A 48,376-nucleotide genomic window follows, 5' to 3' on the forward strand; every position below is an offset into this window, starting at 1 on the left:
CAGCGAAGCAATCCATCGGCACCACAATGGATTGCTTCGCTGCGCTCGCAATGACGATTCGATGTCAAGTTATCCCGCTCTCGCCCGCTTAGAAAATCCCCAGAAACTTCTTCTTCTGGCTCTGCTGCTCGCTCTTGCTGCCCTTGCCCTTTTCGTCCTTCGCGGTCGTGCCCTGGCCGACATCGTCGCGGGGATTGCCGCGCTTGGTGCGCTGCGCCACCGCATTGGCGCCGGACAGGATCGGGCCACAGGCCGCGCCCTTGGCATCGCCCACATCGGCAAAGGCCAGCACCGCCGCCAGCGGCGTGCCGACCACGGCCAATCCCAACGCCGCCCCGCCGCGCGCCATCAGTTCGGGGCTGACGACTGCCATGCCGGGCTTGGCGAAATAGCCGTTGATGCCGATCGGCGACTGGCCGGAAAACAGGCTAATCTTCTTACTGTCCGCGCGGAAGGCGATGTCCAGCCGCTCGTTGCGGAACGAAAAGCCACCCCGCCCGATCATCACATTCTTTTTGGTGTCGATGAGGATCGGGTCCGCCGCCGCCACGCCATTGCGCACGGTGAAGGCGATCAGGCCGCAATTAATCTGGACCGGCTCCTTGAGCTTTCCCGCGAACATCTTGGTCGCAAAAGTGCCGATGTCGAGTTCCGACAATTGCACATTGCGCGCCCACATCGTGCCAGCTGGCAATATCACCGCGATCCGTCCGTTCGATGTCGCGAGCGAATCATGCAGCGTATCGCCAAGGCCGGTCATCTGTATCCGGCCCTTGATCGTGCCGGTGGTGCCCGATTGCTCCACGCCCCAGCGCGCCAGCAGCGTGCCCATCGGCGTCGGGGCCAACCGAATATCGTAAGTCGTCCGCACTGGCGCGCCGCGCGCATTGATCTCGATATCCGACGCGACCTGTCCACCCGACATGGCGAAGGTCAGCGGCGACAGCGTCAACACGCTGCGATCCAGCTTCAGCGACAGGTCGATATCGGAAATGGGGACATAGTCCGCCCGCACCCGCTTGACCTTATATGCGACCTTCGCATCGAAATTGCGGATCGCTTCGACCCGCAACGGCGTATCGGGCAGGACGCGGGGCGTGCCCTGCACCGTCTCGATCGCGCCCGCCGCGCCCTGCTGCTCGATCTTGGCCGGGTCATAGCCGAAGAAGGGCGCGACATCGATGATGTCGAGCGTCTGGGTCGCCAGGTCCGCCGTCAGCAGCAGCCGATCATTGGGCAGCGATGCAGTGAAGCGCCCGGTCAGGTCGCTATCGCCGAACCGCCCCTTCAACCGGGTGAAGCGCCATTCGTCGCCGACCTTGGTCAGCGCCGAGGTAAAGCGATAACGGCGCGTATCGGGGATCGCGGCACCCAGGAAATCGAAAAGTAAGCTGAGGTTCGGCCCGCGCGTCACCAGTTGCAGGTCGCTGCCTTCCAATTCGGTCGCGCCGCGCAGCGTGCCGGTGACATCCACCACCGTCGCGCCGGCCTTGGCGCGCAGCATCAGGCTGTTCTTGCCGCCCGACACCGTGGCATTGGGGGACAAAAGGCTGCCCTTGAGGTCGAACGGCTTGCCGCGCATGCTGCCCGTGCCCGACAGCCGCACGTCGCTGGCAAAGCGGGTATCCTGCGCCCTGACCGTCTCAAACCCGATATCGGCATTCAACTGCAGGCGTGGATCGCGATAGCGCAACGTCGTACCGGCCAGCCGCGCCTGTCGGATCAGCGGCCATGTCATCGGCTCGCCATCCGAGTTCGGGTCGCCCAGCGTCCATGTATTCTGCTTGTGGTCGCGCGACCATTCCAGGTCGACCGCGCCGTTGCGCAGTTCCAGCCACGACAGACGCGCCCGGTCGCCGAAGATCAGGCTGAACGGCGTGATCCGCGCATCGATCAGGTCGGCGCGGAACAGGTCGGGCTGGCTCGCCCAGGGCAGGTTGGCGATGCGCGCCTTTTCGGCGAGCAGCTTGATGGAGAAGGGCGCGAAATAGAGCTGGAAATCGCCCCCCACGCGCACGTCGCGCTCCAATTGGCTGCTGACGATTTGCTCGAACGGCCGTTTGAGGAATCGCCCCTTGGTGATGAACAGGATCAGCCAGATCGCAAAGAGGAAGCCCAGGATGCCAAGTAGGATCTTCACCGGCAGCGGCAATCTGCGCCACCGCTCGCGCGCGCGCGTCGCATGATGACGCACGGCCGCCGGCCGCTTAGCTATTTCGGACTCACCATCGACCATCGCGCGCTCAACGCCCCAGCCCGTCAAATGGCTCCCGCGCCCCCCAAAACGCGAATCGCTTGCCTTTTCCCCGGCTGCCCCTTATGGCGCGCCCTTCGCGATATTCAGTGGGACCGCCCGGCTAACTAGGGCTGCCGGGGCTGTCTGTAATCGTCGCGCTACGCAAAGGAGACGAAAATGCCCAAGCTCAAGACCAAGAGCGGTGTGAAGAAGCGCTTCAAGTTCACCGCTTCCGGCAAGGTCAAGCACGGCGTCGCTGGCAAGCGTCACCGTCTGATCAGCCACAACGCCAAATATATTCGCCAGAACCGTGGTACTTCCGTGCTGTCCGATGCCGACGTGGCTCACGTCCGCCTCTGGGCGCCCTACGGCCTCAAGTAAGGATTAGGGACATATGGCACGCGTAAAACGGGGTGTAACCACCCGCGCCAAGCATAAGCGGCTTCTGGTACAGGCGAAGGGCTATTATGGCCGTCGCAAGAATACCATCCGTATCGCCCGTCAGGCCGTCGAAAAGGCTGGCCAGTACGCTTACCGCGATCGCAAGGTCAAGAAGCGCAGCTTCCGTGGCCTGTGGATTCAGCGCATCAACGCGGGTGTCCGCGCTGAAGGCCTGACCTATTCGCAGTTCATGCATGGCTTGAAGCTCGCCGGTGTGCAGCTGGACCGCAAGGTTCTGGCCGACATCGCGATGCACGAAGGCGAGGCGTTCAGCGCCATCATCGCCCAGGCCAAGGCTGCCCTGCCCGCAGCCTAAGGTCGATCGGTCGCAAGATCGTCAAAAGGGCGCCGGGGCAGATGCTTCCGGCGCCCTTTTTGTTTGTTGCAACTTCCACCTCCCCGTTCGCCCTGAGCGAAGTCGAAGGGCATCACCGAACGGAGTGAGGTGCCTTCGCTTCGCTCAGGCGGGGGCTTCGACTTCGCTCAGCCCGAACGGATTGGGAAGCTGGCCGGACATCCCAAGGACCACCCCATGTCGCTGCATCTCTGGTGGCTCTATGTCACCGCCGTCTTCCTCATCTCCGCCACGCCGGGGCCGAACATGCTGCATGTGATGACGCAGAGCATTCAGCACGGCCCGCGCAAGGCGATGGCGACGATGGCGGGGCTGATGAGCGCGGTACTGCTGTGCCTCGCGGCCTCGGCGCTGGGCCTTGGCGCGCTGCTCAAGACCTCGCCCCGCCTGTTCGATGTGTTGCGCTATGCCGGCGTCGCCTATCTCGTCTGGCTGGGGATCAAGGCCTGGCGCGCGCCGGTCGGCGCAGCCGCCGTCGCCGCACCCGCCCGTTCGCATCACGCCCTCTTCGCCACCGGCCTTTTGACCGGCCTCTCCAATCCCAAGCTCATCATCTTCGCCGCCGCGCTCTTCCCCCAGTTCATCGACACCGACCGCCCCTTCGGCGTCCAGCTCGCCATCCTGGTGCTGACCTTCGTGGTGATCGAAAGCTTCTGGTACAGCGTCTATGCGCTCGGCGGCCTGCGCCTAGCCCGCTGGCTCGCGCCCGCCAACCGCCAGCGCCTCTTCAACCGCGCGACCGGCGTCATGTTCATCGGCTTCGGCGGTGCGTTGTTGGGGGCACGGGCGTAGCCGCAACCGTTGAAAAACCACCCCGTCATGCTGAACTTGTTTCAGCATCCATTGACGCAAGGCCTGTTTTCCATTCCTAGGCGGAGCTAATGGATCCTGACTTTCGTCAGGATGACGCCGAGATTGAAGAGCCGCGCGCAGGAAAGACAGTAGATGACAGACATTAGCGCATTGAAAGCCGGGCTGATCGCCGACATCGACGCCGCCGACACGCCGGACGCGGTGGAGGCGTTGCGGGTGGGGGCGTTGGGCAAGAATGGGGTCATCACCGGCCTGCTCAAGACGCTGGGGCCGATGTCGCCACAGGAGCGGCTGGAACAAGGCCCGCCGATTCAGGATCTGCGCGAATCCGTCACCGCCGCCATCGCCGCGCGCAAGGCAGCGCTCGAAAGCGCCGCGCTCGACGCGCGCCTGGCGTCGGAAAAGATCGACATGACCCTGCCCGCCGATCCGGCCCCGCAGGGCAGCGTCCACCCGGTCAGCCAAGTCATGGACGAACTGGCCGAAATCTTCGCGGACTTAGGCTTCTCGGTCGCCACCGGGCCGGAGATTGAGGACGACTGGCATAATTTCACTGCGCTCAACATTCCCGAAACCCATCCCGCGCGGGCGATGCACGACACTTTCTATTTCCCCGATGAGGAGGGGCAGAAGCGGATGCTGCTGCGCACCCACACCTCGCCGGTCCAGATCCGCACGATGATGACGACGCCCCCGCCGATCCGCATCATCGCGCCCGGCCGCGTCTATCGCAGCGATAGCGACGCCACCCACACGCCGATGTTTCACCAGATCGAAGGGCTAGTGATCGACAAGGGCATCACGCTCCGCCATCTCAAATGGACGCTGGAAACCTTCCTCAAGGCCTTCTTCGAACGCGAAGACATAGTCCTGCGCCTGCGCCCCAGCTATTTCCCCTTCACCGAACCCTCGGTCGAGGTCGATGTCGGCTATACGCTCACCAACGGGCAGCGCGTCATCGGCGGCGACGGCGATGCGCCCGATGGCGGCTGGCTCGAAGTGCTGGGTAGCGGCATGGTCAATCGCCGCGTGATCGAAAGCTGCGGCCTCGACCCCGACGAGTGGCAGGGCTTTGCCTTTGGCACCGGGGTCGACCGGCTGGCGATGCTCAAATATGGGATGAACGACTTGCGTGCCTTCTTCGACGGCGATCTGCGCTGGCTCAAACATTATGGCTTCTCCGCGCTGGACGTGCCCACGCTCAGCGGAGGAGTCGGCGCATGAAGTTCACGCTCAGCTGGCTCAAGACGCATCTCGCCACCGATGCCGACCTGGCGACGATCCTCAAGAAGCTCAACGCCATTGGCCTGGAGGTGGACGGCGTCGACAACCCCGCCGAAAAGCTCGCCGCGTTCAAGATCGCGCGCGTGCTGACCGCCGATCCCCATCCGCAGGCCGACAAGCTGCAGGTGCTGACGGTCGATCAGGGCGACGGCACCCCGCTGCAGGTCGTGTGCGGCGCGCCCAATGCGCGCGCGGGGCTGGTCGGCGTGTTCGGGGCGGAGGGCGCGGTCGTGCCATCCAATGGCATGGTGCTGAAAAAGACCGCGATTCGCGGCGTCGATTCCAACGGCATGATGTGTTCCTCGCGCGAGCTGGAACTGGGCGACGATCATGACGGCATCATCGAACTGCCCGGCGACGCACCGGTGGGTCAGGCCTATGCCGACTGGGCGGGCCTCAACGACCCTGTCATCGACGTGTCGATCACTCCCAATCGCCAGGATTGCATGGGCGTGCGCGGCATCGCCCGCGACCTTGCCGCCGCTGGCCTCGGCACGCTCAACGCGCTGATCGTGCCGCCGATCGCCGGCGTCGGCCCCGGCCCGGAAGTAAAAATTGAAGATACCGATGGCTGTCCAGCTCTCTTCGCGCGCACCGTGCGCGGGGTGACCAACGGTCAGTCGCCTGACTGGATAGCCAAGCGGCTGAAGGCCATCGGGCAGAAGCCGATCAGCACTTTGGTCGACATCACCAACTATATCATGATCGACCTTGGCCGACCGCTCCACGTCTATGACGTGGCGCGCCTGAACGGCGGGTTGGTGGTACGCAAGGGCAAGCCCGGCGAACATGTATTGGCGCTCAACGGCAAGACCTATACCATTGACGATACGATGACCGTCATCGCCGATACCGGAGAGACCCGCAACATCGGTGGCATGGACGGCGACGAGCCGATTTTCTTTGACGGTCAAGTCCACGACATTGGCGGTATCATGGGCGGCGAACATTCGGGCGCGCAGGACAGCACCACCGATGTGCTGATCGAATGCGCCTATTTCACGCCCGAACGGATCGCGATGACGGGGCAGAAACTGACCCTCACCTCCGACGCGCGCGGGCGGTTTGAGCGCGGGGTTGATCCCGCCTTCCTCGACGATGGCCTGTCGATCGCCACCAGCCTGGTCATCCATCTGTGCGGCGGCACCGCCAGCGAACCAACTCGCAGGGGCAGCCCGCCGCTCACCCCCAAGATCATCGACTATGATCCCGACCAGTGCCTGGCGCTGGCCGGTGTCGATGTCCCCGCCGACGAACAGAAGCGCATCCTGACCAATCTGGGCTTCACCGTCACCGGCGAAGCGGCGAGCTTCGACTATCAGGACGGTATGCCCGTCAGCCTGCCCGGCCATTGGGCCGTCACCGTGCCGAGTTGGCGGCGCGACGTCGATGGCTGGCCCGATCTGGTCGAGGAAGTGGTGCGCATCGTGGGGCTGGACCATGTCCCCTCCACCCCGCTGCCGCGTGCGCCGGGCGTCGCCCGCCCCACCGCCACACCCGAACAACTGGTCGAACGCCGCGTGCGCCGCACGGCGGCTGCGCGCGGCCTGTCCGAAGCGATCAACTGGTCCTTCCTCTCCGAAAAGGAAGCCGCATCGGTCGGCGGCGGCGACTGGGTGCTGGCCAACCCGATCTCCGAAGATCTGAAAGTCATGCGCCCCTCGCTGCTGCCCGGCCTGCTCTCGGCAACCCGCCGGAACATGGATCGCGGTGCGTCTTCGGTGCGCTTGTTCGAGCTTGGCCGACGCTATTTCAAGCAGGGCGAGCGCGCGACCGTGGGCTTCGTGTTGGCCGGCGATCAGTCCCCGCGCGGCTGGCAGGCCGGCAAGGCGCAGGCTTTCTCCGCCTACGACGCGAAGGGCGAAGTCGTCGCCCTGCTCGCGGCGGCGGGCGCGCCGGTCGCCAATCTGCAGAATTTCGGGGAGGCTTCGGGCGCCTATCATCCCGGCCAGTCAGGCACGCTGCGCCTTGGCCCCAAGGTGGTTCTCGCCGAATATGGCGTGCTGCACCCAGCCCTCGCCAAGCAATTTGGTCTCAGCGGCACGGTAGTTGCGGGCGAAATCTTCCTCGATGCCATTCCGGGCAAGCGCAAATCGGGGTTCATGCGCGCGCCCTACGCGCCGCCCGCGCTCCAGGCGGTGAAGCGCGACTTCGCCTTCGTCGTGCCGGAGCAGCAGGAAGCCGACGCGCTGGTCCGCGCGGTCAAGGGCGCGGACAAAAAGGCGATCGTCGACGCGCGCCTGTTCGACGTCTTTACCGGACCGGGCGTCGAGGAGGGCCATAAGAGCCTGGCCATCGAAGTCACGCTCCAGCCCGGCGACAAGAGCTTCACCCAGGACGATCTCGACGCGATCAGCGCTGCGATCGTGAAAGCCGCCCAGAAGCTGGGCGGCGTCCTGCGGGGGTAAGTCACACCACCCCGTTCGTTTCGAGCGCAGTCGAGAAACGAGGCAGAGCGGAGTTAGCGCCGACTGACCTAAAGTCGCATCGTCATTGCGAGCGTAGCGAAGCAATCCATCGGCACTATGATGGATTGCTTCGCTACGCTCGCAATGACGAAACCATGCTTATTTCTTATCGTCGTCTTTCTTCGGCTTTGCCACCACTGGCGGCGCGATCGGGGCGATCTTGCAGCCCTTGGCCGCCGCCAGCCCGCGCAGATAGCCGCGCCGTGCGATTCCCGCCGTCACCGCCGCCTGCAAGCGCCGCTCGGCCGGCGCCGCGCCGCTGATCTCACGCACCAGCCCGCGGAACGGGATCAGCGAATTGACCACGGTCTTGCCAACGGCCGATGCGATCTTGCCCGTCCGATTCTCATTCGCCTCCTTGCCGACGACGAAATCATCGCCCAGCACCGCGTTGAGTTCGCCAAGACTGCGATTGAGTCCGGTGCAGGTGCGCGACGGCGGAGCCGCATAGGGATTGTCCACCGCCTTGAGCAGGACTGTCGGAATATCCTCTTTTTCCAGACCGATGTCGCGCACCGGCTGGCGCGCGATCTCGCCCGCCCGGTCCAGCGTATCGTCCCTTGGCTTGTCCTTGTCCTGCGCCAGCGCGGTCCCCGACAGCAGCAGGGACAGGGTGGCAGCAGCGATAAATGATTTCATGATATTTCTCCCGATCGCCAAACCAGCGACCAGGGGTTTCAGTTCCCAGACGAAACGATTGCCGGGGCAGACAGGCCCATGCCGCGACGCTATGGGGGGCGGGACAGTCCAGGAGCCGCCCTTGTCCGACGCCTTCATCTCCATCGCCTCGCCTATCCTGTCCGCCACCATCAACCCGCTCGGGGCCGAACTCTGGTCGCTTCGGGACGCGCAAGGCCGCGACCTGATGACTGATGCCGACCCGCGCTGGTGGACCGGCCATGCGCCGCTGCTCTTCCCCTTCGTCGGCCGTTCGCGCGGCGATGTCTATCGGCTCGATGGGCAGGCCAATCCCATGCCGCAACATGGCTTTGCCCGCCGCAGCGCCTTCGCGGTCGTGGACCAGAGCGACGACAGCGCACTGTTCCGGCTGGAGGCGGACGACGCCAGCCGCGCCATCTATCCCTTCGACTTCCGCCTCGACATGGCGTTCGCGCTGACCGACGCGACGCTGCACATGACCGCCACCGTCGCCAATCGGGGCGACACGGTCATGCCCTTCGCCTTTGGCTATCACCCCGCCTTTGCCTGGCCGCTCCCTTATGGCGGCAGCGTCGAGGAGCATCGCATCGTCTTTGAACATCCCGAACCCGCGTCGATCCGCAAGGTCGGCGACGAACCCGGCCTCATCGCCCACGAACACGCGCCCTCCCCGGTCGAGGGCGACAGCCTCGCCCCCGCCCATGATATGTTCGCGGGTGACGCGCTGATCTGGGATGATCTCGCCAGCCGATCGCTCCTGTGGGGCGTGCCCGGCCAACCCCGGCTGCGGATCGACTTTCCCGACACGCCCTGGCTTGGCCTGTGGCAAAAGCCCGGTGCCCATTATCTGTGCGTCGAACCCTGGGCCGGGATGGCGGACCTGGTCGGGTTCGAAGGCGACGTCTGGGACAAGCAAGGCATCATGGCGCTCCCCCCCGGCGACGCCCGCAGCTTCCGCATGGACGTCAGCCTTGTGGACGTGTAACGGGCGGCCTTCAAAGAATTCCGTTCGGGCTGAGCCTGTCGAAGCCCTGTCTTTTCTTCGCAAGGAGAAGTGCAGCCCTTCGACAAGCTCAGGGCGAACGGATGTTTTCAAGAGCCGCAAGACATGACCATCCCATCCCGCCGCACCTTCGCGATCATTTCCCACCCTGACGCCGGCAAGACCACGCTGACGGAAAAGCTGCTGCTGGAGGGCGGCGCGATCCATCTGGCGGGCGAGGTCAAGGCGCGCGGGGCGAACCGCCGCGCCCGGTCGGACTGGATGAAGATCGAGCAGCAGCGCGGCATTTCCGTCACCTCCTCGGTCATGACGTTCGAGCGGACGCGCGATGGCGAAACCATCACCTTCAACCTGCTCGACACGCCGGGGCATGAGGATTTCTCCGAAGATACCTATCGCACCCTGACCGCCGTCGACAGCGCCGTCATGGTGATCGACGCGGCCAAGGGCATCGAGCCGCAGACCCGCAAATTGTTCGAGGTGTGCCGCCTGCGCAACCTGCCCATCATCACCTTCGTCAACAAAGTGGACCGGGAAGGGCGCGAAACCTTCGGCCTGCTCGACGAGGTTGCCGACCAATTGCAGCTCGACGTCTGCCCGATGAGTTGGCCCGTCGGCATGGGCGGCGAGTTCGAAGGAATATACGACTTCGCCACCAACCGCCTGATGCAGCCGACCGGCCCGTCCAAGGAATTTGACGGCACCCGCCATCAATTCACCGGCCTGGACGACCCCAAACTCGCCGAATTCCTCTCCCCCCGCGCGCTCGAACGGCTGCGCGAGGAAGCGGAGCTGTCGCAGGGCGGCTATGCCAGCTTCGATCTCGACCGCTATCGGCAGGGCGACCTGACCCCGGTCTATTTCGGATCGGCGCTCAAATTGTTCGGCGTTACCGAATTGATCGACGCGCTCGCCGCCCATGCGCCGCCGCCGCGCGCGCAACCGGCCGAACCTGCCGCGGTCGACCCCGACGCCAGCGAAGTCACCGGCTTCATCTTCAAGGTGCAGGCCAATATGGACCCGCAGCATCGCGACCGCATCGCCTTCATGCGGCTCGTGTCGGGCAAGTTCCGGCGCGGCATGAAGCTGACGCCGTCAGGCTCCGGCAAGCCGCTCGCCGTCCATTCGCCCATCCTCTTCTTCGCGCAGGATCGCGAACTGGCGGATGAGGCTTTCCCCGGCGACATCATCGGCATCCCCAATCATGGCGCGCTGCGCGTCGGCGATACGCTGTCAGAGAAGCCGGGCCTGCGCTTCACCGGCCTGCCCAATTTCGCGCCCGAAATATTGCGCCGCGTACAATTGAAAGACCCGACCAAGACCAAGCAATTGCGCAAGGCGCTGGACGACCTGTCCGAAGAGGGGGTGATCCAGGTCTTCTATCCAGAAATCGGCAGCCAGTGGATCGTCGGCGTCGTCGGCCAGCTCCAGCTCGAAGTGCTGATTTCCCGCCTCGATGCCGAATATAAGGTCGCCGCCGTGCTGGAGCCCTCGCCCTTCGACACCGCTCGCTGGATCGGCGGCGACGACGCGGCGATCAAGGAGATGGTCTCCTACAACAGTGCCAACATGGCCAAGGACCGCGACGACAATCTCGTCTTCATGGCCAAAAGCGCCTGGGACATTGGCTATCAGCAGGAACGCCACCCCAAAGTCACCTTCAGCGCCACACGCGAGCGGTAGGGCAACGCGCGACTATTCCAAGGGAATAGTCGTCAGCCGACTCAGACAACATCATGTCGAAAGAATATTGGCGGAGACGCCGGGATTCGAACCCGGGGAGCCCCATTCAGGGCTCGACGGTTTAGCAAACCGCTGGTTTCAGCCACTCACCCACGTCTCCGCACGAATTGTCTGCCGGGTAGGCGGACAATGGCTGGGGAGGGGCTATAGCGATGGCCTTCCTGCATGGCAACGGGTCTATCACAGCTATTTTGCAGGCTGAGCCGCCATGTTCATTCGTTCCGGCGCAGAATCGACTCGGATTGACTTTCGTTCATTGGCCTTTCAGCTTGAAAGCCGATAACCGGAAAAAAGGTTGAGCGCAGTTTTTCGGGGAGCAATGGGCATGAATAGCAAAATGGGGCATATGACCGCCCATGTTGCGCGGACGGCGAGTTGGGCCATTGCGCTGACGGGACTGGCGCTGGCACCAGTGACGGCACAGGCGCAGGTTCGCACGATCGACCCCAATACCGCCATTGATGCCGACCTCGCGCCGCCGCCTCCAGCCAATAGTGCGCCAACGGCCCCCGGCGTCGATTCCAGCATTTATGATGGCCCGCCCGCGATTGAAGCGCCTGCGACCGCAACCGGCGCGCCGGTAACCGCCAATTCGCCTCCTGCAGCCCCTGATTCGTCCATATCCTATCAGGAAGATGACCTCATCGGGGCGGCCGAGGGCGTATTTGGCAAGGGGGCCGAAGGGCTGGCGGGCCTGATCGAAAAAGTGCTGAAGGATCAGGGGCGTCCCAACGCCTATATCGCCGGGCGGGAGGCATCGGGCGCCTTCGTTGTTGGCCTGCGCTACGGTTCCGGCACGTTGAACCATAAGGTCGAAGGCAAGCGCGAGGTCTATTGGACCGGCCCGTCCATCGGTTTCGACGTGGGCGGCAATGCCGCCAATACGTTCGTCCTGGTCTATAATCTCTACGACACGCAGGATCTCTATCATCGCTTTCCTGCGGCGGAGGGCACCGCCTACCTGGTAGGGGGCTTCACCGCCAGCTACCTGCGCTGGGGCAATGTCGTGCTGATCCCGATCCGGCTGGGCGTCGGCTATCGCTTGGGCGTCAATGCGGGCTATATGAAGTTCAGCGAAAAGCGGAACTGGTTGCCCTTCTAACCCGGTCTTATAGCGACAGGGCGAGTTGTTCGCCCTGTTCGGCCGCTTCCTCCGCTTCCAGATTATGCACGCCAAGCCCCAATAATCGGGCGCCCATGCGCAGGGGCAATTGCGCCAGCAGCAATTCCCGCGCAGTCTGCGCCAGCAGGTCTGGTGATCGCACCGGCGCGGTGAAGCTGCGTGAACGGGTGATGATGCGGAAATCGGCGAACTTCACCTTGAGCACCACCGTCCGGCCCCAGGCCTGCGCCTTTTCGATCCGGGTCCACAGACTTGCGGCGATCCGGTCTATCTCCGTCACCAGCGCGGCCTGATCGGTCAGGTCGTCGAAAAATGTGTCCTCCACGCTGACGGACTTGCGCCCTTCGCGGTCGCGCACCGGCCGGTCATCCTCGCCCCGCGCCGCGCGATAATAATAGTCTGCCGCACTGCCGAAATGCGCCTGGAGAAAGCGCAGGTCGCGCGCGCGCAGGTCCGCCCCCGTCTCGATCCCCAACTCATGCATCCGCCGCGCTGTCACTGGCCCTATGCCGTGGAGGCGCCGTACCGGCATCGCCGCGATGAAGGCCGGGCCTTCGCTGGGTCGCACCACGCAGACGCCATCGGGTTTGTTCTGATCCGATGCCAGCTTGGCGATCAGCTTATTGTAGGACACGCCGGCCGAGGCCGTAAGGCCCGTTTCCGCGCGAATCAGATGCCGTATCTCTTCGGCCACCTGCGTTGCCGACGCGATGCCCGGCTTGTTCACCGTCACGTCCAGATAGGCTTCATCAAGCGAGAGCGGCTGGACGATCTCGGTATAGCGACTGAAAATCTCGCGAATATGGGTGGATGCCGCCCGATAGGCATCGAACCGTGGCGTAACGAAGATCAGACCTGGACAAAGCCGCCGTGCCCGTGCGCCGGGCATGGCCGATTTGACCCCGAAAGTGCGTGCTTCATAGCTGGCCGTCGCCACCACGCCACGCGGACCGCCGCCGCCCACGGCGATCGGCTGGCCGCGGAGCGCAGGGTCATCGCGCTGTTCCACCGACGCATAGAAAGCATCCATGTCGATATGGATGATCTTGCGCAGCGGTGGCGGCACGGGGTCCATGGCCTAATTCTATGGCATAATCAGAACAAAAGAGAAACGAAATTGCGCCGCATCTATGTCTGGTTCTTGAGCGCCAGCAGGGCCGCGAAAGGCCCGGTCTGATCCTCGTTCAACACGCCGACCTCCTTGAGATAGGCGTCGGCATCGGGCGAGCGGGGGTAGGGGGCCATGACCAATGCCATGGTTTCGGCGACGGCCTCGCCCATGTCGATGACCTGGCCGTCATAGCCGATCGTGTCGCAATCCTCGACATCCAGTTCCAGTTCGTCGCTATCGACCACATCGGTCCCTTCGACGATGAATCGCAGCAGGAAATCGCTGTCGATCTGTTCCGGCACGGGCAGGCCGGTCGCGACGCAGGGTTGCGACAGCGTGGCGCGAATCCGCCCGCGCGCGACGATCGCGCCATTGTCTTCGCCAAGTCCGTAATCGGCTTCCAGCCGGTCGAGTGCGAGCAGGCCGAAACGGCGCATTAAGGCCATGCGCTCGTCGGCCTTGGCCGCGATATGCAGGCTGCCCGCGAGCCGACCAATCTGATCGACCTTGATCGGGCGCGAAAATTCAGGCGTGGGGACAGGGGTCATCCGATACCTCCTGCCAGCAAAGCATCGCGCGACAGGCTGCCCAGCCGCGTCCAGCGCGCCCGCAGCGCGCCTTCGACATGGGTGAGCGCCGCGTCCGACACGGCCACACCGCGATACAGGTTGCGCACCAGCGCCTCGCGCAAATCCGCTTCGCCCGCCAGCGCCGTGCGATAGGCGCTGATCCGCCCGCCCAGCGCGCTCATCATCCGTCCGACATGCTTGCCGACAACGACATCGCCAATGCCTTCCTGGCGCAACTGCCCATCCATATCGTCGACGAACACTTCGGTCAGCCAGACGCTTTCTTGCGTGGCGTCCTGTTCCTGCAGCCGGACCAGCACCTGGCTCAAAATCGCGACGATCATGTCGAACCGGCCATCCAGCGTGTCGGGCACGGCCCCGTCCAGATACCAGTGCGGCTGGCGCCCTTCCGCGACGATCGCATGATAGAGCGGCATCAGACTATCCTTGGGGTCGGTGCGCCCGAACAGTCGTTGCAGGAAAGAAGGGGAGGCGGTGGACATGCGGCAACGTCTTTTCATGGTGGATGGGCGGGCGGCGCGCGTTGCCCCATATTTCGCGCCCCTTGCCGGGGGCGGCGCATTTCCATATTGATCGCTGCGTCGCCCAATGCAATGGCGGCGTCATGTTTCTTGGGTTCGCGGGTCCGCCCCCGCAGGAGAAGTCGATGCGTCCGTTCAGCCGTCATTCCGCACAGGGGCGCATCCTGCTCGCCATAGGCCTTGGCGCGCTCGTGCTGGGCGCATCGGGTTGCACCCGCGTTCGCACCCATCAGGGCTATCAGGTCGACAAGCTGCTGGTCGATTCAGTCCAGCCAGGCATCGACAATCGCGCTTCGGTCGAAGGCACATTGGGGCGGCCGACCTTCACGTCGCAGTTCGGCGAGCAGGAATGGTATTATATTTCGCGCAGCATGCGCGCACTGGCCTTCTCCAATCCCAAGCCCGTCGATCAGACCGTGCTGCGCGTTCGCTTCGACCCCGCTGGCAATGTCGCGGCGGTTGATCGCATCGGACTGGAGCAGGTGGCCAATATTTCGCCATCAGGGGACAAGACCCCGACGCTTGGCCGCAACCGCAGCCTGTTTGACGAGATTTTCGGCAATATCGGCGCGGTCGGCGCCGGTGGCATGGGTGGTACAGGCGGGGCCGGCGGTCCTGGCCCGAACGGCAGCTAAAAACAGGCCTAGCGTCCGTGATCGCCACGGGATTGTCCCGTGGTTGTATCGCTTGCTTGATACACGCTCTGTAAAGGCAACCCGGCACCGTATGATCGTTAGATCTGCGCGGATTGTGTCGGTTTAGGGTTGCGTCCTCGCGTGGGAATGGGAAAGACGGTCATCATCCACTGATAGGCCTGCCATCCTCGTGTCCTGAGGGTATCGACCCGGAGAAGAGTTTGTTTTTGGTCCCGCTTTGCCTCCTGCCATTCGTCGGCACCTTGTTGCTGTCGATCATGGGCAGGGCGAGCCGAAATGGTCTGGCTGCGATCGCCTTGCTCCCCGCCATGGCCGGGCTTGTCCTGCTGGCGAGGGTCGCCCCGTTCATATTGCGCGGCGGCGTGGTGGAATGGCACATGGACTGGGTGCCGATATTGGGGCTGGAGATCAGCCTGCGCCTCGATGCGCTGGGATTTCTTTTTGCCGGCCTGATCCTCGGCATCGGGCTTCTCATCATTCTCTATGCCCGCTTCTATCTGGCAGCGGGCGACGCCATGGGTCGGTTCCTGGCGATGCTATTGCTGTTCCAGGGGGCCATGCTGGGCATCGCCCTGTCGGGCAACATCTTGCTGCTGCTTATCTTCTGGGAACTGACCAGCCTGTCCTCCTTCCTGCTGATCGGTTTCCGTAGCGACAAGGCGGAGGGGCGGCAGGGCGCGCGCATGGCGCTGACGGTGACGGGCGGCGGCGGGCTGGCGCTGATCGGCGGGCTGATGCTGCTCGGCACGATCGCGGGATCGTTCGAGCTGTCCGACATATTGGCGAGCGGCGACATCATCCGGGCGTCGACGCTCTATCCCGTGGCGCTGATCCTGATCCTGCTCGGCTGCTTCACCAAGTCGGCGCAATTCCCGTTTCACTTCTGGTTGCCCCACGCCATGGCCGCGCCCACGCCGGTCAGCGCCTATCTGCACAGCGCGACCATGGTGAAGGCCGGGGTGTTCCTGCTCGCGCGCTTCTGGCCAGTGCTGTCGGGCACGGACCTGTGGTTCTATCTGGTGACGACGACGGGGCTGATCACGATGATCCTCGGTGCGGCCGTTGCCCTGTTCCGCCATGATCTCAAGGCGATCCTCGCTTACTCCACCATCAGCCATCTTGGCCTGCTGACGATGTTGTTTGGCTTTGGCACGCCCGTCGCTGCAATGGTCGGCGTCTTCCATCTGCTCAACCATGCCCTGTTCAAGGCCGCCCTGTTCATGAACGCCGGGATTGTCGATCATGAAACCGGCACGCGCGACATTCGCCTGCTGGGCGGGCTGGCGACGCTGATGCCGATCACCGCGACACTTGGGCTCGTCGCGTCCGCCTCCATGGCGGGCCTGCCGCCACTCGCCGGTTTCCTGTCAAAGGAGATGATGCTGGAGGAGGCGGGGCACACGCTCTGGGCTGGCCAATTCTGGATCGTGCCGCTTGCCGCCGTGATCGCGGCGATGCTGTCGGTAGCCTATTCCCTGCGCTATATCGTGCATCTTTATTTCGGGCCTCGCCCCGCTTCCTACCCTGCCCAGCCGCATGATCCGCCATTCGGGCTATGGGCACCTTCCGCCCTGCTGGTGGCGCTGGCGATAGTGATCGGCCTGTTTCCGCAGACATTGACGGCCGGCCTCATTACGTCCGCCGCAGCCGTCGTGACAGGCGGCACCGCGCCGCCATTCAAGCCCGCCCTCTGGCACGGCGTCACTCCGGCGCTGGTGATGAGCATTGTGGCGGTGATGATCGGAACGCTGATGCTGTGGCGGCATGGCATATTATTGCGCGCCTGGGACGCCCTGCCGCTGCCCGATGCCAAGCGGATGTTCGATCGGACGCTGGACTGGCTGGTCGATCGCGCGAAGGACATGACGCAGGCCATTCACAATGGATCGCTCCAGCGGCAGCTTGGCCTGCTGTTCCTTGTCGCCATCCTCGTCGGTGGGCTGGGCGTGTGGACCGGCGGCTACAGCCCCGGCACCCGTCCCACCATCCCTGCACCGCCAGTTGCGATCATTGCATGGGGTCTATTGCTCGCGGCAGTGGCAGCGGTCGTGAAGGCGCAGCGTCAACGCTATCTGACACTGATCTATATCAGCGTCGTCGGCCTCGTCGTCTCGCTCGCCTTCGTCTATCTGTCGGCCCCCGACCTCGCCCTGACACAGATTTCGGTGGAGGTGGTGACGATCCTGCTGCTGCTTCTGGCGCTCAACCTGATGCCCAAGCAGCCGGTTCGCCTTTCCAGCAATGCACTTCGGCTGCGCGACGGTCTTATCGGTCTGGCCGGGGGCACGGCCGCCGGCCTTGCCGCCTGGGCGGTGATGACGCGCGAACCCAATGACCCGATCTCCGCCTATCATTGGGCAAACAGCTATTCGGGCGGTGGCGGGACCAATGTGGTCAATGTCACGCTGGTCGATTTCCGCGCCTTTGATACGTTCGGGGAGATCACGGTGCTGGGCATCGCCGCGCTCACCATCTTTGCCTTGCTGCAACCGGCGGCGCGCGGGCCGTCTGGCCAGCGCCTGCGGCAATGGGTGGCCGATCTGCCCCGTTCACCCGAACGCCATCCCATGATGTTCGCCGTAGCCGCACGTCTTCTTTTGCCATTGGCGACGATGATCGGCCTTTTCATCTTCCTGCGCGGGCATAATCTGCCAGGCGGCGGCTTCATCGCCGGGCTGGTCGTCTCCATCGCGATGTTGATGCAATATATGGCGTCGGGCTTTGAATGGGCCGATCAGCGTCGGCGGATCGACGAACATATGCTGATCGGCCTGGGCGTCACCATTGCCGCGCTCACCGGACTTGGTTCACTGTTCTTCGGTGCGCCCCTGTTCACCAGTGCCTTCGGCTATGTCACGCTGCCCATCGTCGGGACGTTCGAACTGGCGACGGCGATGCTGTTCGACATTGGTGTCGCCATGACGGTGATCGGGGCGGTCATGCTGGCCCTTGCCGAACTCAGCCATATCTCGCAGCGGGCGGAAAAGGCGCTGGTCGAGGATGATGGCCCAATGGATATCGACCCGGCCAAGTTGCGGGGGCCGCGGTCATGAGCATCGAATTTCTGGTCGCATCGGCCATCGCCGCGCTGACGGCTGCCGGCATTTATCTGGCGTTGCGGGGCCGTACCTTTCCAGTCGTGCTTGGTCTTGCGATGCTGTCCTATGCCATCAACCTCTTCCTTTTCGCCATCGGCCGCCTGACCGTGAACCACCCGCCGCTGTATGAAAAGGGCGTGACCGACTATGCCGACCCCCTGCCCCAGGCATTGGTGCTGACGGCCATCGTCATCTCCTTTGCCATGACCGCGCTTGCCGTCGTGCTGTCACTCCGCAGCTTTCTGGAAACCGGCACGGATCAGGTCGATGGCATAATCGAGGCCGATCCGCCCCATCCCGATCCGGAGGCGGCACCATGATCGACGCATTGATCGCAGCCCCGTTGATGCTTCCGGCCTTTGCCGGGACCGCCACCTTGCTGTTCCGCCGACGCCGTCGCTGGATCGGCGCGGCCCTCTCTGTCGGTTCAGCCGCCGGGCTTGTTCTGCTGGCGATCATCCTGATGGGTCAGGCGCAGGGGCAAGGCCCGACCGCCTATGCACTGGGCGACTGGCCAGCGCCCTTTGGCATTGTACTGGTGCTGGACCGGCTGGCGGCGATGCTGCTGTTGCTGACCGCCGTGCTTGGTCTGGCGGTCGCGGCCCACGCCACCTTGACCGGGCTTGATCGCAAGGGCTGGCATTTCCATCCCCTGTTCCAGTTTCAACTGCTCGGCATCAATGGCGCATTCCTGACTGGTGATCTGTTCAACCTGTTCGTCTTCTTCGAAGTGCTGCTGATCGCCTCCTATGGCCTAATGCTGCATGGGCAGGGCGCGCAAAGGCTGACGGCGGGCGTACAATATGTGATCGTCAACCTCATCGGTTCTACCCTGTTCCTGATCGCGCTCGGCCTGCTCTATGGTGTCACCGGCACGCTCAACATGGCCGATATGGCCGTTCGGGTCGCGTCTTTGCCGCCCGGAGATGTCGGCCTGCTGCGCGCGGGCGGGTTGCTGCTGGTCACGGTTTTCGCGCTCAAGGCCGCGCTTGCGCCCCTGCATCTGTGGCTGCCGCGCACCTATGGATCGACGGCTCCTGCCGTGGCGGCGCTGTTTGCGATCATGACCAAAGTGGGTGCCTATGCGATCATCCGCACCGTGCCGCTAATCTTTGGCGACTGGGTCGGTCAGGTGCTACTGCCAGCAGCGCTGGTCGCAATGTTGCTCGGATTTGTAGGGCTGCTCGCAGCGCGCGGCCTGCGCGAAATGGCGGCATTCGGCCTGATTGGTTCGACGGCCACCCTACTCGTTGCCATTGCCCAGTTCGATCAGTCTGCGATGAGCGCCGCTCTCTACTATCTGCCGCATACCACCCTGTCCGCTGCCCTTCTGTTCCTGACCGTCGACCTCGTCATTCGCTGGCGCCCGGCCGAGGGTGATTCGATCGTGCCGGCATCGGCCTTTGCCGGACAGGGCCGACTGGCGCTGCTGTTCCTGGCGGCGGCGGTGGCACTGGCCGGGTTGCCCCCGCTTTCGGGCTTCATCGGCAAATTGCTGATTCTTCAGGCCTCGCTTGCGTCATCCTCTGGCATTGCCATCTGGGCCTTGGTGCTCGTAACCAGCCTGCTGGCGGTTGTCGGACTGGCGCGGGCCGGGACCACGGTGTTCTGGAAACAGGGCCAGTGCCCCCCGACGTCCAAGAACCGCACCGCTTTCCGGGCGATAGAAGCGATGCCAGCCTTTTTCCTGCTGGCTATGCTGGGCCTTCTGACCGTGGCTGCCGGACCGGCCACCGCCTATGCCGATGCGACCAGCCGCCAGATTTTCGATATGTCCGCTTATGTCCGCGCCGTCCTAGGGCCGGATGCGCCGGGAGCCGTCCGATGAAGAGCCTGCTGCCGCATCCCGGCCTTACCCTTCTGCTGGTCACCATGTGGATGCTGGTGCTCAACAGCCTCAGCATGGGCGGCTTCCTGCTGGGCCTTTTCTTCGCCATCATGGTGCCGCTCTACACTGCGCCCTTCTGGCCGGATCGTCCGCAGATGCGCCTTGGGCTGCCTTTGCTCGGCTATGTACTGGTCGTTGTCTGGGATATTGTCGTCGCCAATTTCGAGGTGGCTCGGCTAATCCTGTTCCGCCGCAATCGCGACTTTCGGTCCTGCTGGCTCAGCGTTCCGCTCGACCTGCGATCGGCCGAAGCGATTACCTTGCTGGCGGGCACCGTCAGCCTGACCCCCGGCACCGTCTCCACCGACATTTCCACCGATGGCCGCTATCTGCTGGTCCATGCCCTCGATACAGGCGATGCAGCCAGTGATATCGCGCGTATCAAGAGCCGCTATGAGCGCCGCCTGCTGGAGATTTTCCGATGATAGAGACCGCTCTGTCGATCGCGCTGGGCTGTGTGGCGCTCGCCATGCTCCTCAACCTCTATCGCCTGCTGCGGGGGCCAACCGCACCGGACCGCATCCTGGCGCTCGACACGATGGTCATCAATGCCATCGCGCTCATCATCCTGTTTGGCATATTGGAAGAAAGCGGCACCTATTTCGAGGCGGCGCTGTTGCTGGCGATGGTCGGGTTCGTGGGGACCGTAGCCTATACCAAATTCCTGCTGCGCGGCGATATTGTGGAATAGGATGGACCAGCCGGAATGACTGCCATGATCGACATCCTCATCGCGTTCCTCATTCTGCTTGGCGGTGCCTTCGCGCTGATCGGAAGCTGGGGGCTGGCGCGCCTGCCATCACTGATGAGCCGCCTGCATGGCCCGACCAAGGCAACCACGCTGGGCGTGGGCGGATGCCTGATGGCCTCGATGCTCTATTTCCCGACGCATGGCCTAAGCTGGTCGGCGCATGAACTGCTGATCACGCTGTTTTTGTTCATCACTGCGCCGATTTCGGCCAATATGATTGCCAAGGCCTATATCCACCGGCGGCACAGCGAAACCAGGATGACGGTCGAAACCGCCAGGATGCTGCCCGACTCCCCCAGTGGGCCGGCGGAATGGGCGACCTTCGGCGTTGCCGATGCCGACCGGCCGAAGCAGCCCTCCGGCGAGCCAGCTCAGCCTTTATAAAGCGCGTCGAGCCGATCCGCATAGCGTTTGCGGATAACATGGCGGCGGATCTTGATCGACGGGGTCATTTCCTCATTCTCGATCGTGAACGGTCCGTCGGCCAGGATGAAGCGCCGAACCCGCTCGGTCACCGACAGGTCGCTATTCACCCGGTCCACCGCCGCGCGCAACGCCGCCATATAGGCCGGATCGGCGCGCGCCTCCGCCAGCGTCAGCCCCTTGGCCTGCGCCCATTCCAGCGTCCATTCGGCATCCGGCACGATCAGCCCGACCAGATAGGGCCGCCGGTCGCCATGGACCATCGCCTGCCCGATCTCGGCCTGCAGCGTCAACATCCCCTCGACCTTCTGCGGCGCGACATTGTCGCCCTTGTCGTTGACGATCAGGTCTTTCTTGCGGTCGGTGATGCGGATGCGCCCCTTGGCATCGAATTCGCCGATGTCGCCGGTGTGGAGCCAACCATCCTTCAGCACCTTCGCGGTTTCCGTCGGATTGCGCCAATAACCGTGCATGACCAGTTCGCCCCGGACCAGAATTTCGCCATCCTCGGCGATCCGCACTTCCACGCCATCCAGCGGCGGGCCGACCGTATCCATGGCGATGCCCGCGCGCGGACGGTTGCAGCTCACCACCGGCCCCGCTTCGGTCTGGCCATAGCCCTGAAGCAGCGTCAGGCCCATCGCGTCGAAGAACAGGCCGACATCGGGATTGAGCGGGGCGCCGCCCGACACCAGCGCCTTCAACCGGCCGCCGAACCGGGCACGGATCTTGGGGATCAGCGTGCGGGCAAGCAGCGCCTTCATCGGCCGGTCGAGCAGGGATTTGCGCCCATGCTGCTCCTTCGCCGCAATGCGCAACGCCTGGGCCATCAGATAATTGGGGAATTTGCCCTGCTTCTCGATCGACTTCATGATCCGCGCCCGCAGCACTTCGAACAGGCGGGGCACGACCACCATGATGGTCGGCCGCGTTTCCTCGATATTGCTGGCGAGCTTTTCCAGCCCTTCCGAATAATAGATCTGCCCGCCCAGCAGCATCGGCAGAAATTGCCCGCCACTATGTTCATAGGCATGGGAGAGGGGCAGGAAGGACAGGAAGACCTCGTCCCCCCAACCGAAATCTTCCGCCACGACCGCGCCTGCCCCCTCGGCATTGAGCAGGATCGCGCCATGATGCTGCATCACCCCGCGCGGCGCCCCGCCGGTTCCGCTCGTATAAATGATGCAGGCCTGGTCCTGGCGTGTCGCGGTCTGGGCGGCGGCGCAGGTGGCGATATCGGCAGGGTGGGCGGCGATCAGCTCATCCCAGATATGGCAGGCGATCTGGCCCTGCGTTCCGCGCAACGGTTCCATGCCGATGATGAAGTCGGCCTGCGACCGGACGACGGCGGGCATCAGCACCTGCGCCAGCTTGGCGGTCGAGACGATGACCGCACGCGCGCCACTATCGGTCAATATATGCTGATGATCGCGCGTCGTATTGGTGGTGTAGGTCGGCACGGTGATGCACCCCGCCGCCATGATGGCCAGGTCGGCGATGCAGAATTCGGGGCGATTTTCGCTGACCAGCATCACCGGGTCGCCCGGCTTCAACCCTTGCGCCTTGAGCGCGGCAGAGAGGGAGGCGACCTGCTGTGCCACCGCGTTCCAGCTTAGCGACTGCCATGCGCCCTCTTTCTTGCGCCACAAAAACGGTGCGTCGCCCCTTTCTCCCGCACGGGCGAAGAACATGGTGACCAGATTGGGGAATTTTTCGATGGCCCTCAAGGCTCTGCTCCTGCGGTTCCGGCGCGTCTGCTGCACGCCTGCTCATCGTCAGGCTATAGCTCCGCCTTGCCGTAACGGCCATGGGCTTTGTAGGTTTCCTCAGTCGAAAAGCCCGTTCTGCACATCCTGCGGCGGATTAAGGCCCAGATGCTTCCACCCCGGCCCGTTTAGGCACCGGCCGCGCGCCGTGCGGGCGATGAGGCCAAGCTGGATGAGGTAAGGCTCGATCACTTCCTCGATCGTATCGCGCGCCTCGGAAAGGCCCGCCGCCAGCGTTTCAACGCCAACCGGCCCACCCCGATAAATGTCGGCGATCATCATCAGATAGCGCCGGTCCATCAGGTCGAGGCCCAGTTCATCGACCTCCAGCCGCCGCAGCGAGGCATCGGCCACCTTCGCATCGACGGCCGCGACGCCCGCGACATTGGCGAAATCGCGCACTCGGCGCAGCAGCCGCCCGGCAATGCGCGGCGTCCCCCGCGATCGCCGCGCAATCTCCATCGCGCCGTCCGGCGTAATGGCAAGGTCGAGCAACCGCGCCGCGCGCCGCACCACCAGTTCCAGCTCGTCCACCGTGTAGAATTGCAGCCGCACCGGAATGCCGAACCGGTCGCGCAGCGGCGTCGTCAGCAAGCCTTGCCGCGTCGTGGCTCCCACCAGCGTAAAGGGCGGCAGGTCGATGCGCACCGATCGCGCCGACGGCCCCTCCCCGATCATCAGGTCGAGCGCGCGATCCTCCATTGCGGGATAAAGCACTTCCTCGACCGCCGGATTGAGCCGATGGATTTCATCGACGAACAACACGTCGCCTTCATCCAGATTGGTGAGCAAAGCCGCCAGATCGCCCGACTTGGCGATGACCGGGCCGGACGTAGCGCGAAAGCCGACGCCCATTTCCTTGGCGACGATCTGCGCGAGCGTCGTCTTGCCAAGGCCGGGCGGCCCGAAAAACAGCACATGATCCAGCGCCTCGCCGCGAGCCTTCGCGGCCTCGATAAACACGCGCAAATTCCCGCGCGCCGCTTCCTGTCCGATAAATTCGTCGAGCGACTTGGGACGCAGCGCTGCATCGACATCCTCGACGCGGCGGGCGGGGGTTAGGAGGCGGTCGTCAGTCATGGACGAACATTATCCCCATCGTCATGACGAACGAAAGAAAGCATCACTTCGCCGCCTTCCGCAGCGCCAGCCGCACCAGCGCGTCCAGGCTGGCGTCCTCGCCCAGTTCAGCTTCGGCGGACGCGACGGCGGTGCTGGCTTCATAGGGCTTGAACCCCAGATTCTGCAGCGCCGACAGCGCATCAGCGGCAAAACTGCCGGTCGGTAGCACGGCCACGCCGCCCGCGCCGATTGGACTGCCGACCGGGGCCGCGCCGATTTTGTCCTTCAATTCATTGACGATGCGCTGGGCCAGCTTGGGACCGACGCCATTAGCGCGGGCGATCATCGCCTTGTCGCCCATGGCGACCGCCCGGTGCAGTTCCAGCGGTTCGAGGGCCGACAATATCGCCAGCGCCACGCGCGATCCGACGCCCTGCACATGGGTCAGCAAGCGATACCAGTCACGTTCCTCCGCGCGCGCAAAGCCGACGAGGCGAATCGAGTCCGCCGCTACAAGCATTTCGGTGTGGATCGTTACGGCTTCCCCCACCGGACCCAAGGCCGCCAGCGTGCGCGACGATGCGCCGACCAGATAGCCGACGCCGCCCACATCGATGATGGCATGGTCGATGCCCGTGCTGTCCAGCAACCCCTTGAGTTTCGCGATCATGCCCGCTGCCTTTTGGTCATGATCTGTTCTTTACAGCCTGTCGCGCGGCGCGCTAGTCAAAAGAATAGGCGCCTAAGGCAGCTTTTCCGCGTGCCATGCGTAATGCTGCCCAAACCCATTCCATTTCAAGGCGAATATGATGCAGATGACCGCGCCGATGCTCGGCCCCAAGGATTTCGAATATCCCGCGATCATGCTTTCGGGCGTGGTCGATCACGGCATGTATCTTCATTTCAAAAATTGTCTGTCCACCGCGCCGCAACAGGGGCTGGTGGTGGTCGAAATCTCCACCCTGGGCGGCGACCCCGAAATCGCGCGTCTGATGGGCGAAGATATCCGCTTCCATTCCGACCTTTATCCCGAACGGCGTCTGGTATTTCTGGGCCGCACGGCGGTCTATTCGGCGGGCGCGACGTTCATGAGCTTCTTCGCGACCGAAAACCGCTATGTCACACGCGGCACACGCCTCATGATCCACGAGCGGCTGATCACCAAAACGATCCAGCTCGCCGGTCCGCTATCGACCTGCATCGCGACGCTGAAGGGGACGCTCAACGAAATCCAGTCGTCGATCGCAATTCAGAATGAAGGCTTCCACAATCTGATCCTGGGATCGGATATCACGATGGAGGAGCTGCTCGAAAAAGCGCCTGAAAACTGGTATCTCGAAGCCAATGAAGCACGCGCACGGGGGCTGATCGCAGCGGTGCTGTGATCGGCGCTTGCGCGGCCCGCTGATTGCGCGTTGGTATCCGACATGAACCGCATTCGATCAGGATCGTCGATCTTTCCCTGGCGCTATGGCATGTTTCTGGCGCTGCTGGCGACGATCGCGCCTTTGGCGTTGGCCCTGCCTTGGCATCAGGCTGTGATGGCCGGGTTCGACATTGCGACGGTCGCCTTCATGCTGTCGGTAACGTCGCTGATCCGCGCCGACGCCGCCGCCATGCGGCGCAAGGCAGCGGCGAACGATGCCAATCGCGAACTGATGTTGCTGATCACTGCCATCGTCAGCCTGGTCGTCCTGGTCGCTGTGGGCGTGGCGGTTGGGGAGCAGGGCGGGCATAAGACCGCTACGGTCGCGCTGCTGCTGATCACATTGCTGGCGGCGTGGCTCTTTTCCAACCTCGTCTACGCCATGCATTATGCGCATATCTTCTATCGCGCCGATCCGCAGGGAGAGGATAGCGGCGGCCTCGACTTTCCGGATACGCACGAGCCGGGCTATTGGGACTTCCTCTACTTCGCCTTCACGCTCGGCATGACGTTCCAGACGTCCGATGTATCCGTAACGAGCGGCATCATGCGGCGCACGGCGCTGTTTCAGAGCCTCGCTGCATTCCTGTTCAACCTTGGCATATTGGCGTTTACGATCAATGTATTGGGCGGGTAGTGCCTCAAGCGGCGTTGCCCCAGCCGGACCGCTGGCGCTGATGCTGGCTACGTGCTGCCTTGGCCGGACCAACGGCCTTTCCGGCATCATCCTCCATATGGGCCACCGACCGCCACCATTCCGCTACGACCGGGCGCAGAGTGGACAGGCTGCCGGACCGTGGCATCGCGTACCAGTTCTCGCCATGACGTTGAAAGGTCCAGTTGGAATCGCAATTGAGCGGGACGCGCTCGAACCGCGGCGAGGCTTTGGAACCGGGGGAATCGCTGATCTCCCGCAATTGGGCAGGCACATTCTGGATGCTGCCATCGGGAAACCGCACCGCGATCGTCATCTCCTGCCTCCATCATTATCGGTTGATGAGGGGATAACGCATTGAGATAAAATGGGTTCACGACCTTGCTGCAGGTTAAGCAGTTTGTCTGGACCCTGGCTCTCGCCCAAAGCCTTCACCGCTTGCTTACCAAATTTTGCTAGGGCTTGCCGCCATGCGCGAATCTGACGATCCCTGCCCCAAATCCGCCGTCAGCCATGGCGTCGGTATCGCTGGCCTTGCGGGCCTTGGCCTCTGGACGCTGGTCGCGCGCCATTATGGCATGAACGGTCCCCATGCCGGGTTGGCTGCGGTCGTCGCCTGCGGCGTGCCGATGGTGCTATGGTCGCTGCTGATCGACAAGGTGCATCGCAATGCATCGACCGGCATAGACTGGCACGCGCCCGCCCGCCCGGTCCGCAGCGTGCTGGACATCAGCATCGTCAAGATCGCCGGACTATGGGCGACCTGGCTCGCTATCGCCATCTTCTATTGCGTCGCGCGCTGGTATTGGAGCGGCAATTACCGCTTTTCGATGGACCTGTTCACCAGCGCCGCGCCATGGCTGCTGGCGCTCTCCATCCCCTATATCATCTGGATCGACCGGCGGATGGTCGATCCCAAGGACGCCTCCTACAGCTTTGGCCAATGGGTGATCGGCGGCGCGGCGGGCGCGCCCGACATGGTGCAGGTCGCGCATCACGCTCGCGCCTGGGCGGTCAAGGGCTTCTTCCTCGCCTTCATGGTGTCGATCGTACCGGGCAATTTTTCGAGCGTGGTCGAATGGCGGATCGCCGATGCGCTGGCCAATCCGATCGCGCTGGCCAGTTTCCTGATCGCGGTCATGTTCATGATCGACGTCTGTTTGGCGACGGTCGGCTATATCCTGACCTTCAAGCCGCTCGATTCGCATATCCGCACCGCCAATCCTTATCTCGCCGGCTGGCTGGCCGCGCTGATCTGCTACCCACCCTTCGTCCTGATGGGCGGGGGCGGGCCGCTCGATTATCATGCGGGCGGCGCGGAATGGGATTATTGGACGCAAGGGTCGACGACGCTGCAATGGCTGCTGGGCGGATGGCTGGTGCTGCTGACTGCCATCTATGCCTGGGCGACGATGGCGTTCGGCCTGCGCTTTTCCAACCTCACCCATCGCGGCATATTGACCCATGGTCCCTATCGCTGGACCCGTCACCCGGCCTATCTGTCGAAAAATCTCTTCTGGTGGTTTTCAGCGCTGCCCTTCCTCAGCGTCAGCGGATCGATCACCGACATCGTGCGCAATTGCGCGATGCTGGGCCTTACCAACGCCGTCTATTATTGGCGCGCCCGGACGGAGGAGCAGCATCTGTCCGCCGACCCCGACTATCGCGCTTATAGCGACTGGATGGAACGTAACGCCCCGGTGCCTCGCTTCTTCGCGTGGGTCACCGGGCGCAAGCGGGACATGATGATCGGGCCGCAGGCGGCGGAACAGTCCACCCACCAGCGCATCGCATGATATCAACCCCTCTGAATGAAGCCTGCAAAGGCCGTCTTTTTGCCAACGCCTTTTACAGGTCATCGTCATGATCCGATCCCGTTTCGGTACGTTCCGTGGTCTGGTGCGACTTGCGCTGGCTTATCCGCAACTGGCGATTGGCCGGTCCGGCAGCGTCAGCCCAGATCCCGCACATGTTCGACGGCTGGTGTTCGTGTGTCAGGGCAATATCTGCCGCAGCGCCTTTGCTGATGTGGTAGCGCGGAACATGGGGGTGAACAGTGCCTCCTTCGGCCTGTCGACCACGACCGGACGCCCGGCCCATGAACCCGCGATCGTCGCTGCACGGACGTTAGGCCATGACATGAGCGCGCACTGTGCCGTCGATATGGATGATTATGTGCCCGAAACGGGCGATCTATTATTGGCCATGGAAGTGCGGCAATTGCATCGGCTGGCTACAGACCCGCGTCTCACCGGCCTGCCCCGCATGCTGCTGGGTCGCTGGACCCGTCCGATGCTCCCGCATCTGCATGATCCCTACAGGCTTGATGACCGCTATATGCTGCGATGCCTGGCCCGGATCGAACGTGCCGTAGGCGCGCTGGTCAGCGCTTTCCCCGGCGCACGGCTTTCCTGAACATTTGCGTCATGTCACGCAGCCATGGGCGGGGGTCTGACAGGCTGAAAACATAATAGCGCGCACGCGGATCGAAGAAACTGAGCAGATAGGCACCCAAATCAGCGAGCGGCCGACGTCTGAAGAAGGGATCGCTGATTCGTCCCGGCGAGAGCAAAATACGGGCCAGCCGCTTGGTTTCGGGCACCATGTAGCGGGCGCGGAGCGTATCGCGCGGTATCGGTGCGGCGTCCGTCTGGCGCAGGACTGTGCGGCGATAGGCTTCCCAGGCAAACAGCGCACCACAATGGCGTGCCAGCGGCAGGCTGCCCCAGAAACGGCCATTGACTTCCATCAGCCAATAGCGACCGCTTTCGGCTTCGTAGCGATATTCGACCATCGCCTGCCCCTGCCAGTCAAGCGCGCGCAGCAGGGCTTCCGATAGCTGCATCTGCGCTGCATGCGCGGTGTTCGGCTCCGCCCGGCAGAGCGTCGACACCCCGCCTTCGGGCGGCCATTCGTGCAGGCGCCGGTGCTGAAAGCGCAAGGTTGCCTGACCATTGTCCATATACAGCATCTGGCCGAGGCCAACGCCGCGACAATATTGCTGAATCAGCGGCCAATGTCCGACGCGCGCATAGCGATTGAGTAACGCTGCCAGTTCCTGAGGCGTGCGAACATATTCGGTTTTGAGCCACTCCAGCCCCGCCCGTTCCAGGACCGGCATGATTTCCGGCGGATTGGCCCATTTGGCGACCAGCGGATAGCGCATGGTCGCGACATGCGCCGCGAAATCTTCGCCGGTTCGGGGTTGCCAAGTTTGCGGAATGCACAATCCTACCTGCTTCGCAATTTCCAGCGTACGAAGCTTGTCCAGCACCTTGGCCAAGGGCGCAGGCCGAGGCACCAGCAAATGGCAGTCACCGATGACAGGCGGCAGCGTCGAGAGTTCCAGCAGGTCGGATTCGGAAATAGCCAGCACCGCCCCTGCCCCGGTCTTGTGAATGAGGTCGGGTAACCAGTCGGCCATCAATCCGGGCGGACGCCCTATCATCGCGGCGCAATGTCGCGACGCTGCGGCCACAGGTGCCGCTTCGCGAGCGATGCCGTGCACAGGGACGCCCTTTTCGCCGAGTTCGCGCACGACTGTCAGGCCGATGGCATTTTCCAGACCAAGGACGAGCGCGACCGGATAATCGTTCACGCAGGAATCAATCGATGTTCGTAGCGCCACGTCGCCCACGCCTGCTGCGCCAGCCGCAGCCCAGTCCGCACGCGACTGGGCGCAACGCGCGTCAGAAGCTTTGGCGACGAATCGACCATAGCGGGGGAGAGGTCGCGGAACCCCACGCCCCGCACCTGCGGCAAGCGTGCGGCTTCGCGGCACAAGGCCACGAACCGCGCCTTGACCATGGCATTGGGCCGCTTCCGATCGCGGGAGAGCATTTCGAAACTGTGGGTGACGACCGTGAAGGCGTCATGTTGCATCCGCGCGGCATGACGCAGCCCTGCGCGCATTTCGCTCGCCGACATCGCGCATATCTGCGCGGGGCGGAAATGGCCGGGGCGATCATGGATGCCTGATACCGGCAGTTCGACAATATTTTGCATCCGCTGCGCACCGATCTGCGCTGGATCGGCCGTTATATCGCATCCATGGCCTAGATAAGCGGGATTGACGCTACTATCCCAGAGCACATCGATGGTGGCCAGCGCCCGCAGCGTATCGTCATTGGCGCCGAAATTGCCGGCGCGAAAGGCTGTAATGGATGGTGCCCCCGCCTGCTCCAGCAACGTCTTTGCCCGGCTGAGCAGGGTGATCTGATCATCCAACGAGAAATCAGCAATATTGCGCCCTTGTCGTCCGCCGACGGGCGATTCCTTGGCCCAGGCGAGCCATTCGGTATGAATATGCATCTGCACTTCATGCCCTCGCCCCTCGATCGCCTCGACAATGGGCATGAGGAAATCCGCGCCATGCACCAGTGCGGGCATGGGATCGAGAAAGAAGACACCTTTGAGGCCATGGCGCTCCAGCACGTCCATCTGCCAGCCAATCCCGTGCGCCTGTCCCCGCGCCTCCGCCCAGATCGAGCGTCTGACATTATCAGACAAGCCTACGCCGCGCTGATACAGCGAAGAGGACAACTCTGTATCGACAGTGACAAGTAGCGCGGTCATGGGCAGTCCGGTCAGAGGGCAACGCACCTGCATAGGAAGGAGGCGTTAATGACCCGTAATATGTCTCGCATATGTCTGGCCCGTCCTGGAAGAAAAGAACAGCGTCATTTCCAACCAGACGGCGGACAACCCGTCAATCCGTCATGCTACGACGGAAAATTCGCCATAGCCGCCCTGAAAAAAGACAAGCGGCCGCTCTGGTCGATCCACTTCCAGCGCTACGACCCGGCCAAGCACGATATAATGATCGCCCGCCTCATGCACGGCGTCCAATGTGCAATCAATCCAGGCGACCACATCATCCAGAATCGGCGAACCATTGGCCGATGCGCGATGCGCGATGCCGCTGAACTTATCCGGTCCAGGCCCGGCAATCTGACGGCAGAGCGGCTGCTGGTCACTGGCCAGAATATTGACGCAGAATTTGCCGACCGCCTCGATACGGGGCCAACTCGTCGATGTCTTGGCCGGGAAGAAGGCGACCAGCGGAGGATCGAGCGACACTGATGTGAATGAGCCTACGACCATGCCGACAGGGGCACCATCGGCTTCCACCGCCGTAACGACGCAGACGCCGGTGGGATAATGGCCCAATACCCGCCGGAAGGTGGCGCTGTCGAAACTGATCGTGTCACTCATGCCCATTCTCTCCTGCAACATATCATGCCGTGCATCGCACGGACGGCGGCGCTCAGAGCGCAATACCCCCGGCCGCCAGCACTGCCAACGTCAGCAATTCGGATGCATTGGACGCCATGGTCGCGATCTGCACCGATTTTTCCATGCCGACCAGCACCGGGCCAATCATCGACGTACCGCCCAGTTCACGCAGTAGCTTGGCCGAAATATTGGCCGATTGCAGGCCCGGCATGACCAGCACATTGGCAGGACCGGACAGGCGGCTAAACGGATAATTTTTCATGACGGCGGGGTTGAGCGCCACGTCGGCGGTCATTTCGCCTTCATATTCGAAATCGACATTGCGCTCATCGAGCAATTTCACCGCGCCGCGCACATTTTCCAGGAACGCACCGGGCGGGTTGCCGAAATTGGAATAAGAGAGGAAGGCGACGCGCGGGTCATGCCCCATGCGCCGCGCAACCGCGACGGTGCCTTCGGCGATGTCGGCCAGTTCGCTCGCCGTGGGACGTTCGTTGACCGTGGTGTCGGCCAGGAAAACCGTCTTGTCCTTGGCTACCATGACATGGATGCCGAACGGCGTGCGGCCGACGGCGGGGTCCATCACCCGCTTCACCTCACGCAGGGTCTGTGCATAGGGGCGGGTCATGCCGGTGATCATGGCGTCGGCGACGCCCATCTTCACGAGCAGCGTGCCGAAGATGTTGCGGTCCCGATTGACCATCCGTTCGCAATCGCGGCGCAAATAGCCGCGCCGCTGGAGTCGGGCGTACAGCAAATCGACCATGTCGGGGACCAACGGCGAATTAACGCTGTTATGCAACTCGAATCCGTCTGGATCGCGCACACCCAGCGCCTTGAGCCTGTCCACCACGTCGGCCCGCCCGACCAGTACCGGAATACCATAGCCAAGGTCACGGAACTGGATGGCAGCGCGCAGCACCACTTCCTCCTCCGCTTCGGCGAAGACAACCCGCTTGGGGTTGGCCTTCGCGACTTCATAGGCGGTGGTCAGGACCGAAGTGGTCGGGTTGAGACGCGCCTTCAAGGACTGGCGATAGGCCGCCATGTCGGCGATCGGCTTTTGCGCCACGCCGCTATCCATCGCCGCCTGCGCGACGGCCGACGGCACCACTTCCATCAGGCGCGGATCGAAAGGGGCGGGGATAATATAATCGGGGCCAAAGCTGTGTGATTTGCCATAGGCCTTGGCGACTTCCTCTGGCACCTGTTCGCGCGCCAGTTCGGCGATGGCATGGGCGGCGGCGACCTTCATCGCTTCGTTGATCGTCGTAGCGCGCACGTCCAACGCGCCGCGGAAGATGAAGGGGAAGCCGATGACGTTGTTGACCTGGTTGGGATAATCCGACCGGCCGGTCGCCACGATCGCTTCGGGGCGCACCGACTTGGCATCGGGCGGGGTGATTTCCGGGTCCGGGTTGGCCATGGCGAAGATGATCGGCTTGTCGCCCATATCCTTGACCATATCCGGCGTCACGGCGCCCTTGACCGAAAGCCCCAGGAACACGTCCGCGCCCTTCATCGCTTCTTTCAGCGTGCGCGCGTCGGTCTTGACCGCGTGGGCCGACTTCCACTGGTTCATGCCCTCGGTGCGACCTTGATAGATTACGCCCTTGCTGTCGCACATGATGACATTGTCACCCGCGACGCCCAGCGCCTTGATCAGTTCGGTGCAGGCGATCGACGCCGCGCCCGCACCATTGACCACGACCTTGAGGTCTTTGAGATCGCGGCCGGTCAGCATCGCCGCATTGATGACGCCCGCCGCCGCGATGATCGCGGTGCCATGCTGATCGTCGTGGAATACCGGAATGTTCATCCGCTCTTTGAGCGTCTGTTCGATGATGAAGCATTCCGGCGCCTTGATATCTTCAAGGTTGATGCCGCCGAAGGTCGGCTCCATCAATTCGACCGCATCAATGAAGCGATCGACATCTTCCGTCTTGAGCTCGATGTCGATGGAATCCACATCGGCGAAACGCTTGAACAGCACCGCCTTGCCCTCCATCACCGGCTTGGATGCGAGCGCGCCGAGATTGCCAAGGCCCAGAATCGCCGTGCCATTGGTAATAACCGCAACCAGATTGCCCTTTGCGGTATAGTCATAGGCTGTGGCAGGGTCTTTTGCGATAGCCAGCACCGGCACCGCGACGCCGGGGGAATAAGCGAGGCTGAGGTCACGTTGCGTCGCCATCGGTTTCGACGCGATGATCTCGATCTTGCCGGGGCGCCCGGTCGAATGGAAAAACAGCGCCTCGCGCTCGGAAAATTCCACACTCGACTTGTCGGTCATCGATTATCCGCCTCTTCTGTCCGTTGGCTTGGCCCTAGCGGCAAGCCATGCTTGGGGGCAAGTGCGAGAAGGCCGCTTTTTCGCGCTCTTTCCTGCGCGCCGCCTTGCCGCTATCCGGGCACGATGCGCAGCGCCCCGGACACGTCCCCACCCCTTACGCCGATGATGGCGCAATATCTGACGCTCAAGGCACAGGCACAGGACTGCCTGCTCTTCTACCGCATGGGCGATTTCTTCGAACTCTTCTTCGACGATGCCAAGGCGGCGGCGGCCACGCTCGATATCGCGCTGACCAGCCGGGGCGAACATGATGGCGCGCCGATCCCGATGTGCGGGGTGCCGGTTCATAGCGCCGAGGGCTATCTCGCGCGGCTGATCAAGGCGGGCCATCGCGTCGCCATCGCCGAGCAGACCGAAACCCCGGCGCAGGCGAAGGCGCGCGGCGGCAAGACGCTCGTGGCGCGCGACATCGTGCGTTATGTGACGGCAGGCACGCTGACCGAGGAGACGCTGCTCGATTCCCGGCGCGACAATATGCTCGTCGCGCTGGCGCAGGTCGGCGGAGACAGCGAGATCGGAATCGCCGCCGCCGATATTTCGACGGGCCGGTTCGAGACAATGACCTGCCGCGCCGCCGATCTTCATGCCGAACTCGCCCGCCTGCGTCCCAGCGAGACTGTGGTGGCGGAAGGATCGTCGCTCGACCTGCCCGACATGCATATGTTCGATCGCGCAGCCTTTTCCAGCAGCCGCGCCGAAGCGGCGCTCAAGCGGCTGTTTGCGGTCGCGACGTTGGACGGGTTCGGCCAGTTCGGCCGCGCGGAGCTGGCCGCGATGGGCGGGCTGATCGCCTATCTCGACCATGCGGGTAAGGGCACCCTGCCCTTCCTGGCACCGCCGTTGCGCCAGACGAGCGGCGGCCATGTCGCGATCGACGCGGCGACGCGCGAAAGCCTGGAAATCGTCGCGACCACCAGCGGCGCGCGCGCTGGCAGCCTGCTGGGCGCGGTCGATCGCACCGTGACGGGGGCGGGCGCACGGCTGCTGGGGCAGGATCTGTCCGCGCCGTTGATGGACCTCGACCGGATCGAGCCGCGGCTGGGGCTGGTGCAGCTCTTCCATGACGATGCGGGGCTGCGCGATCAGTTGCGCGCGGCGCTGCGGGCGCTGCCCGATGTCGGCCGCGCGCTGGGGCGGGTGGCGGTCGGTCGCGGTTCGCCCCGCGACCTGGGACAGTTGCGCGATGGTCTGGGCGAAGCGCGGCTGCTGCGCGAACGGTTGGGGCATTTGCCCGATCCGCCCTTGTTGCTGGTACAGCTCCTGCCCGCGCTCGATGGCCATGGCGCTCTGGTCGATGCGCTGTCGCGCGCGCTGGTGCCTGCGCCGCCGACCGAGACGGCGAACGGTGGCTATATTGCCGATGGCTATGATCCCGCGCTGGACGAACTGCGTCGGATGGCTGGTGACGGTCGCCGTGCGATCGCCGCGCTGGAGGCGAAATATCGCGAGCAGACGGGCATTGCCACGCTCAAGATTCGCCACAATGGCGTGCTGGGCTATCATGTCGAGGTGCCTGCCCGCGCCGCCGATGCGCTGATGGTGCCGACCAGCGGCTTCACCCACCGCCAGACGCTCGCCGGTGTCGTGCGCTTCAATTCGGTGGATCTGCATGAGGAAGCGGGGCGCGTGGCGCAGGCGGGGGCGCATGCGCTGGTCGCCGAAGCCGCGCATCTCGAAGAGTTGATCGCCGCCGTGCTGGACCGCAAGGCCGACATCGCCCGCGCGGGCCAGGCGCTGGCCCGGCTCGACGTCGCGGCGGCGCTCGCGGAACGGGCCGCCGAGGGCGGCTGGCAGCGACCCCATCTGATCGCCGATGATGGGTCGAACCCCTGCCTGTCGATCAGCGGCGGGCGGCATCCGGTAGTGGAGGATGCGCTGCGCCGCGAGGGCCAGGCTTTCGTCGCCAATGATTGCTGTCTGGTCGCCGACGACCGGCTATGGCTGGTCACAGGCCCGAACATGGGCGGCAAGTCGACCTTCCTGCGGCAAAATGCGCTGATCGTCATTCTGGCGCAGGCGGGTGCCTATGTTCCCGCCCAATCGGCGACGCTGACTTTGGTCGATCGCCTGTTCAGCCGGGTGGGCGCGTCGGACAATCTGGCCAAGGGGCGATCGACCTTCATGGTCGAGATGGTCGAGACAGCCGCGATCCTGGCGCAGGCGACGACGCGCAGCTTCGTCATTCTCGATGAGGTCGGGCGCGGCACCTCCACCTATGACGGGCTGGCGCTCGCCTGGGCGGTGGTGGAGGCCGTGCATGAGGTCAATCGTTGCCGCTGTCTGTTTGCCACCCATTATCATGAGCTGACGCGGCTGGCCGAAAGCCTGTCCGCCCTGTCGCTCCATCATGTTCGGGCGCGCGAATGGAAGGGCGATCTGGTACTATTGCACGAATTGGCGCAGGGACCGGCCGACCGCAGCTATGGCCTGGCCGTCGCGCGGCTGGCGGGGCTGCCCGCGCCGGTACTCAAGCGCGCCAAGGATGTCCTCGCGCGGCTGGAAGCGGGCAAGGCGAAGACCGGCGGCATCGCGGCGGGACTAGACGACCTGCCCCTGTTCGCGGCGGCCGCGGCGCAGGAGGAAGCCGCGCCCGATCCGGTGCGCGCGGCCATCGCCGCGATCGACGCGGATGCGCTGTCCCCGCGTGAAGCACTCGATCACATATATCGATTGAAACAACTGGCAGCCGAGGCGACGCCCGACTAGAGAACGCGCATGGTCATGCAGTTCCCCGCTTTGGGATCGCGCCGTGCGATCATCGACCGGCGCGCGATTTCCGACAGCATCAACGCCCTTGCGCACGAGCATAAGGGCGATCCCATGCGGTTGCGCGGGCTGATCGTCGGCGAACTCAAGGCGGCGTTGGAAGAAGGACGAGTCGAAGTCGCCCGAAGGCTGGAACAGCGACCCACGCGCGGGCGCGAGACGGTGACCGCCTTCGCCTTCCTGATCGACCAGATTCTGCGCCTGCTCTACGACGCGACGACGCATCATCTATATCCCTCTGGCAACCGCAGCACTGGCGAGCGCATCGCGCTGATCGCTGTCGGTGGCTATGGCCGGGGCGAGATGGCCCCGCATAGCGACGTCGATATCGGCTTCATCACGCCCTGGAAGCCGACTGGCTGGACCGAGCAGGTGATCGAATCGATGCTCTACTCGCTATGGGATCTGGGGCTGAAGGTCGGGCATAGTAGCCGGTCGATCGACGAAACGATGCGGATGGCCAAGGCGGACCTGACGGTACGCACCGCCTTGCTGGAAGCACGATACGTCTGGGGCGACCGGGCGCTCTACGAGGAGACTTCGGTCCGCTTCGATGCGGAGGTGATGCAGGGCAATGCCCGCGCCTTCGTCACCGAAAAGCTAGTCGAGCGCGACGAGCGCCACAAGCGGATGGGCGACAGCCGCTATGTCGTCGAGCCCAATGTGAAGGAAGGCAAGGGCGGGTTGCGTGACCTGCATACGCTGTTCTGGATCGGCAAATATGTGAACCGTGTGCGGTCGGTCGCCGAACTGGTCGATGTCGGCCTGCTGACGCAAATCGAATTGCGCCAGTTCCAGAAGGCGGAGGATTTTCTCTGGGCGGTGCGCTGTCACCTGCATACCATCACCGGGCGCGCCGAGGATCGGCTGACCTTCGACCTGCAGCTCGAAACCGCAACGCGGATGCGCTTTACCGGGCGGCATGGCCAGTCCGGGGTCGAGCGGTTCATGCGCTATTATTTCCTGAACGCGAAAATCGTCGGCGACCTGACCGCCGTGTTCCTGGCGCATCTGGATGACCAGATGGGGCCGAAGGGGCGGCGCTATATTCCCGCCATCTTCCGGCGGCCCAAGAAGCTCGATGGCTTCGTGCTGGACCGGGGGCGGCTAGCGCTGCCGAGCGATGATTTCTTTCAGGCCGACCCGGTGCGACTGGTGGAGATTTTCGCGCTGGCCGATCGCCATGGCTTGTCCATCCACCCCGCCGCGATGCGTGCGGCGAGCCGGGACGCAGGGCTGATCAACGCCAAGATCCGCAAGGACCCGCGTGCCAACGCCGCCTTTATGGACGTGCTGACGTCGCCGCGCGACCCGGAAACGGTGCTGCGCTGGATGAACGAATCGACCGTGTTCGGCCGCTTCGTCCCCGACTTCCGCCGCGTCGTCGCGCAGATGCAGTTCGACATGTATCATCATTATACGGTCGATGAGCATACCATCCGCGCCGTGGGCCTGCTGTCGCGGATCGAGAAGGGGGAACTGGCGCAGGATCATCCGCTGGCCACCGACCTGATGGGCAAATTGCTCTCGCGCCGGGTGCTCTACATCGCCGTGCTGCTGCATGACATCGCCAAGGGGCGGGGCGGCGACCACAGCATATTGGGCGCGCAGGTGGCCGAGCAGCTATGCCCGCGCCTTGGCCTTACCCCTGCGGAAACCGAAACCGTCGCCTGGCTGGTACGCTACCATCTGTTGATGTCGGCGACCGCGTTCAAGCGCGACCTAGCCGATTACAAGACGATCGTGGATTTCGTCGACGTGGTGCAAAGCCCCGAAAGGTTGCGCTTGCTCTTATGCCTGACCGTGGTGGACATTCGCGCCGTCGGCCCCGGTGTCTGGAACAGTTGGAAGCGGCAGTTGCTGGGTGATCTCTATGACTCGGCCGAGGAACTGTTGCGGCTGGGCCATAAGCAGAAGGGGCGCAGCGAGCGGGTGACCACCAAGCAGAAGACGCTGCGCGAGGCGCTTCATATGGACGAAGCGACGTTCGAAGCGTTCAGCAAGCGATTGCCCGAATCCTACTGGATCGCCGAGCCCGACGACATCTTGATCCATAATGCCGAACATATGCTGGCAGCGGGCGACGCCCCGCTGTCGATCGCGGCGCATTATTATCCGCAGCGTGGCGCGACGCTGGTGACCGTCTATGCCGCCGATCATCCGGGGCTATTCTACCGGATTGCGGGGGCCATCCATCTGGCGGGCGGCAACATCATCGATGCGCGCATCCATACCACCCGCGATGGCGTGGCGATCGACAATTTCCTGGTGCAAGACCCGATGGGGGGCGCATTCCACAGCCCGGACCAACTCACCCGAATCCGCAATGCGATCGAGGATTCGCTGTCGAACCGCCACCGGCTGATCACCAAGCTGAGCGCCCGCCCGCTCACCCGAACCCGTGCCGAAGCCTTCCGCATCGAACCCAATGTGCTGATCGACAATAAGGCGTCGAATCGCTTCACGGTGATCGAGGTCAATGCGCGTGATCGGCCAGCGCTGCTGTTCAGCCTCGCCAATGCTTTGTTCCAATCGAAGGTGACGGTGCATAGCGCGCATGTCGCCACCTATGGCGAACGCGCGGTCGATACATTCTACATCACAGATTTGTTCGGCGGCAAAATCGAGAGCAAGGCGCGGCTGCAGACATTGGAGCGACGGCTGCTGGAGGGCGCTGGCGGTGAGGTGGGCGAGGCACTGGAGCGGGCCTAAGCGACGATGTCCATCCTGTCGCCCGGCGCGAGCAGGGGCAACAGGCGGAGCATGTCGTCGCGCTCGACGGCGACACAGCCAGCGGTAGGGCGTCCTTCGGACAGGTGGAAGAAGATCGCGCTGCCTTGGCCTGGCATGGGTGGCGCATCATTATGGCCCAGCACGACGATGATGTCATAGGCATCGTCAGCGCGAATCAGGCTTTCGGCCGAAAAGCCGCGCGGCAGGCGAACGGGGCGGTTATAGGCAGGGTCGGCAGGATCGTCCGACCAACCATCGCCGGGCCTGATCCAGCGCCAGGGCAATCGGATGCCGACCGCCTCCACTTTACCGGGTCGCAGCAGCACGCCACGGATCGGCCAGCGGCCAAGCGGGGTGCAGCCATCGCCTTCGCGCTTGTCCGCCGCGACACAGGCACCGCCCCGGCCGATGGTGCAATCCATGGCCATAGCGTCGAAGGTAAGGCGACCCGCGCCGCTCTCGACGCGGATCAGGCTCATAGCTGGTGGCCGGTCCGGTCGCGCTTGGTGGCAAGATAGCGTTCATTATGCGGGTTGGTCGGCAGGATGATCGGCAAGCGCTCGATCACGCCGATGCCCGCCGCTTCCAGCCCCGCCACCTTGTTGGGGTTGTTGGTCAGCAGTCGCACCTGCGTGACGCCAAGCAGGTCGAGCATCCGCGCCGCGACGGAAAAATCACGCGCGTCGATCGCGAAACCCAGCCGCACATTGGCATCGACCGTGTCGAACCCCTGGTCCTGCATCGCATAGGCGCGCAGCTTGTTGACGAGGCCGATCCCCCGCCCTTCCTGCCGCAGATAGAGCAGCACACCCCAGGGCGCGTCGGCGATCTGGTGCAGCGCCTGATGCAGTTGCGGGCCGCAATCGCATTTGAGGCTGCCGAGCACATCTCCGGTCAGACATTCGCTGTGCAGGCGAACGACGGGCGGCGAGGCATCGCGCTTGCCCACTACCAGCGCGACATGTTCGCGCGGTTCGTCGGGACTGCGGAAAGCTATGATCTCGGCCGTTTCGCTGGCCGACACCGGCAGCCGGGCGCGCGTGGCGATGGCGAGGTGGATCGCATCGTCATAGGCGTCGATGTCCTCTGCCTGCACTGTGGCATCGACTGGCTCATCGCCTTCCGTCAGGAAATAGGCGGGCAGGATGCCGGCGAGGCGCGCCAATCGCAGCGCCGCCTTCGCTGCTTGCGGCGCGGCGAGCGGGCGGGCGCGGAATGGGCCTTTGAGCGGGGAGGCCAGGTCCAGCACCGGGTCGGAGATGGCCGTCGCGACGTCAGCGTCTATCCAGAGCGCACGCTCGACCAGCACTGGCAGATCGGGATCGGCAGCGGCCAGTTGATTGGCGAGCTTAAGCGTTTCGGCGCGGGCGGCGGAGATTAATATGTCGGCGCACGCCTGCGGATCGAAGGCGGCGAGCGTCACTGCATCGGCACCTTCGATCGCCATTAGGCGGATGGCACCATCCAGCCCGACAATCCTGATCGCCCAGCCGCGCCGCAGCGCGTCGATCGCACGGGCAGCGTCGCGCGCGCGCATCAGAAAGCGAAGTCGGTGATGATGGGGATATGGTCGGACGGCTTGATCCAGCTACGCGCGGGTTCGACCACACGATGGCTGACCGCCTTGTCCGCGACGTCGCGCGTCATCCACATATGGTCGAGCCGACGGCCGCGATCCGATTCGGCCCAATCCTTCGCGCGATAGCTCCACCAGGTATAGAGGCGCGCAGGCGCGGGGTGGAAATGGCGGCCTATATCGACCCAATCGTTCGATGCTTGAAGCCGCGCCAATATGTCGCATTCGACGGGCGTATGACTGACGACATTGAGCAACTGCTTGTGGCTCCACACATCGCATTCCAATGGTGCGATATTGAAATCGCCGGTCAGGATGGTCGGCTTATTGTCGAGTGCGCTCGACCATTCGATCATGCGCTCCAGAAAGTCGAGTTTCTGCCCGAACTTGGGATTGACCGTGCGGTCGGCGACGTCGCCGCCTGCGGGCACATAGACATTTTCGATCCGCACGCCGTTATCCAGCCGCACGCCGACATGGCGCGCTTCGCCATTGGCCTGCCAGTCGAACCTGTCGTCTTCGTGGATCGGCACCTTGCTCATGATCGCGACGCCGTGATGCATGCGTTGGCCGTTCAGCACCTGATGCACATAACCCATGCGCCGGAACATGTCGGTGGGGAAAGTCTCGTTCACCACCTTGGTTTCCTGCAGGCAGAGAATGTCGGGCGCTTCTTGCTGTAATAGCTGTTCGACGATGTCGATGCGCGCGCGGACGCTGTTGATGTTCCAGGAGCAAATGGAAAGAGTATCGGCCATGCGTTCGCCCTATAAGGCCGCGGTGACGCGCGCAAGCGCCAGACAGAGTAAGACCCCCGCTCCGGGGGCATGGAACGGGGGTCTCGATCGCGCCCTTGAAGCGCTTCGCGGCGGGAGCGGACCGGGTAACAGGGGGGAAATCCCGATACCGTTTCGCGCCGTTGAACTATGATTAGCGGTCGGCATATGAGCGGCAGATGAACGGTTTTGAAAAGCTATCAACCCGCCGCATATCCCGCTCGATTCAACCGCCCGCCGCGCGTCCGCGTGGCCGGGGGTCCGTCCAGCGGAAGGTCGAATCAGCGACCGCCGCGCCGTAACGCTGGTTGGTGAGCCGTACCGCGGTGCGGTTATTCTGCGAATCGAGCGCGACCCAGCCATAAAGTTGCAAGCCGGCCGGGCTGCCCGCGTCCCGCTTGAAGATCATGGTGATCGTGCCAAATTCGGGCCGCTTGAGATCACGCGCCTCGACGCTCAATATAGTCGGGTCGCCAGTGGGTACGACCTTGCCGAATTTCGACAGATCCTTGGACGGATCGAGTAGCGCGCCCAACGGGGAGTTGCCGATCGGCCAACGCTGCACCTGCCGCACTTCATAATCGATCATCGTCAGCGCCTTGCCATCGCCCACGATCAGCAGCGGCACGCCCTTTTGATATTGGAAGCGGATCTTGCCCGGCTGCTTGATCGTCAACTGCCCCGTCAGATTCTGGCCATTACGGTCGGTCTGAGTAAAGTCGGCCGTCATCGTCGTCACGGCGCGGATATAGGCATTGACCTTGGTGAGATCGGACTGGTTCGCCTGTGCCAATGCGGGCACGGCGATCGGCAGGGCGAGGGCGACTGGCGCAATGGCCAGCGCCAGAGAGATGCGCTTCATCAGACAGAAACTCCGGTTGTTACGGATGCGGTTTAGGAGGAGCGGCTTGAACGACCTGTGAACCCGCCCGTTCCCTGCCGTTCAGCAACTTGGCCAAACCGTTATAGCGGATTGCCATTTTCGTCGCGCAGCACTTCGCGGCGGCCGACATGGTTGGGCGGGCCGACCAGGCCTTCCTCTTCCATCTTTTCGATCAGGCGCGCGGCGCTATTATAGCCGACGCGGAGCTGGCGTTGCAGCCAACTGGTCGAGGCCTTCTGATTTTCGAACACCAGTTGGCACGCCTTGCGGAAGAGCTGCGCGTCGGGGCTGTCGTCGCCCAGGTCCACGCCATCAAGGGCGAAGCTGCCTTCTTCGGGTTCTTCGGTGACGGCCTGGATATAGTCGGGCTGGCCCTGCGCGCGCCAATGATCTGCGACGACGCGGACTTCATCGTCCGAGACGAACGGGCCATGGACGCGGGTCAGCCCCTTGCCGCCGTGCATGTAGAGCATGTCGCCCTTGCCCAGCAATTGTTCGGCACCCTGTTCGCCCAGGATGGTGCGGCTGTCGATCTTGCTGGTCACGAAAAAGCTGATCCGGGTCGGCAGGTTCGCCTTGATGACGCCGGTGATGACGTCGACCGAAGGACGCTGCGTTGCAAGGATCAGGTGGATGCCGGCCGCGCGCGCCTTTTGCGCCAGGCGCTGGATCAGAAATTCGACTTCCTTGCCGGCGGTCATCATGAGGTCGGCGAGTTCGTCCACCACCACCACGATCTGGGGCAGTGGCTGGAAATCGAGCTGTTCCTCCTCATAGATGGGCTTGCCATTTTCGGGGTCGTAGCCGGTCTGGACGCGGCGACCCAAGGGCTTGCCCTTGGCCTTGGCCGCGCGGACCTTCTCATTATAGTTGGCAAGGTTGCGGACAGAGATGGACGCCATCATGCGATAGCGGTCCTCCATCTGCTCGACCGCCCATTTGAGCGCGCGGATGGCCTTTTGGGGTTCGGTGACGACCGGCGAGAGCAGATGCGGGATGTCGTCATAGGTCGACAGTTCCAGCATCTTGGGATCGATCATGATGAGGCGCAACTGGTCCGGCGTCATGCGGTAGAGCAGCGACAGGATCATGGCGTTGAGACCCACCGACTTGCCCGACCCGGTGGTGCCCGCGATCAGCAGATGCGGCATGGGTGCCAGGTCAGCGATGATCGGTTCGCCCGAAATATTCTTGCCCAGGATGATGGGCAGCGTCCCTTCGCCGCCAAATTGCTCGCTGGTGATGAGTTCGCGGAAGGACACGCCTTCGCGATGGGCGTTGGGCAGTTCGATGCCGATCACCGTACGCCCCGGAATCGTCGCAACGCGCGCCGACAGCGCCGACATATTGCGCGCGATATCGTCGGCGAGCGCGATGACGCGGCTTGCCTTGATGCCGGGTGCCGGCTCCAGTTCATACATGGTCACGACCGGGCCGGGCCGGACCTCGACGATATTGCCCTTCACATGGAAGTCATCGAGCACCGATTCGAGCAGCCGCGCATTGCGTTCCAGCGCGGCCTTGTCGATCTTGCCGCCCTGGCTCGCAGGAATGGGGTTGAGCAGGTCGGGCGAGGGTAGCGAGCTATGGCCGAACAGATCGTCCTGGGAAATCGGGGCCATCTGCCGCTGCGGCGGCGCGGGCTTGGGGCTCTGGATCGTAATCGGTGGCTTGGGTTCGTTCGAGACCTGCTTGCGCGGCGCGATGACGCGCTCGGCCCCGTCCTCTTCCGGTTCGATGTCGCTGCTGGTGCTGCTGCCGATGCCCGGCAACGCCAGCGTCGGGCGGGGTAGCGCCAATTTGGGCAGCGATGGGCGACGCAACGCGATGATCGGCTTTTCCAGCGCCAGACTACGATAGCAGGCGATAAGGCCAGCGATCAGCGTCATGACCACCAATAGGCCGGTTATCCACGGCGCGGCGGCGGGTGCCTGTGCCGTGAGACTGGCCACGCCCTTGGCCGTGACGAGACCGATCACCCCGCCCCAGCCCGCAGGCAGGCCAACCAGCGGATCATCCTGAAACAGCGACAGGGCAATGCCGATAAGGACGATGCCGAACAGGCATTTGCCGAACTGCCCCTTCCATGTGGTCATATCCTGGTCGCCCCACATCCGGCGTGCGGTCACAGCCATCAGCGGCAACATCAACGCAACGGGAACGCCCAACAACCAGAGCAGGAAATCCGCCGTCCAGGCTCCCGGCCTCTGCATGATATTGGCGACATGGTCCCCGGCGACCGTATTCATCGAAGGGTCGCTGGGCGTATAGCTGAGCAGCGCCATCGCGACGAACAGGGTCGCCAGCATCAGCAGAATCGCGCCGATCAGCGCCCCGCTGCGAAGCAGGCTGCGCTTGAGCATTTCGCGCCATTCCGGCGTGCGCTTCACGGTGCGGCTGACAGCCATGCTAAACTCTTGTCCCCCAAATGTTCCGTTTCGGCACAATGCGCCGAGCGACGAGTCCGCGTCAAGCCTGCGACCGATCGGCTCGTCCCGCCTTATCCGTAACAACCCTTATGGCAGGGGTGCCAAGATCCGGCGAAAACGTGTGGCAGAAAGGAACCTGTCCCATGTTCGCTGCCTATTATCCCGCCCTGGTCGTCGTCTCCATGGCCGCCTTCGCCGCCGTCATGCTCTATGTCAGCATCGAAGATCGCCTGAAGAACTAACTGCGGGCCAACGCCTGCAACGACGCGCCGTCGAGCCGCTGGATGGTCCATTCGTCCATCGGCATCGCCCCGATCGCGCGATAGACGGCGATGGCCGGTTCGTTCCAGTCCAGCACCGACCATTCCAGCCGGGCGCAGTCGCGTTCGACGGCCAGTTGCGCCAGTCGGACGAGCAGCGCCTTGCCCGCGCCTGATCCGCGCGCGTCGGGTCGGACGAACAAATCTTCGAGATACAGGCCCGGTCGTCCTTCGAAGGTCGAGAAATTGTGGAAGAAGAGCGCAAAGCCGATGGCGTCGCCCTGCCGTTCTGCAATCAGCACTTCGGCCATCGGGCGCGGGCCGAAAAGATAGCGGGCGAGCGTATCGCGGTCCGTGTTCACGGCATGGGCGAGTTTCTCATAGTCGGCCAAATCGCGGATGAACTGCAGGATGGTATCGATGTCGCCCGGCTCGGCCGCGCGGATGAGGATATCGTCGGTCACGCGGTTCCCGCTTCCACATGGGCCAGATCGGCCCGTTTCGAGCGCGCCGCGATAAGGCAGGCGACCACGATCAACAAGGCACCGGCCACCGTCGGCAGCGTGATCCGTTCATCGAACAGCAGCCACCCCAGGATCGCGGCCCAGACGAAGGCGCTATATTCGACCGGGATCAACCGCTGCGCCTCCGCCCGCGCGTAGGCCCAGGACAGGGCGGCGAGCGAGGTGAAGGCGAGGGCGGCTGCCAACAGGATGAGCGGAACGGCCGGGCGTGGCGGCAGGGCGAGCAGAAAGGGCGCACCCAGCGCAAAGACGCCGAGCATCACCAGATGCTGAAAGAAAGCGACCTCGATCGGCGAGGCGACCTGCGCCTGTTGCCGCTGGATGATGAGGTTCCAGGCAAAGAGCACCGCCGACGCCAGCACGGCCCCTGCCCCCAGCAGCGCATCGGCGTCATAGCGCCCCTGCAACCGGCCCGACAGGATAACGGCCACGCCCACCAAGCCCAGCAGCGACGCGCCAATCGCGCGGCGGCCGATCCGTTCCTTGAGCAGCAAGGCGGCAAGATAGAGCGCGATCAGGGGGGCGATGAAGGACAGGGCGATGGCTTCGGCCAGTGGCATCCGCATGATCGCCCAGAAGAACAGCCCGGCCATCAACGCGACCACCGTGCCGCGCAGCAGATGGATGCGCAGGACCGCGCGCGACGGCCAGCGCTGGCGCGTAAGCAGCATCAGCGCAAGGCCAAGCAGCGTGCCAGCAACCGCCCGCCAAAACAGCGCATTGTAGAGGCCGATGCCAAGGCTCAACCCCTTCATCGCCGCATCCATCACGGCAAACAGCGCCACGCCCGCGCAGCAGACGGCAAAGGGGATGGCGAAACTATGGTGGCGCGACATGACGGGTCAGCGGATCACTATGATGTCGATGCCTAAATCCAGTTCGGCCCAGGCACGGTCAGCGGTGATGACTGGAAGTTTACCGAGGCGCGCAAGCGCCAGACAGGCCCGATCTCCCAGAGACAATCCCAAATGCCGAGTCATCGGGCGAAGCAAGGCCGCTTCAAGCGCGTGTTCTTCGATGAACGGACAGATATGCAGTTCTAACCGCGCCACTTGCGCCTCGGCATCGTCCTTCGACAGGCCGGCCTCCACAAGTTTAGTATAGGTTTCGCATAGATTGACGACCGAAATCTGGCCGGTCGCCAGATGTGGCTGCACCTGGTCTGCTCCGCGCTCGTCCAGCAAAATCGTCAATAACGCGGACGCATCGAGAACCGCTGTCATTCGCGCTCCGCTTCAGCGCGACGTTCGGCCAGAAAATCGTCAACGGTGAAAGGCTTCTTTATCAGGGCTTTCAAATCGGCCTGTACTTCGCGCAGAACCTGATCATAGCTTTTGACCAATATGCCGCTACCTTGGCGTTCGAATATGATGCGGTCACCATCCTTGAAGCCCAACTGCCGACGCAATTCAGCGGGGATGACAGCCTTACCGCCGCTGATCATTTTTCCGCTATAGGTCATGCAGGGCCTCCAGGGACCAAAATACCGTATTGGTCCTGACTTTCCAAGTGACCTTATTCCGCCGCCGCCTGCGCCTTGCCCGCGTCGGTCATTTCCGATTCCGCCTTGGCAGCTTCGATTTCGGCGGCTTTGTCCTCCACCAGTCGGACGATGTGATCGACCAGGGCTTCGTCCTGCACCGTATGGTCGGTGATGCCCGACAGATAGACCATATGCTTGCCATTGCCGCCGCCGGTGAGGCCGATATCGGTTTCGCGGGCTTCGCCGGGGCCATTGACGACGCAGCCCAAAACCGAGAGCGACAGGGGTGTGTGGATATGCTGGAGCCGTTCCTCCAGCGCCTGCACGGTGCGGATCACGTCGAAGCCCTGCCGCGCGCAACTGGGGCAGGAGATGACCTTCACGCCGCGGGTGCGGATGCCGAGCGATTTGAGGATTTCATAACCGACCCGGACTTCCTCTTCGGGTTCCGCCGACAGCGAGACGCGGATCGTGTCGCCGACGCCGGCCCAGAGCAGGTTGCCGATGCCGATCGCGCTCTTGACCGTGCCGCCGATCAACCCGCCCGCCTCGGTTATGCCGAGGTGGAGCGGACAATCGACCGCTTCGGCCAATTGCATATAGGCCGCCACCGCCAGGAATACGTCGCTCGCCTTCACCGCGACCTTATATTCGTGGAAATCCTGGTCCTGCAGCAGCTTGATATGGTCGAGCGCGCTTTCGACCAGCGCTTCGGGGCAAGGCTCGCCATATTTTTCGAGCAAATCCTTTTCGAGACTGCCCGCATTGACGCCGATGCGGATGGCGCAGCCATTGGCCTTGGCGGCGTCTACCACTTCCTTTACCCGCGCCTGCGACCCGATATTGCCGGGATTGATCCGCAGGCAGGCCGCGCCGGCATCCGCCGCTTCGAGCGCGCGCTTATAGTGGAAATGAATGTCGGCGACGATCGGCACGCGGGCGGCGCGCACGATCTGCTTGAGCGCTGCGGTGGATTCCTCGTCAGGGCAGGAGACGCGGATGATATCCACGCCCGCTTCCTCGCAGCGGCGGATCTGGTCGATCGTGCCCTTGATGTCGTGGGTCAGCGTATTGGTCATGGTCTGGACCGTGACCGGCGCGCCACCGCCGACCGGAACATTGCCGACCATGATCTGTCGGCTCTGCCGACGGGCAATATCGCGCCAGGGACGCAGGCCGGGATTATGCTCGGACATGAAAAAGGGGCTCCGTGGTTACGAAGCCCCTATAGGGATGTTTGGTGACGGTTAGAAGCGTTGCCTTTTGGTGTTTCAGCCGAGCTGAA

General features: G+C 63.5%; 44 protein-coding genes and 1 tRNA gene. 21 read left to right on the forward strand and 24 right to left on the reverse strand.

The features are described 5' to 3' along the window. Window positions 1-88 precede the first annotated feature (88 nt). Complete coding sequence (locus V2I08_RS16070; RefSeq protein ID WP_349636022.1) at window positions 89-2,236, reverse strand: AsmA family protein; 2,148 nt, start codon at window positions 2,234-2,236, stop codon at window positions 89-91. Between the two features lie 177 nt (window positions 2,237-2,413). On the opposite strand from V2I08_RS16070, the gene rpmI reads away from it, so the two are divergent. From rpmI to ytpR, 5 genes are all read left to right on the forward strand, one after another. After that, window positions 2,414-2,617, forward strand: a complete 204-nt coding sequence (rpmI, locus tag V2I08_RS16075; protein WP_004208916.1) for a 50S ribosomal protein L35 — start codon at window positions 2,414-2,416, stop codon at window positions 2,615-2,617. Between the two features lie 13 nt (window positions 2,618-2,630). After that, a complete protein-coding gene (gene rplT / locus V2I08_RS16080; protein ID WP_037474806.1) occupies window positions 2,631-2,993 on the forward strand; it encodes a 50S ribosomal protein L20 in 363 nt (120 codons plus the stop codon). Window positions 2,994-3,209: 216 nt separating this feature from the next. Then, a complete protein-coding gene (locus V2I08_RS16085; protein WP_313922790.1) occupies window positions 3,210-3,824 on the forward strand; it encodes a LysE family translocator in 615 nt (204 codons plus the stop codon). A gap of 153 nt (window positions 3,825-3,977) precedes the next feature. Continuing rightward, window positions 3,978-5,069: a phenylalanine--tRNA ligase subunit alpha gene (gene pheS / locus V2I08_RS16090; RefSeq protein ID WP_349635989.1), complete on the forward strand. Its 1,092-nt coding sequence runs from the start codon at window positions 3,978-3,980 to the stop codon at window positions 5,067-5,069. Continuing rightward, window positions 5,066-7,537 (forward strand): YtpR family tRNA-binding protein, encoded by a 2,472-nt coding sequence (ytpR, locus tag V2I08_RS16095; RefSeq protein WP_349635990.1) that lies wholly within the window; start codon window positions 5,066-5,068, stop codon window positions 7,535-7,537. The genes pheS and ytpR overlap by 4 nt, the downstream gene beginning before the upstream one ends. Window positions 7,538-7,696: 159 nt before the next feature. Here ytpR and V2I08_RS16100 read toward each other — a convergent pair whose 3' ends face one another. Next, complete coding sequence (locus tag V2I08_RS16100) at window positions 7,697-8,236, reverse strand: hypothetical protein (RefSeq protein ID WP_349635991.1); 540 nt, start codon at window positions 8,234-8,236, stop codon at window positions 7,697-7,699. Window positions 8,237-8,357: 121 nt separating this feature from the next. Here V2I08_RS16100 and V2I08_RS16105 point away from each other — a divergent pair, with 121 nt between their 5' ends. After that, window positions 8,358-9,242, forward strand: a complete 885-nt coding sequence (locus tag V2I08_RS16105) for an aldose 1-epimerase family protein (RefSeq protein ID WP_349636023.1) — start codon at window positions 8,358-8,360, stop codon at window positions 9,240-9,242. A gap of 123 nt (window positions 9,243-9,365) precedes the next feature. Next, a complete protein-coding gene (locus V2I08_RS16110; protein WP_349635992.1) occupies window positions 9,366-10,943 on the forward strand; it encodes a peptide chain release factor 3 in 1,578 nt (525 codons plus the stop codon). Window positions 10,944-11,011: 68 nt separating this feature from the next. Here the strand turns inward: V2I08_RS16110 and V2I08_RS16115 are convergent. Further along, a tRNA-Ser gene (locus tag V2I08_RS16115) sits at window positions 11,012-11,103 on the reverse strand. A gap of 225 nt (window positions 11,104-11,328) precedes the next feature. On the opposite strand from V2I08_RS16115, the gene V2I08_RS16120 reads away from it, so the two are divergent. Then, the gene (locus tag V2I08_RS16120; RefSeq protein ID WP_349635993.1) at window positions 11,329-12,105 is read left to right on the forward strand and encodes a DUF1134 domain-containing protein; all 777 of its coding nucleotides are present in this window, start codon (window positions 11,329-11,331) and stop codon (window positions 12,103-12,105) included. Between the two features lie 7 nt (window positions 12,106-12,112). On the opposite strand, the gene dinB is transcribed toward V2I08_RS16120, so the two are convergent. Genes dinB through V2I08_RS16135 form a run of 3 tightly spaced genes read right to left on the reverse strand, consistent with a single transcriptional unit; the run spans window position 12,113 to window position 14,309 of the window. After that, on the reverse strand, window positions 12,113-13,201 hold the full coding sequence (gene dinB, locus V2I08_RS16125) for a DNA polymerase IV (RefSeq protein WP_349635994.1): 1,089 nt from the start codon (window positions 13,199-13,201) through the stop codon (window positions 12,113-12,115). 53 nt (window positions 13,202-13,254) lie between these two features. Further along, window positions 13,255-13,785: a DUF177 domain-containing protein gene (locus V2I08_RS16130; RefSeq protein WP_349635995.1), complete on the reverse strand. Its 531-nt coding sequence runs from the start codon at window positions 13,783-13,785 to the stop codon at window positions 13,255-13,257. Continuing rightward, window positions 13,782-14,309, reverse strand: a complete 528-nt coding sequence (locus V2I08_RS16135) for a ubiquinol-cytochrome C chaperone family protein (RefSeq protein WP_349635996.1) — start codon at window positions 14,307-14,309, stop codon at window positions 13,782-13,784. The genes V2I08_RS16130 and V2I08_RS16135 overlap by 4 nt, the downstream gene beginning before the upstream one ends. Before the next feature lie 122 nt (window positions 14,310-14,431). Between V2I08_RS16135 and V2I08_RS16140 the strand changes: the two genes are divergently transcribed. The 7 genes from V2I08_RS16140 (at window position 14,432) to V2I08_RS16170 (ending at window position 21,125) form a co-directional block, all read left to right on the forward strand. Next, entirely contained in the window at window positions 14,432-14,983 is a 552-nt protein-coding gene (locus V2I08_RS16140; RefSeq protein WP_405053658.1) for an outer membrane protein assembly factor BamE, read from the forward strand. Window positions 14,984-15,210: 227 nt separating this feature from the next. Continuing rightward, window positions 15,211-18,057, forward strand: a complete 2,847-nt coding sequence (locus V2I08_RS16145; protein ID WP_349635997.1) for a monovalent cation/H+ antiporter subunit A — start codon at window positions 15,211-15,213, stop codon at window positions 18,055-18,057. Window positions 18,058-18,059: 2 nt separating this feature from the next. Further along, window positions 18,060-18,422: a Na+/H+ antiporter subunit C gene (locus V2I08_RS16150; protein ID WP_349636024.1), complete on the forward strand. Its 363-nt coding sequence runs from the start codon at window positions 18,060-18,062 to the stop codon at window positions 18,420-18,422. Further along, a complete protein-coding gene (locus V2I08_RS16155; protein ID WP_349635998.1) occupies window positions 18,419-19,930 on the forward strand; it encodes a monovalent cation/H+ antiporter subunit D in 1,512 nt (503 codons plus the stop codon). Before V2I08_RS16150 ends, V2I08_RS16155 begins: the two co-directional genes overlap by 4 nt. Then, window positions 19,927-20,415, forward strand: a complete 489-nt coding sequence (locus V2I08_RS16160; protein ID WP_349635999.1) for a Na+/H+ antiporter subunit E — start codon at window positions 19,927-19,929, stop codon at window positions 20,413-20,415. The genes V2I08_RS16155 and V2I08_RS16160 overlap by 4 nt, the downstream gene beginning before the upstream one ends. After that, window positions 20,412-20,681 carry a K+/H+ antiporter subunit F gene (locus V2I08_RS16165; protein ID WP_310225725.1) on the forward strand — a complete coding sequence of 90 codons (270 nt, stop codon included), beginning with the start codon at window positions 20,412-20,414 and terminating at the stop codon, window positions 20,679-20,681. Before V2I08_RS16160 ends, V2I08_RS16165 begins: the two co-directional genes overlap by 4 nt. A 24-nt stretch (window positions 20,682-20,705) precedes the next feature. Further along, entirely contained in the window at window positions 20,706-21,125 is a 420-nt protein-coding gene (locus V2I08_RS16170) for a Na+/H+ antiporter subunit G (protein ID WP_349636000.1), read from the forward strand. Here V2I08_RS16170 and V2I08_RS16175 read toward each other — a convergent pair. From V2I08_RS16175 to ruvA, 3 genes are all read right to left on the reverse strand, one after another. Next, window positions 21,113-22,855 (reverse strand): AMP-dependent synthetase/ligase, encoded by a 1,743-nt coding sequence (locus V2I08_RS16175; RefSeq protein WP_349636025.1) that lies wholly within the window; start codon window positions 22,853-22,855, stop codon window positions 21,113-21,115. The genes V2I08_RS16170 and V2I08_RS16175 overlap by 13 nt on opposite strands. Before the next feature lie 135 nt (window positions 22,856-22,990). Further along, window positions 22,991-24,010: a Holliday junction branch migration DNA helicase RuvB gene (gene ruvB, locus V2I08_RS16180; protein WP_043153586.1), complete on the reverse strand. Its 1,020-nt coding sequence runs from the start codon at window positions 24,008-24,010 to the stop codon at window positions 22,991-22,993. A 43-nt stretch (window positions 24,011-24,053) separates the two neighbouring features. Next, window positions 24,054-24,662 carry a Holliday junction branch migration protein RuvA gene (gene ruvA, locus V2I08_RS16185; RefSeq protein WP_349636001.1) on the reverse strand — a complete coding sequence of 203 codons (609 nt, stop codon included), beginning with the start codon at window positions 24,660-24,662 and terminating at the stop codon, window positions 24,054-24,056. A gap of 139 nt (window positions 24,663-24,801) precedes the next feature. Here ruvA and V2I08_RS16190 point away from each other — a divergent pair, with 139 nt between their 5' ends. Together V2I08_RS16190 and V2I08_RS16195 are read left to right on the forward strand one after the other, a co-directional pair. Then, window positions 24,802-25,377, forward strand: a complete 576-nt coding sequence (locus tag V2I08_RS16190) for a hypothetical protein (RefSeq protein WP_037478187.1) — start codon at window positions 24,802-24,804, stop codon at window positions 25,375-25,377. Window positions 25,378-25,419: 42 nt separating this feature from the next. After that, a complete protein-coding gene (locus tag V2I08_RS16195; RefSeq protein ID WP_349636002.1) occupies window positions 25,420-26,055 on the forward strand; it encodes a DUF1345 domain-containing protein in 636 nt (211 codons plus the stop codon). Between the two features lie 4 nt (window positions 26,056-26,059). Here V2I08_RS16195 and V2I08_RS16200 read toward each other — a convergent pair whose 3' ends face one another. Next, complete coding sequence (locus V2I08_RS16200) at window positions 26,060-26,389, reverse strand: hypothetical protein (protein ID WP_349636003.1); 330 nt, start codon at window positions 26,387-26,389, stop codon at window positions 26,060-26,062. 154 nt (window positions 26,390-26,543) lie between these two features. On the opposite strand from V2I08_RS16200, the gene V2I08_RS16205 reads away from it, so the two are divergent. Both V2I08_RS16205 and V2I08_RS16210 read left to right on the forward strand, forming a co-directional pair. Then, entirely contained in the window at window positions 26,544-27,869 is a 1,326-nt protein-coding gene (locus tag V2I08_RS16205; protein WP_349636004.1) for a DUF1295 domain-containing protein, read from the forward strand. Between the two features lie 67 nt (window positions 27,870-27,936). Further along, window positions 27,937-28,488: a phosphotyrosine protein phosphatase gene (locus V2I08_RS16210; protein ID WP_349636005.1), complete on the forward strand. Its 552-nt coding sequence runs from the start codon at window positions 27,937-27,939 to the stop codon at window positions 28,486-28,488. Here V2I08_RS16210 and V2I08_RS16215 read toward each other — a convergent pair. The 4 genes from V2I08_RS16215 to V2I08_RS16230 all read right to left on the reverse strand — a co-directional run bounded on the left by V2I08_RS16215 (window position 28,457) and on the right by V2I08_RS16230 (window position 33,601). Next, on the reverse strand, window positions 28,457-29,671 hold the full coding sequence (locus V2I08_RS16215) for a carboxylate--amine ligase (protein WP_349636006.1): 1,215 nt from the start codon (window positions 29,669-29,671) through the stop codon (window positions 28,457-28,459). The two genes, V2I08_RS16210 and V2I08_RS16215, sit on opposite strands and share 32 nt — an antisense overlap. Further along, window positions 29,668-30,648 carry a hypothetical protein gene (locus V2I08_RS16220; protein ID WP_349636007.1) on the reverse strand — a complete coding sequence of 327 codons (981 nt, stop codon included), beginning with the start codon at window positions 30,646-30,648 and terminating at the stop codon, window positions 29,668-29,670. Before V2I08_RS16220 ends, V2I08_RS16215 begins: the two co-directional genes overlap by 4 nt. Before the next feature lie 141 nt (window positions 30,649-30,789). Then, on the reverse strand, window positions 30,790-31,287 hold the full coding sequence (locus V2I08_RS16225; protein WP_349636008.1) for a flavin reductase family protein: 498 nt from the start codon (window positions 31,285-31,287) through the stop codon (window positions 30,790-30,792). A 52-nt stretch (window positions 31,288-31,339) separates the two neighbouring features. After that, window positions 31,340-33,601 (reverse strand): NADP-dependent malic enzyme, encoded by a 2,262-nt coding sequence (locus V2I08_RS16230; protein ID WP_349636009.1) that lies wholly within the window; start codon window positions 33,599-33,601, stop codon window positions 31,340-31,342. A gap of 123 nt (window positions 33,602-33,724) precedes the next feature. Here V2I08_RS16230 and mutS point away from each other — a divergent pair, with 123 nt between their 5' ends. Together mutS and V2I08_RS16240 are read left to right on the forward strand one after the other, a co-directional pair. Further along, window positions 33,725-36,367, forward strand: a complete 2,643-nt coding sequence (mutS, locus tag V2I08_RS16235; protein WP_349636010.1) for a DNA mismatch repair protein MutS — start codon at window positions 33,725-33,727, stop codon at window positions 36,365-36,367. 9 nt (window positions 36,368-36,376) lie between these two features. Continuing rightward, window positions 36,377-39,139 (forward strand): [protein-PII] uridylyltransferase, encoded by a 2,763-nt coding sequence (locus V2I08_RS16240; RefSeq protein WP_349636011.1) that lies wholly within the window; start codon window positions 36,377-36,379, stop codon window positions 39,137-39,139. On the opposite strand, the gene V2I08_RS16245 is transcribed toward V2I08_RS16240, so the two are convergent. The 10 genes from V2I08_RS16245 to ispG all read right to left on the reverse strand — a co-directional run bounded on the left by V2I08_RS16245 (window position 39,136) and on the right by ispG (window position 48,287). Beyond that, complete coding sequence (locus V2I08_RS16245; protein ID WP_349636012.1) at window positions 39,136-39,639, reverse strand: L,D-transpeptidase family protein; 504 nt, start codon at window positions 39,637-39,639, stop codon at window positions 39,136-39,138. The genes V2I08_RS16240 and V2I08_RS16245 overlap by 4 nt on opposite strands. Beyond that, window positions 39,636-40,697 (reverse strand): GTP cyclohydrolase II, encoded by a 1,062-nt coding sequence (gene ribA / locus V2I08_RS16250; RefSeq protein ID WP_349636013.1) that lies wholly within the window; start codon window positions 40,695-40,697, stop codon window positions 39,636-39,638. The genes V2I08_RS16245 and ribA overlap by 4 nt, the downstream gene beginning before the upstream one ends. Further along, window positions 40,697-41,494: an exodeoxyribonuclease III gene (gene xth / locus V2I08_RS16255; protein WP_349636014.1), complete on the reverse strand. Its 798-nt coding sequence runs from the start codon at window positions 41,492-41,494 to the stop codon at window positions 40,697-40,699. Before xth ends, ribA begins: the two co-directional genes overlap by 1 nt. 244 nt (window positions 41,495-41,738) lie before the next feature. After that, the gene (locus tag V2I08_RS16260; RefSeq protein WP_349636015.1) at window positions 41,739-42,374 is read right to left on the reverse strand and encodes an outer membrane lipoprotein carrier protein LolA; all 636 of its coding nucleotides are present in this window, start codon (window positions 42,372-42,374) and stop codon (window positions 41,739-41,741) included. A 101-nt stretch (window positions 42,375-42,475) separates the two neighbouring features. Further along, entirely contained in the window at window positions 42,476-44,803 is a 2,328-nt protein-coding gene (locus tag V2I08_RS16265; RefSeq protein ID WP_349636016.1) for a DNA translocase FtsK 4TM domain-containing protein, read from the reverse strand. Between the two features lie 259 nt (window positions 44,804-45,062). Next, on the reverse strand, window positions 45,063-45,548 hold the full coding sequence (locus V2I08_RS16270) for a GNAT family N-acetyltransferase (RefSeq protein ID WP_349636017.1): 486 nt from the start codon (window positions 45,546-45,548) through the stop codon (window positions 45,063-45,065). Next, on the reverse strand, window positions 45,545-46,444 hold the full coding sequence (locus tag V2I08_RS16275; protein WP_349636018.1) for a DMT family transporter: 900 nt from the start codon (window positions 46,442-46,444) through the stop codon (window positions 45,545-45,547). Before V2I08_RS16275 ends, V2I08_RS16270 begins: the two co-directional genes overlap by 4 nt. 6 nt (window positions 46,445-46,450) lie before the next feature. After that, window positions 46,451-46,831, reverse strand: coding sequence for a type II toxin-antitoxin system VapC family toxin (locus V2I08_RS16280; RefSeq protein WP_349636019.1), 381 nt, complete (start codon window positions 46,829-46,831; stop codon window positions 46,451-46,453). After that, window positions 46,828-47,070, reverse strand: a complete 243-nt coding sequence (locus tag V2I08_RS16285) for an AbrB/MazE/SpoVT family DNA-binding domain-containing protein (protein ID WP_349636020.1) — start codon at window positions 47,068-47,070, stop codon at window positions 46,828-46,830. The genes V2I08_RS16280 and V2I08_RS16285 overlap by 4 nt, the downstream gene beginning before the upstream one ends. Before the next feature lie 53 nt (window positions 47,071-47,123). Further along, entirely contained in the window at window positions 47,124-48,287 is a 1,164-nt protein-coding gene (ispG, locus tag V2I08_RS16290; protein WP_349636021.1) for a flavodoxin-dependent (E)-4-hydroxy-3-methylbut-2-enyl-diphosphate synthase, read from the reverse strand. Between the last annotated feature and the right edge of the window lie 89 nt (window positions 48,288-48,376).

Origin of the sequence: Sphingobium sp. MK2 (genome assembly GCF_040170545.1) — a bacterium.
Taxonomy (GTDB): domain Bacteria; phylum Pseudomonadota; class Alphaproteobacteria; order Sphingomonadales; family Sphingomonadaceae; genus Sphingobium.

What these genes read in the sequence shown, in the direction of transcription:
- V2I08_RS16070 (WP_349636022.1), bottom strand. Translation starts at nt 2,236, where the DNA reads ATGGTCGATGGTGAGTCCGAAATAGCTAAGCGGCCGGCGGCCGTGCGT.
- rpmI (WP_004208916.1), top strand. Translation starts at nt 2,414, where the DNA reads ATGCCCAAGCTCAAGACCAAGAGCGGTGTGAAGAAGCGCTTCAAGTTC.
- rplT (WP_037474806.1), top strand. Translation starts at nt 2,631, where the DNA reads ATGGCACGCGTAAAACGGGGTGTAACCACCCGCGCCAAGCATAAGCGG.
- V2I08_RS16085 (WP_313922790.1), top strand. Translation starts at nt 3,210, where the DNA reads ATGTCGCTGCATCTCTGGTGGCTCTATGTCACCGCCGTCTTCCTCATC.
- pheS (WP_349635989.1), top strand. Translation starts at nt 3,978, where the DNA reads ATGACAGACATTAGCGCATTGAAAGCCGGGCTGATCGCCGACATCGAC.
- ytpR (WP_349635990.1), top strand. Translation starts at nt 5,066, where the DNA reads ATGAAGTTCACGCTCAGCTGGCTCAAGACGCATCTCGCCACCGATGCC.
- V2I08_RS16100 (WP_349635991.1), bottom strand. Translation starts at nt 8,236, where the DNA reads ATGAAATCATTTATCGCTGCTGCCACCCTGTCCCTGCTGCTGTCGGGG.
- V2I08_RS16110 (WP_349635992.1), top strand. Translation starts at nt 9,366, where the DNA reads ATGACCATCCCATCCCGCCGCACCTTCGCGATCATTTCCCACCCTGAC.
- V2I08_RS16120 (WP_349635993.1), top strand. Translation starts at nt 11,329, where the DNA reads ATGAATAGCAAAATGGGGCATATGACCGCCCATGTTGCGCGGACGGCG.
- dinB (WP_349635994.1), bottom strand. Translation starts at nt 13,201, where the DNA reads ATGGACCCCGTGCCGCCACCGCTGCGCAAGATCATCCATATCGACATG.
- V2I08_RS16130 (WP_349635995.1), bottom strand. Translation starts at nt 13,785, where the DNA reads ATGACCCCTGTCCCCACGCCTGAATTTTCGCGCCCGATCAAGGTCGAT.
- V2I08_RS16135 (WP_349635996.1), bottom strand. Translation starts at nt 14,309, where the DNA reads ATGTCCACCGCCTCCCCTTCTTTCCTGCAACGACTGTTCGGGCGCACC.
- V2I08_RS16140 (WP_405053658.1), top strand. Translation starts at nt 14,432, where the DNA reads ATGTTTCTTGGGTTCGCGGGTCCGCCCCCGCAGGAGAAGTCGATGCGT.
- V2I08_RS16155 (WP_349635998.1), top strand. Translation starts at nt 18,419, where the DNA reads ATGATCGACGCATTGATCGCAGCCCCGTTGATGCTTCCGGCCTTTGCC.
- V2I08_RS16160 (WP_349635999.1), top strand. Translation starts at nt 19,927, where the DNA reads ATGAAGAGCCTGCTGCCGCATCCCGGCCTTACCCTTCTGCTGGTCACC.
- V2I08_RS16165 (WP_310225725.1), top strand. Translation starts at nt 20,412, where the DNA reads ATGATAGAGACCGCTCTGTCGATCGCGCTGGGCTGTGTGGCGCTCGCC.
- V2I08_RS16170 (WP_349636000.1), top strand. Translation starts at nt 20,706, where the DNA reads ATGATCGACATCCTCATCGCGTTCCTCATTCTGCTTGGCGGTGCCTTC.
- V2I08_RS16175 (WP_349636025.1), bottom strand. Translation starts at nt 22,855, where the DNA reads ATGTTCTTCGCCCGTGCGGGAGAAAGGGGCGACGCACCGTTTTTGTGG.
- ruvB (WP_043153586.1), bottom strand. Translation starts at nt 24,010, where the DNA reads ATGACTGACGACCGCCTCCTAACCCCCGCCCGCCGCGTCGAGGATGTC.
- ruvA (WP_349636001.1), bottom strand. Translation starts at nt 24,662, where the DNA reads ATGATCGCGAAACTCAAGGGGTTGCTGGACAGCACGGGCATCGACCAT.
- V2I08_RS16190 (WP_037478187.1), top strand. Translation starts at nt 24,802, where the DNA reads ATGCAGATGACCGCGCCGATGCTCGGCCCCAAGGATTTCGAATATCCC.
- V2I08_RS16195 (WP_349636002.1), top strand. Translation starts at nt 25,420, where the DNA reads ATGAACCGCATTCGATCAGGATCGTCGATCTTTCCCTGGCGCTATGGC.
- V2I08_RS16200 (WP_349636003.1), bottom strand. Translation starts at nt 26,389, where the DNA reads ATGACGATCGCGGTGCGGTTTCCCGATGGCAGCATCCAGAATGTGCCT.
- V2I08_RS16205 (WP_349636004.1), top strand. Translation starts at nt 26,544, where the DNA reads ATGCGCGAATCTGACGATCCCTGCCCCAAATCCGCCGTCAGCCATGGC.
- V2I08_RS16210 (WP_349636005.1), top strand. Translation starts at nt 27,937, where the DNA reads ATGATCCGATCCCGTTTCGGTACGTTCCGTGGTCTGGTGCGACTTGCG.
- V2I08_RS16220 (WP_349636007.1), bottom strand. Translation starts at nt 30,648, where the DNA reads ATGACCGCGCTACTTGTCACTGTCGATACAGAGTTGTCCTCTTCGCTG.
- V2I08_RS16225 (WP_349636008.1), bottom strand. Translation starts at nt 31,287, where the DNA reads ATGAGTGACACGATCAGTTTCGACAGCGCCACCTTCCGGCGGGTATTG.
- V2I08_RS16230 (WP_349636009.1), bottom strand. Translation starts at nt 33,601, where the DNA reads ATGACCGACAAGTCGAGTGTGGAATTTTCCGAGCGCGAGGCGCTGTTT.
- mutS (WP_349636010.1), top strand. Translation starts at nt 33,725, where the DNA reads ATGCGCAGCGCCCCGGACACGTCCCCACCCCTTACGCCGATGATGGCG.
- V2I08_RS16240 (WP_349636011.1), top strand. Translation starts at nt 36,377, where the DNA reads ATGGTCATGCAGTTCCCCGCTTTGGGATCGCGCCGTGCGATCATCGAC.
- V2I08_RS16245 (WP_349636012.1), bottom strand. Translation starts at nt 39,639, where the DNA reads ATGAGCCTGATCCGCGTCGAGAGCGGCGCGGGTCGCCTTACCTTCGAC.
- ribA (WP_349636013.1), bottom strand. Translation starts at nt 40,697, where the DNA reads ATGCGCGCGCGCGACGCTGCCCGTGCGATCGACGCGCTGCGGCGCGGC.
- xth (WP_349636014.1), bottom strand. Translation starts at nt 41,494, where the DNA reads ATGGCCGATACTCTTTCCATTTGCTCCTGGAACATCAACAGCGTCCGC.
- V2I08_RS16260 (WP_349636015.1), bottom strand. Translation starts at nt 42,374, where the DNA reads ATGAAGCGCATCTCTCTGGCGCTGGCCATTGCGCCAGTCGCCCTCGCC.
- V2I08_RS16265 (WP_349636016.1), bottom strand. Translation starts at nt 44,803, where the DNA reads ATGGCTGTCAGCCGCACCGTGAAGCGCACGCCGGAATGGCGCGAAATG.
- V2I08_RS16275 (WP_349636018.1), bottom strand. Translation starts at nt 46,444, where the DNA reads ATGTCGCGCCACCATAGTTTCGCCATCCCCTTTGCCGTCTGCTGCGCG.
- V2I08_RS16280 (WP_349636019.1), bottom strand. Translation starts at nt 46,831, where the DNA reads ATGACAGCGGTTCTCGATGCGTCCGCGTTATTGACGATTTTGCTGGAC.
- V2I08_RS16285 (WP_349636020.1), bottom strand. Translation starts at nt 47,070, where the DNA reads ATGACCTATAGCGGAAAAATGATCAGCGGCGGTAAGGCTGTCATCCCC.
- ispG (WP_349636021.1), bottom strand. Translation starts at nt 48,287, where the DNA reads ATGTCCGAGCATAATCCCGGCCTGCGTCCCTGGCGCGATATTGCCCGT.